This is a genomic window from Octadecabacter sp. SW4, assembly GCF_008065155.1.
Taxonomy (GTDB): Bacteria; Pseudomonadota; Alphaproteobacteria; order Rhodobacterales; family Rhodobacteraceae; genus SW4.
In genome coordinates this window covers 2656372-2713191 of record NZ_CP042819.1, presented here as the reverse complement: position 1 = coordinate 2713191, position 56820 = coordinate 2656372, and the positions used below count along the sequence as shown (strand labels likewise).

General features: G+C 59.9%; 53 protein-coding genes and 2 pseudogenes (2 of these 55 cut by a window edge). 23 read left to right on the top strand and 32 right to left on the bottom strand.

The genetic code is table 11. The annotated features are described in order from the left end of the window. The 7 genes from FTO60_RS13410 to FTO60_RS13380 form a co-directional block, all read right to left on the bottom strand. Nucleotides 1-1027: the 5' portion of an ABC transporter permease gene (locus FTO60_RS13410; RefSeq protein WP_148056432.1), read on the bottom strand. 77 nt of this gene lie to the left of the window's left edge; only the first 1027 of its 1104 coding nucleotides appear in the window; it begins with the start codon at nt 1025-1027; its stop codon lies beyond the left edge, outside the window. Continuing rightward, nucleotides 1014-2537, bottom strand: a complete 1524-nt coding sequence (locus FTO60_RS13405) for an ABC transporter ATP-binding protein (protein WP_148056431.1) — start codon at nt 2535-2537, stop codon at nt 1014-1016. The genes FTO60_RS13410 and FTO60_RS13405 overlap by 14 nt, the downstream gene beginning before the upstream one ends. Further along, nucleotides 2534-3289 carry a xanthine dehydrogenase accessory protein XdhC gene (gene xdhC, locus FTO60_RS13400; RefSeq protein WP_148056430.1) on the bottom strand — a complete coding sequence of 252 codons (756 nt, stop codon included), beginning with the start codon at nt 3287-3289 and terminating at the stop codon, nt 2534-2536. Before xdhC ends, FTO60_RS13405 begins: the two co-directional genes overlap by 4 nt. Next, the gene (xdhB, locus tag FTO60_RS13395; protein WP_148056429.1) at nt 3286-5661 is read right to left on the bottom strand and encodes a xanthine dehydrogenase molybdopterin binding subunit; all 2376 of its coding nucleotides are present in this window, start codon (nt 5659-5661) and stop codon (nt 3286-3288) included. The genes xdhC and xdhB overlap by 4 nt, the downstream gene beginning before the upstream one ends. Next, nucleotides 5658-7013 carry a xanthine dehydrogenase small subunit gene (locus tag FTO60_RS13390; protein WP_148056428.1) on the bottom strand — a complete coding sequence of 452 codons (1356 nt, stop codon included), beginning with the start codon at nt 7011-7013 and terminating at the stop codon, nt 5658-5660. Before FTO60_RS13390 ends, xdhB begins: the two co-directional genes overlap by 4 nt. Before the next feature lie 142 nt (nt 7014-7155). Beyond that, nucleotides 7156-7647, bottom strand: a complete 492-nt coding sequence (locus FTO60_RS13385) for an SRPBCC domain-containing protein (RefSeq protein ID WP_148056427.1) — start codon at nt 7645-7647, stop codon at nt 7156-7158. After that, entirely contained in the window at nt 7644-7973 is a 330-nt protein-coding gene (locus FTO60_RS13380) for a helix-turn-helix transcriptional regulator (RefSeq protein ID WP_148056426.1), read from the bottom strand. Before FTO60_RS13380 ends, FTO60_RS13385 begins: the two co-directional genes overlap by 4 nt. 102 nt (nt 7974-8075) lie before the next feature. On the opposite strand from FTO60_RS13380, the gene dnaE reads away from it, so the two are divergent. Both dnaE and FTO60_RS13370 read left to right on the top strand, forming a co-directional pair. Next, nucleotides 8076-11579: a DNA polymerase III subunit alpha gene (gene dnaE, locus FTO60_RS13375; protein ID WP_148057164.1), complete on the top strand. Its 3504-nt coding sequence runs from the start codon at nt 8076-8078 to the stop codon at nt 11577-11579. A gap of 94 nt (nt 11580-11673) precedes the next feature. Next, nucleotides 11674-12534, top strand: coding sequence for a hypothetical protein (locus FTO60_RS13370; protein ID WP_148056425.1), 861 nt, complete (start codon nt 11674-11676; stop codon nt 12532-12534). A gap of 5 nt (nt 12535-12539) precedes the next feature. Here the strand turns inward: FTO60_RS13370 and FTO60_RS13365 are convergent, their stop codons facing one another. Next, entirely contained in the window at nt 12540-12743 is a 204-nt protein-coding gene (locus FTO60_RS13365) for a SlyX family protein (protein WP_172623900.1), read from the bottom strand. A gap of 111 nt (nt 12744-12854) precedes the next feature. On the opposite strand from FTO60_RS13365, the gene hisS reads away from it, so the two are divergent. Genes hisS through hisG form a run of 3 tightly spaced genes read left to right on the top strand, consistent with a single transcriptional unit; the run spans nt 12855 to nt 16119 of the window. Beyond that, nucleotides 12855-14336, top strand: coding sequence for a histidine--tRNA ligase (gene hisS, locus FTO60_RS13360; protein WP_148056424.1), 1482 nt, complete (start codon nt 12855-12857; stop codon nt 14334-14336). Beyond that, a complete protein-coding gene (locus FTO60_RS13355) occupies nt 14333-15427 on the top strand; it encodes an ATP phosphoribosyltransferase regulatory subunit (RefSeq protein ID WP_148056423.1) in 1095 nt (364 codons plus the stop codon). The genes hisS and FTO60_RS13355 overlap by 4 nt, the downstream gene beginning before the upstream one ends. Next, complete coding sequence (hisG, locus tag FTO60_RS13350) at nt 15424-16119, top strand: ATP phosphoribosyltransferase (RefSeq protein WP_148056422.1); 696 nt, start codon at nt 15424-15426, stop codon at nt 16117-16119. Before FTO60_RS13355 ends, hisG begins: the two co-directional genes overlap by 4 nt. Nucleotides 16120-16187: 68 nt before the next feature. On the opposite strand, the gene FTO60_RS13345 is transcribed toward hisG, so the two are convergent. Beyond that, nucleotides 16188-17114 carry a hypothetical protein gene (locus FTO60_RS13345; protein ID WP_148056421.1) on the bottom strand — a complete coding sequence of 309 codons (927 nt, stop codon included), beginning with the start codon at nt 17112-17114 and terminating at the stop codon, nt 16188-16190. Between the two features lie 173 nt (nt 17115-17287). Further along, complete coding sequence (locus FTO60_RS13340; RefSeq protein ID WP_148056420.1) at nt 17288-17719, bottom strand: DUF1489 family protein; 432 nt, start codon at nt 17717-17719, stop codon at nt 17288-17290. Between the two features lie 147 nt (nt 17720-17866). Here FTO60_RS13340 and FTO60_RS13335 point away from each other — a divergent pair, with 147 nt between their 5' ends. Next, nucleotides 17867-20137 (top strand): adenosylcobalamin-dependent ribonucleoside-diphosphate reductase, encoded by a 2271-nt coding sequence (locus FTO60_RS13335; protein ID WP_148056419.1) that lies wholly within the window; start codon nt 17867-17869, stop codon nt 20135-20137. Nucleotides 20138-20144: 7 nt separating this feature from the next. On the opposite strand, the gene mnhG is transcribed toward FTO60_RS13335, so the two are convergent. The 8 genes and pseudogenes from mnhG to FTO60_RS13295 form a co-directional block, all read right to left on the bottom strand. Then, entirely contained in the window at nt 20145-20528 is a 384-nt protein-coding gene (gene mnhG / locus FTO60_RS13330) for a monovalent cation/H(+) antiporter subunit G (protein ID WP_148056418.1), read from the bottom strand. Further along, nucleotides 20525-20812: a K+/H+ antiporter subunit F gene (locus FTO60_RS13325; protein WP_148056417.1), complete on the bottom strand. Its 288-nt coding sequence runs from the start codon at nt 20810-20812 to the stop codon at nt 20525-20527. The genes mnhG and FTO60_RS13325 overlap by 4 nt, the downstream gene beginning before the upstream one ends. Further along, nucleotides 20809-21309 (bottom strand): Na+/H+ antiporter subunit E, encoded by a 501-nt coding sequence (locus FTO60_RS13320; protein ID WP_148056416.1) that lies wholly within the window; start codon nt 21307-21309, stop codon nt 20809-20811. The genes FTO60_RS13325 and FTO60_RS13320 overlap by 4 nt, the downstream gene beginning before the upstream one ends. 1 nt (nt 21310) lies before the next feature. Next, nucleotides 21311-22852 carry a monovalent cation/H+ antiporter subunit D gene (locus tag FTO60_RS13315; RefSeq protein ID WP_148056415.1) on the bottom strand — a complete coding sequence of 514 codons (1542 nt, stop codon included), beginning with the start codon at nt 22850-22852 and terminating at the stop codon, nt 21311-21313. Next, on the bottom strand, nt 22849-23205 hold the full coding sequence (locus FTO60_RS13310) for a Na+/H+ antiporter subunit C (RefSeq protein WP_148056414.1): 357 nt from the start codon (nt 23203-23205) through the stop codon (nt 22849-22851). Before FTO60_RS13310 ends, FTO60_RS13315 begins: the two co-directional genes overlap by 4 nt. A 3-nt stretch (nt 23206-23208) precedes the next feature. Then, nucleotides 23209-26084, bottom strand: a pseudogene (locus FTO60_RS13305) (monovalent cation/H+ antiporter subunit A). Between the two features lie 159 nt (nt 26085-26243). Continuing rightward, nucleotides 26244-26669, bottom strand: coding sequence for a DMT family transporter (locus FTO60_RS13300; protein WP_254696810.1), 426 nt, complete (start codon nt 26667-26669; stop codon nt 26244-26246). Then, on the bottom strand, nt 26666-27133 hold the full coding sequence (locus FTO60_RS13295; RefSeq protein ID WP_148056413.1) for a DMT family transporter: 468 nt from the start codon (nt 27131-27133) through the stop codon (nt 26666-26668). The genes FTO60_RS13300 and FTO60_RS13295 overlap by 4 nt, the downstream gene beginning before the upstream one ends. Nucleotides 27134-27287: 154 nt before the next feature. On the opposite strand from FTO60_RS13295, the gene FTO60_RS13290 reads away from it, so the two are divergent. From FTO60_RS13290 to FTO60_RS13270, 5 genes are all read left to right on the top strand, one after another. After that, nucleotides 27288-28187, top strand: a complete 900-nt coding sequence (locus FTO60_RS13290) for a lipid A-modifier LpxR family protein (RefSeq protein ID WP_148056412.1) — start codon at nt 27288-27290, stop codon at nt 28185-28187. A 114-nt stretch (nt 28188-28301) separates the two neighbouring features. Beyond that, nucleotides 28302-29366, top strand: coding sequence for a Hint domain-containing protein (locus FTO60_RS13285; RefSeq protein ID WP_148056411.1), 1065 nt, complete (start codon nt 28302-28304; stop codon nt 29364-29366). Nucleotides 29367-29684: 318 nt separating this feature from the next. After that, nucleotides 29685-30305: a 30S ribosomal protein S4 gene (rpsD, locus tag FTO60_RS13280; protein ID WP_148056410.1), complete on the top strand. Its 621-nt coding sequence runs from the start codon at nt 29685-29687 to the stop codon at nt 30303-30305. 130 nt (nt 30306-30435) lie between these two features. Continuing rightward, nucleotides 30436-31524 (top strand): histidinol-phosphate transaminase, encoded by a 1089-nt coding sequence (gene hisC, locus FTO60_RS13275; protein ID WP_148056409.1) that lies wholly within the window; start codon nt 30436-30438, stop codon nt 31522-31524. Further along, a complete protein-coding gene (locus tag FTO60_RS13270; protein ID WP_148056408.1) occupies nt 31521-32441 on the top strand; it encodes a prephenate/arogenate dehydrogenase family protein in 921 nt (306 codons plus the stop codon). The genes hisC and FTO60_RS13270 overlap by 4 nt, the downstream gene beginning before the upstream one ends. Before the next feature lie 38 nt (nt 32442-32479). Here the strand turns inward: FTO60_RS13270 and FTO60_RS13265 are convergent, their stop codons facing one another. Beyond that, nucleotides 32480-33478: a DUF2125 domain-containing protein gene (locus tag FTO60_RS13265; RefSeq protein WP_148056407.1), complete on the bottom strand. Its 999-nt coding sequence runs from the start codon at nt 33476-33478 to the stop codon at nt 32480-32482. A 62-nt stretch (nt 33479-33540) separates the two neighbouring features. Between FTO60_RS13265 and FTO60_RS13260 the strand changes: the two genes are divergently transcribed. From FTO60_RS13260 to FTO60_RS13250, 3 genes are all read left to right on the top strand, one after another. Then, nucleotides 33541-34071 carry a gamma-glutamylcyclotransferase gene (locus FTO60_RS13260; protein ID WP_148056406.1) on the top strand — a complete coding sequence of 177 codons (531 nt, stop codon included), beginning with the start codon at nt 33541-33543 and terminating at the stop codon, nt 34069-34071. 80 nt (nt 34072-34151) lie between these two features. After that, nucleotides 34152-35333: a biopolymer transporter ExbB gene (locus tag FTO60_RS13255; protein WP_148056405.1), complete on the top strand. Its 1182-nt coding sequence runs from the start codon at nt 34152-34154 to the stop codon at nt 35331-35333. Nucleotides 35334-35335: 2 nt separating this feature from the next. After that, nucleotides 35336-37297, top strand: a complete 1962-nt coding sequence (locus FTO60_RS13250; protein WP_148056404.1) for a peptidoglycan -binding protein — start codon at nt 35336-35338, stop codon at nt 37295-37297. Here the strand turns inward: FTO60_RS13250 and FTO60_RS13245 are convergent. The 3 genes from FTO60_RS13245 to gloB form a co-directional block, all read right to left on the bottom strand. Next, a complete protein-coding gene (locus FTO60_RS13245; protein ID WP_148056403.1) occupies nt 37284-38219 on the bottom strand; it encodes a M23 family metallopeptidase in 936 nt (311 codons plus the stop codon). The two genes, FTO60_RS13250 and FTO60_RS13245, sit on opposite strands and share 14 nt — an antisense overlap. Nucleotides 38220-38249: 30 nt before the next feature. Next, the gene (gene clpA, locus FTO60_RS13240; protein WP_148056402.1) at nt 38250-40580 is read right to left on the bottom strand and encodes an ATP-dependent Clp protease ATP-binding subunit ClpA; all 2331 of its coding nucleotides are present in this window, start codon (nt 40578-40580) and stop codon (nt 38250-38252) included. Nucleotides 40581-40751: 171 nt separating this feature from the next. After that, entirely contained in the window at nt 40752-41516 is a 765-nt protein-coding gene (gloB, locus tag FTO60_RS13235; protein WP_148056401.1) for a hydroxyacylglutathione hydrolase, read from the bottom strand. Between the two features lie 59 nt (nt 41517-41575). On the opposite strand from gloB, the gene FTO60_RS13230 reads away from it, so the two are divergent. The 7 genes from FTO60_RS13230 to FTO60_RS13200 all read left to right on the top strand — a co-directional run bounded on the left by FTO60_RS13230 (nt 41576) and on the right by FTO60_RS13200 (nt 48006). Continuing rightward, a complete protein-coding gene (locus tag FTO60_RS13230; RefSeq protein WP_148056400.1) occupies nt 41576-42346 on the top strand; it encodes a class I SAM-dependent methyltransferase in 771 nt (256 codons plus the stop codon). A 280-nt stretch (nt 42347-42626) separates the two neighbouring features. Continuing rightward, entirely contained in the window at nt 42627-43187 is a 561-nt protein-coding gene (locus FTO60_RS13225; protein ID WP_148056399.1) for a F0F1 ATP synthase subunit delta, read from the top strand. Further along, nucleotides 43187-44722 (top strand): F0F1 ATP synthase subunit alpha, encoded by a 1536-nt coding sequence (gene atpA, locus FTO60_RS13220; RefSeq protein ID WP_148056398.1) that lies wholly within the window; start codon nt 43187-43189, stop codon nt 44720-44722. The genes FTO60_RS13225 and atpA overlap by 1 nt, the downstream gene beginning before the upstream one ends. A gap of 16 nt (nt 44723-44738) precedes the next feature. Beyond that, nucleotides 44739-45614 carry a F0F1 ATP synthase subunit gamma gene (locus FTO60_RS13215; protein WP_148056397.1) on the top strand — a complete coding sequence of 292 codons (876 nt, stop codon included), beginning with the start codon at nt 44739-44741 and terminating at the stop codon, nt 45612-45614. Between the two features lie 18 nt (nt 45615-45632). After that, nucleotides 45633-47066 (top strand): F0F1 ATP synthase subunit beta, encoded by a 1434-nt coding sequence (gene atpD / locus FTO60_RS13210; RefSeq protein WP_148056396.1) that lies wholly within the window; start codon nt 45633-45635, stop codon nt 47064-47066. Between the two features lie 19 nt (nt 47067-47085). Next, nucleotides 47086-47520 carry a F0F1 ATP synthase subunit epsilon gene (locus FTO60_RS13205; RefSeq protein WP_148056395.1) on the top strand — a complete coding sequence of 145 codons (435 nt, stop codon included), beginning with the start codon at nt 47086-47088 and terminating at the stop codon, nt 47518-47520. A 135-nt stretch (nt 47521-47655) separates the two neighbouring features. Continuing rightward, nucleotides 47656-48006, top strand: coding sequence for an H-type lectin domain-containing protein (locus FTO60_RS13200; RefSeq protein WP_148056394.1), 351 nt, complete (start codon nt 47656-47658; stop codon nt 48004-48006). A 9-nt stretch (nt 48007-48015) separates the two neighbouring features. On the opposite strand, the gene FTO60_RS13195 is transcribed toward FTO60_RS13200, so the two are convergent. Next, nucleotides 48016-49035, bottom strand: coding sequence for a ribose-phosphate pyrophosphokinase (locus tag FTO60_RS13195; protein WP_148056393.1), 1020 nt, complete (start codon nt 49033-49035; stop codon nt 48016-48018). 109 nt (nt 49036-49144) lie between these two features. Between FTO60_RS13195 and FTO60_RS13190 the strand changes: the two genes are divergently transcribed. Continuing rightward, nucleotides 49145-49744, top strand: a complete 600-nt coding sequence (locus tag FTO60_RS13190) for a 2-hydroxychromene-2-carboxylate isomerase (protein ID WP_148056392.1) — start codon at nt 49145-49147, stop codon at nt 49742-49744. Here FTO60_RS13190 and FTO60_RS13185 read toward each other — a convergent pair. The 7 genes from FTO60_RS13185 to FTO60_RS13155 all read right to left on the bottom strand — a co-directional run bounded on the left by FTO60_RS13185 (nt 49741) and on the right by FTO60_RS13155 (nt 55066). Continuing rightward, on the bottom strand, nt 49741-50790 hold the full coding sequence (locus FTO60_RS13185) for a low specificity L-threonine aldolase (RefSeq protein WP_148056391.1): 1050 nt from the start codon (nt 50788-50790) through the stop codon (nt 49741-49743). The two genes, FTO60_RS13190 and FTO60_RS13185, sit on opposite strands and share 4 nt — an antisense overlap. Then, nucleotides 50790-51257, bottom strand: a complete 468-nt coding sequence (locus tag FTO60_RS13180; protein WP_148056390.1) for a YcgN family cysteine cluster protein — start codon at nt 51255-51257, stop codon at nt 50790-50792. The genes FTO60_RS13185 and FTO60_RS13180 overlap by 1 nt, the downstream gene beginning before the upstream one ends. After that, nucleotides 51250-52188 carry a bifunctional riboflavin kinase/FAD synthetase gene (locus tag FTO60_RS13175; RefSeq protein WP_148056389.1) on the bottom strand — a complete coding sequence of 313 codons (939 nt, stop codon included), beginning with the start codon at nt 52186-52188 and terminating at the stop codon, nt 51250-51252. The genes FTO60_RS13180 and FTO60_RS13175 overlap by 8 nt, the downstream gene beginning before the upstream one ends. A 36-nt stretch (nt 52189-52224) precedes the next feature. Beyond that, complete coding sequence (locus FTO60_RS13170; RefSeq protein ID WP_148056388.1) at nt 52225-52680, bottom strand: MaoC family dehydratase; 456 nt, start codon at nt 52678-52680, stop codon at nt 52225-52227. Nucleotides 52681-52771: 91 nt separating this feature from the next. Beyond that, a complete protein-coding gene (locus FTO60_RS13165; RefSeq protein WP_148056387.1) occupies nt 52772-53647 on the bottom strand; it encodes an HAD family hydrolase in 876 nt (291 codons plus the stop codon). A gap of 49 nt (nt 53648-53696) precedes the next feature. After that, nucleotides 53697-54617 (bottom strand): manganese-dependent inorganic pyrophosphatase, encoded by a 921-nt coding sequence (locus FTO60_RS13160; RefSeq protein ID WP_148056386.1) that lies wholly within the window; start codon nt 54615-54617, stop codon nt 53697-53699. A 95-nt stretch (nt 54618-54712) separates the two neighbouring features. Continuing rightward, nucleotides 54713-55066: an MmcQ/YjbR family DNA-binding protein gene (locus tag FTO60_RS13155; protein ID WP_148056385.1), complete on the bottom strand. Its 354-nt coding sequence runs from the start codon at nt 55064-55066 to the stop codon at nt 54713-54715. A gap of 54 nt (nt 55067-55120) precedes the next feature. Here FTO60_RS13155 and FTO60_RS13150 point away from each other — a divergent pair, with 54 nt between their 5' ends. Next, the gene (locus FTO60_RS13150; RefSeq protein ID WP_148056384.1) at nt 55121-55774 is read left to right on the top strand and encodes a DUF2161 domain-containing phosphodiesterase; all 654 of its coding nucleotides are present in this window, start codon (nt 55121-55123) and stop codon (nt 55772-55774) included. A gap of 31 nt (nt 55775-55805) precedes the next feature. Here the strand turns inward: FTO60_RS13150 and FTO60_RS17755 are convergent, their stop codons facing one another. Beyond that, on the bottom strand, nt 55806-56729 hold the full coding sequence (locus tag FTO60_RS17755) for a nitrate reductase (RefSeq protein ID WP_172623899.1): 924 nt from the start codon (nt 56727-56729) through the stop codon (nt 55806-55808). A 23-nt stretch (nt 56730-56752) separates the two neighbouring features. After that, a pseudogene (locus FTO60_RS18045) lies at nt 56753-56820 on the bottom strand (Stealth CR1 domain-containing protein); its annotated part runs 4 nt beyond the window's last position; the annotation flags it as partial.

Below are 56820 nucleotides of genomic sequence, written 5' to 3'. Positions count from 1 at the left end.
GCATCCCCTGAAAGACCTGAATGGAGGCCGAGGGGAGTTGCAGCGGCTGCAAGGCCGCGTCACCGCCGATATAGGTCAGGGCCATGAGCAGGCCTGCCAACATTACCCCGATGGGGTGCAAGCGGCCAAGGAAGGCGACGATGATCGCCGTAAAACCGTAATAGGCGGGGAACGATCCCAGGATCTGGCCCGATGGCCCCGCGACTTCGAACATGCCGGCGATGCCGGCCAGACCACCCGACAGCACCATGCACAGGATCACCAGGCGGTTCGGGTTCACACCGGAAAAGGCGGCTGCCCGCGGGCTTTGCCCGGCCAGACGCACGTTGAACCCGAAGCGGTGCCGTGTCAGGAAAACATATGCAACAATCACCGCAAAGATCGCCGTAATCACGCCCCAATGGATGCCCGACCCAAACGACCCGAGGTTGGGAAACAAGTCACCGTTATGCGCCGCGGGATACTGTTTCAGGCTGCGGCTGCCGGGAAAGCCCATACCATCAGGATTGCGCAGCAGGCCGACGGAAAAAGCGTTGATCAGCACCTCGGCGACATAGACCAGCATTAGTGACACTAGAATCTCGTTTGTCTTGAAATAGACCCGCAGCAGGGCCGGGATCAGCGCCCATACGACCCCGCCCGCGATGCCCGCGACAATCATCAACGGGAAGATCAGCCAACGGGCATCAAGCGGATAAAACGCCAGCGCGACGCCCGCCGCGCAGATCGCGCCGATGATATACTGCCCCTCGGCGCCGATGTTCCAGATGCCCGCCTGAAAGCCGAATGACAGGCCAATCGCGATCAGGATCAACGGCGCGGCCTTGATCAGCAGTTCAGGTAGGTAAAAGGCGGCAAAATCACCGAAAATCGGATCCCAGAAGATCATACGTGTTGCGGCGACAGGGTCTTTGCCCAGCAGCCAGAACAACACGCCACCCAGCAGGATGGTAATCACGACGGCCAAGAGCGGCGAGGCATAGATCCAGACCTTTGATGGCTGGGGTCGTTTTTCAAGCCTCAACATGGGCCACCTCCATATCATGCGCGCCGCCCAACATCAGGCCGATTTCGTCAACCGTTAGCCCCTGCGCGGGGCGTGGGTCAGACAGCGCGCCACCGTTCAGGGCGGCAAAGCGGTCAGAGACCTCCATGAGTTCATCCAAATCCTGGGAAATGCAGATCACCGCCGACCCTTTGGCGGCCAGATCAAGCAGGGCCTGGCGGATCGACGCGGCTGCGGCTGCATCGACGCCCCATGTGGGCTGGTTCACGATCAGCACCTCGGGGTCTTGCAAAATCTCGCGCCCGATGACGAATTTCTGAAGGTTCCCGCCCGAAAGCGAGCGGGCGGCGTTGTCTGGCCCCGGCGTGCGCACGTCGAATGCCTGGATGACCTTTTCGGCAAAGGCCCGTGTTTTGGCGCGCTGCAAAAAACCATTCTTGGACAGGCCCATTCGGGTATCTCCGGTCAAAAAACCATTCTCGATCAGGGTCATATCCGGGGCGGCTGCGTGGCCCATCCGTTCTTCGGGGGCTGCCAGCAAGCCAAGGGCGCGGCGGGCGTTGGGGCGCATCTGGCTAATATCCTGACCGTGAAAACTGACCATTCCCGCAGCGGTGGGCATTTCACCGGACAAGGCCAGCAACAGTTCATCTTGGCCATTGCCTGCGACACCGCCGATGCCCAGAACCTCGCCACGCCGGACGTCAAGATTGATGTTGCGCAACGCCGTGCCAAATTCAGATGGTGCGCGCGCGTTCAGCCCCTTGAGGGACAGCACGACATCGCCAGCGTGGGGTGCTGCGCGTTCGGGCACATGCAGCGTCCCGCCGACCATCAGTTCGGCCATGTCGCGCGCAAGGGTTTCAGCAGGCACGCAGGTGCCCACGACCTCGCCCAGACGCAAGATCGTGGCATGATCGCACAGTGTGCGAATCTCCTCGAGCTTGTGCGAGATATACAGGATTGCCGTGCCCTCAGAGCGCAATTTATTCAACGTTTCAAATAGAATATCGACTTCTTGCGGGGTCAGCACGCTGGTGGGTTCGTCCATGATCAACAGCTTGGGGTCTTGCAGCAGACAGCGAATGATCTCGACCCGCTGACGTTCGCCCGCGCTCAGGTCGCCAACGATCCGCGCGGGATCAAGGGGCAGGCCATATAGCTCGGACACCTCGGTTATCTTGGCCGCGAGGTCGCGTTGCGACGGCGGGTTTTCCATGCCGAGGGCGATATTTTCAGCGACATTCAGTGCATCAAACAAGGAAAAATGCTGAAACACCATCGCGACGCCGGAATTGCGCGCCGCGCGCGGATCGGCAGGCCGATAGGGCGCATCTTCCAGTGTCATCGTTCCGCTGTCGGGATGCACCAGACCGTATATGGTTTTCACAAGTGTTGATTTGCCCGCGCCGTTCTCGCCCAACAGTGCGTGAACTTCGCCCTTGCGGATATCGAATGTCACGTTCTTGTTGGCCACAACACCCGGGTAAGCCTTGGTCAGCCCATTGAGTTGTAATAATAAATTGCTCATCCGGCCGTTTCCCCCTGCTGGACAGACTGATCCGCTTGTTTCAATAATGCGGTTGCAACGCCGATAGCAATTGCTGTCGGGTGTTTTCCCAATTCGGGCTGCCCGATCGGACAGGCGATGCGCGATATTTGAGCGTTCGTGTGGCCCAGTTTGGCAAGGCGTGAACGGAACCGCGCCCATTTCGTGGCCGAGCCGATCATCCCCGCCCCGGCAAATCCGCGTGTCAACAGCGCATGGCAAAGGGCCAGATCAATCTCGTGGCTATAGGTCAGGATCAGGTGCGTGGCATCGACCGGTGCGTGACTGGCAAGGCGCGGCATATCGGCAGTTGGCAAGCGGGTGACACCATCAGCGATACTGTCAGGAAAGCGGTCGGGCCCCGTGTCGATCCAGGTGATCTCAAAGTCGGGCAGGGGGGCCATCACGCTGACAATCGCGCGTCCCACATGCCCCGCGCCCCAGATCCACAGGGGTGATGCCTGTGGCGAGACTTCGGCGGCATTTAATGCCCACACAAGGGTGACCGACCCGCCGCAGCACTGACCCAGTTCGGGGCCAAGCGGCACCGTGCGCGACAAGGTTTTGCGCCCTTCGCGCAACATACGGCGCGCCACTTGGGTTGCCTCCCATTCCAGAGCTCCGCCGCCAATCGTGCCGCTCTGGCCATTTCCCCATACGGTCATTGTCGTGTCCGCATCACGCGGCGCTGACCCGGCGGTGCGGGTAACCGTGATGCGGATGAAATCGCTCACCTGTGTGCCCGTGCAATTGCGGCCAGTATTTGTTCGGCAGTGGCAGGGGCGTGCAAATCGGGATAGGCGGGGCCGCAGGCCGCGACCGCGTCCGACAAGGCGAGAAAGGCCGATACCCCCAACATGAACGGTGGCTCGCCCACAGCTTTTGAACGATAGATCGTATCGGCCGGATTTATGCCATCCCACAGGGACACGTTGAACACGTCGGGGCGGTCCGAACAGGCGGGGATTTTATAGGTCGAGGGCGCATGGGTGCGCAAACGCCCGCTTTCATCCCAAACCAGTTCCTCAGTCGTCAACCAACCGGCCCCTTGCACATAACCCCCTTCGATCTGGCCAATGTCCAGATCAGGGTTCAGCGAGGCACCTGCGTCATGCAGGATATCCGCGCGCAGGATGCGATTTTCACCGGTCAGCGTATCGATCACCACTTCGGTCAATGCAGCACCGTAGGCAAAGTAAAAGAACGGGCGGCCCTTGCCGGCGATCCGGTCCCAGGCCAGGTCGGGTGTCTTGTAAAACCCTGTAGCACTTAGACTGACACGGTTCACATAGGCCGCTTGCGCCGCTTGGGCGAATGTCATTGACGCCGCGCCTGCCTGCACCTGTCCATCCCTGAACACGACATCTTCAGGGGCGACATCGTGCAAACCGGCAACACAGGCCGCGATCCGGTCGCGGATTGTGTCGCAGGCGGCCTTGACGGCCATCCCGTTCAGATCAGACCCCGAACTGGCCGCCGTGGCCGATGTGTTTGGCACCTTCTCAGTATCGGTCGCGGTGATCTTGATCGCCGACATATCGACGCCAAAGCGGCTTGCGGCAACCTGCGCGACCTTCTGGAACAACCCCTGCCCCATTTCGGTGCCGCCATGGTTCAGGTGAATGGATCCGTCTTGATAGACATGCACCAGGGCACCCGCCTGATTAAGGTGAGTCAAGGTAAAGGAAATCCCGAACTTCACAGGGCTAAAGGCCAAGCCCTTTTTCAACAGCGGATTGTCGGCATTCCATGCCTCTACGGCCGTGCGCCGCGCCGCGTAACCGGCCTTTTGCAATAGGGCATCCGTCATCTCGTGCAGGATGAAGTCGGTGACCTCCATGTCATAGGGGGTGGTATTGTCGTTTGGGGCCGCCTTTGGTGAATGCGTGCCGCCGAAACGCTTGCCCACCCCTGCGCTTTTTCTTCCCAAATAACTTCCGCCGGAGGCATCCGCCCCCGCAACCATCGCGTCGTAATAATTGACGCGCCGCACCTCGGCGGGGTCCATCCCCAGCGCGTGTGCGACATGGTCGATGACCCGTTCAATCCCCAATACGCCCTGCGGGCCGCCAAACCCGCGAAAGGCGGTGGCGCTTTGGGTGTTGGTTTTCAGCCGATGCGAGGTGATGCGCGCGGCGGGCAAGAGATAAGCGTTGTCAGCATGCAGCATCGCACGATCAGCCACGGGCAGGGACAAATCCAGTGCCCAGCCACAGCGCGTGTATTGGGTGAAATCCACGCCTGTCAGGCGGCCTTTGCCGTCATAGCCCACGTCATAATCAATGCGGAAATCATGGCGCTTGCCGGTGATCATCATATCGTCGTCGCGGTCATAGCGCATCTTGCAGGGCTTGCCCGTCAGCCGCGCCGCAACGGCGCAGGCCACAGCCAATGCGTTGCCCTGGCTTTCCTTGCCGCCGAAACCACCGCCCATCCGGCGGGTTTCGACCCGGACGGCGTGCATCGGTTTGCCAATCGCCTCGGCCACCTTGTGCTGAATTTCCGTCGGGTGCTGGGTGCTGGAATGGACCAGCATATCGCCGCCTTCTTGCGGCAGGGCCATCGCGGCCTGTCCTTCAAGGTAAAAGTGTTCCTGCCCGCCCATGTCGATGCGCCCCTGCAGCCGATGCGGGGCAGTGGCCAAGGCGGCGTCCACATCGCCCTTGCTGTAGATGCGTGGGCCATCTTCAAAGCGGCTGTTTGCGGCCATTGCCGCCTCGATCGTGAGGATCGGTGTGCCTGTTTCGATGTCGCGCTTGCCGAGCCGGGCGGCCTGCCGTGCGGCAAGGTGCGAGGTGGCGACCACCAGAAACAGCGGTTGGCCGATATAGTGCACAGTTCCGTTGGACAGCAGCGGTTCGTCATGGGCGCTGGGCGATACATCGTTGTCAAAGGGCAGGTCATCCGCAGTCAGCACTGCGATGACGCCAGCTGCCGCGTGCACGTCCGACAGGTCCATCGCCGTGATCGTGCCGCAGGCCACATCCGATGTGCCAAAGGCCAGATGCAAGGTGCCAGCGGGTGCTGGAATATCGTCCACATAGCGGGCTTGCCCGGTGACATGCAGCTGCGCGGCGTCATGGGGCAGGGGTTTTGCAACACTCATGCCGAGACCTCCAATACGCTGGTGCCTTGGCCTGACAGGTCATGGAAATAACGCAGCAGCAGGTTTTCCGCCGTGACGAGGCGATAGTCGGCGCTGGCACGCATATCGGAGAGCGGCGTGAAATCATCCCGCATCTTTGTCATAGCTGCCTGCACCGTTTCATCGGTCCAGGGTTTGCCGGTCAAAGCGTTCTCGACAGCGGCGGCGCGTTTGGGGGTGCCGGCCATGCCGCCGAACGCGATGCGCGCCTGCGTTACCGTGTCACCTGTGACGGTCACGTTGAAACAGCCGCAGATCGCGGAAATATCCTGATCAAACCGTTTCGAGATTTTGTAGCAGCGCAGGGCAGGGGCGCTGGCTGGAATCGTCACAGCCTCGACAAATTCACCGGGCTGGCGGTCCTGTTTGCCATAGTCGATGAAGAAATCCGCGATGGGCAGATCGCGCCGCTGATCGCCGCGCCGAAGGTGCAATATGGCGTCCAAGGCAATCAGCGCGGGCGGGTTATCCCCGATGGGTGATCCGTTGGCGATATTGCCGCCAATGGTTGCGGCGTTGCGCACTTGTTGACTGCCATAGCGTCGGATCATCTCGGCGTAGCTGGAATGCGTATTGCGCATTGCGGCCAGCACATCGGTCATGGTGGTCATCGCGCCAATGCGGATCGTGTCGGTGTCGCGGGTGATCCCGCGCAGGTCGGCGCAGCGGTTCAGAAAGGCAACTTCGCCCAGATCGCGGAATTGTTTGGTGACCCAAAGGCCCACATCCGTGGCCCCTGCCACAAGCGTGCCATCGGGGTGTTCCCAATACCACGCCGCCAGTTCATCGGTCGTTTCGGGTGCAAAAGGGGCCGGATCAACGCTTGGTGCCGTGTCATTCATCCAGACAGGCACCGGCGCGCTTTCGGCGGATCTGGCGGCGCGGATGATCGGTGCGTAGCCGGTGCAACGACACAGGTTCCCGGCCAGCATATTGTCGTGATCCGTTTGCCCGTTGGCGTGACCCACGGCCATCGAGACCACGAAACCGGGCGTGCAGAAACCGCACTGGCTGCCGTGGTTTTCGATCATCGCAGATTGCACCGGATGCAGTGCGCCATCGGGGCCGCTGACCCCTTCGACGGTGCGCACCGCTTTGCCGTGAAGTTGCGGCATGAACAGGATGCAGGCGTTCAGGGCCTTGGCCCCATCGCCGTCCGTGACCATCACCGTGCACGCCCCGCAATCGCCTTCGTTGCAGCCTTCCTTGGTGCCGGTGAGGCCGCGGTTTTCACGCAGCCAGTCTAACAAGGTCCGCGTTGGATCGGTGTCAACGCGCACAGTCTCTCCGTTGAGAAGAAACGTGGTCTTCATGTGAATTCCAACCGCGATACCGAATTTGTTTTTGTTAGGGCTGATGCGTCATCGATGCGGCGTAGAAAACGCGCCCCCTGTTGGTCTTGTCAGAAAAGCGGCTGGGGAACATTCTGGCAAGCTTTTTTATTTCAGGGGGACTTTAAGCTAAATTTTGATAATGTGCTGCCAGTTCGGCAAGCTGCTCCGCCGCTGTTCCCCACCCATTATGGAAGCCCATTCTTTCATGCGCGGCAACGGCTTGGGGTGTGGCATGCAGGGCGTGCGCTGTGTAGAAACAGCCACCATCACGGGCCTCAAGACGTATATCGGCGGTCATATAAAAATCGTCCGCATTGGTGTGGGGCGGGTTGGGAACAAAGCCAGGGCCAAGGGCGGCTGTCCACACCAGGCGGGTGTGCGATTCGGTCAGCAGGACACAACCTGACGGTCCGCGCATTTCGCCGTGCTCAGGCACTTTCATGACGATGTGAAAGACACCCCCAGGGGTCGCATCAACTTCGGCCTCGGTAATTTCGACCGGTTTTGGGGCGAACCATTGCATCAGCAAATCAGGCTCTGTCAGGCAGCGCCAGACGATCTGCGGGGTGGCGTTGATCTGGCGGGAGATCGTCAGGGTCAAGCCTTTGGTCATTGTGTGTTCCCTTCAATGCCTTCGGCCAACGCCGCGAGCTGGTCCAGCCGTTGCTCCCAGACGGTGCGCTGCCATTCAAGCCAGCCTTGCACTTCCATCAGCGGGGCGGCTTCGATGTGGCAGGTGCGCACGCGCCCCTTTTTGATGGACCGCACCAGCCCGCAGTTTTCCAGCACACGCAGGTGGCGCATGAAGGTCGGGAGGGCAATATCGTGCGGCGCGGCAAGGTCGCTGACGCTGGCGGGGCCAGCCACCAGCCGTTCCACCACTGCGCGGCGGGTCGGATCGGAAAGGGCCGCAAAGCATGTGTCAATCTGTGATGGCATAGGGGCAGCATCGCGGGTGTGGGGCGGTCTGTCAATATACTTAGCAGCATGACTAAGTATTACCCGCTTCACCCCGCGCGCGCGCCTGCCTATGGTGGCGCCATGACCGAAGCCCCCCGATTCATTCACCTGCGCACGCATACGGAATATTCCCTGTTGGAGGGGGCCGTTCCGGTCAAGAAAATCGCCGGTATTGCCGCCGCCGTCGGCATGCCTGCCGTGGCGGTTACTGATACCAACAACATGTTCTGCGCGCTCGAATTTTCCGAAACGGCGGCGCGTGAAGGCGTGCAGCCGATCATCGGTTGTCAGATGGATCTGGCTTACATTGCGACCGAGGCGGGCAAGCGCCCCGAAGCGCCTGCGCCCGTGGTTTTGCTGGCCCAGAACGAAGCGGGCTACATGAACCTGATGAAGCTCAACTCGGCCGCTTATATTGACAAGGGCGGGGAGCTGCCGCAGGTCACGCCTGACGATCTGGAGCGCCATGCGACGGGGCTGATTTGTCTTACGGGTGGGCCAGACGGGCCTGTCGGGCGGCTCTTGCGCAACGGTCAACGCCCCGCTGCCGACGCCCTGGTGACACGTCTCAAGGCGATTTACGGCGACCGTCTTTACATGGAATTACAGCGCCACCCCGAAGACGGCGGGTTGCCCGAGGCTGAAAAACTGTCCGAACAGGGCCACGTGGAAATGGCCTATGCAATGGATATTCCGCTGGTTGCGACCAACGATGTCTATTTCCCCAAAGCGCAGATTTACGAGGCACATGACGCATTGCTGTGCATCGCGGACGGGGCCTATGTGGACCAGCAGGAACCGCGCCGCCGGTTGACGCCGCAGCACTATTTCAAGTCCCAGCAGGAAATGGCGACCCTGTTCGCCGACCTCCCCGAGGCGCTGGAGAACACAGTTGAAATCGCCCGCCGCTGCGCGTTTCGCACCTATACACGCGATCCGATCCTGCCCAAGTTCGCCGATGATGAGATCGAGGAATTGCGCCGTCAGGCCAACGCCGGATTGCAGGCGCGCCTGGCGGTGATCCCCCATGCAGCAAGCGTGGAAGAATACCAGAAACGCCTTGATTTCGAGCTTGAGATTATTGAAGGCATGGGATTTCCTGGCTACTTCCTGATCGTGGCCGATTTCATCAAATGGTCCAAAGACCACGATATTCCTGTCGGCCCCGGGCGCGGATCGGGAGCGGGTAGCCTTGTGGCCTATGCGTTGACGATCACCGACCTTGATCCGCTGCGCTATTCGCTGCTGTTTGAACGCTTCCTGAACCCCGAACGTGTGTCGATGCCCGACTTTGACATCGACTTTTGCATGGATCGCCGCGAGGAGGTGATCCGCTACGTCCAGGAAAAATACGGGCGCGACAAGGTTGGCCAGATCATCACATTCGGCGCGCTGCTGTCTAAGGCTGCGGTGCGCGATGTGGGCCGCGTCTTGCAGATGCCATATGGGCAGGTGGATCGCCTCTCAAAGATGATCCCCGTCGAAGGGGTCAAACCCGTCAGTATCGAAAAGGCGCTGGCGGACGAGCCGCGCCTGCGCGAAGAGGCCAAGAACGAAGAGGTCGTCGCGCGCCTGCTTGATTACGGGCAGCAGCTTGAGGGGCTGTTGCGCAATGCCTCCACCCATGCTGCGGGTGTGGTGATTGGTGATCGTCCGCTGGATGAACTGGTGCCGCTTTATCAGGATCCGCGTTCGGACATGCCCGCGACACAGTTCAACATGAAATGGGTCGAACAGGCGGGGTTGGTCAAATTCGACTTTCTGGGCCTGAAGACCCTGACAGTGATCCAGAACGCGGTTGATCTGATCCGCAAATCGGGCCGCCCCCTGCATATGGCCGCCGATGGCGCGCAATTGTATGCGCCCGCGACTGGCACCGAGAACGATATCAACGCGATCCCGCTGGACGACGCGGCATCCTACAAGCTTTATGCCAGTGCCAAGACGGTCGCCGTGTTCCAGGTGGAATCCAGCGGCATGATGGACGCCCTGCGCCGCATGAAACCGGACTGTATCGAAGACATTATCGCGCTGGTCGCCCTTTATCGCCCCGGCCCAATGGAGAATATTCCCAAGTTCTGCGAGGTCAAGAATGGACTGTCAGAGCGCGAATTGCTGCACCCGACGATTGATCACATTCTGGACGAAACCCAGGGCATCATCGTCTATCAAGAGCAGGTGATGCAGATCGCCCAGGAAATGGCGGGCTACAGCCTTGGCGGCGCTGACTTGCTGCGCCGTGCGATGGGCAAAAAAATTCAGGCTGCAATGGATGCCGAGCGTCCGAAATTCCTTGAAGGGTCGGCCAAAAACGGCGTCGACAAGACCAAGGCGACCGAGGTCTGGAACCTTCTGGACAAGTTCGCCAACTACGGTTTCAATAAATCCCACGCGGCGGCCTATGCTGTGGTCAGCTATCAAACCGCATGGCTCAAGGCCAATCATCCGGTTGAATTCATGGCCGGTGTGATGAATTGCGATATTCACCTGACTGACAAGCTGGCCGTCTATTTCCAAGAGGTCCGCAAGGGGTTGGCGCTGCCCTGGGTGCCGCCTTGCGTGAACCGCTCGAATGCCACATTCGATGTCGTGGATGGCAAGCTGGTCTATGGCCTCGGCGCGCTGAAAAATGTGGGCGTCGATGCGATGCGGCTGATCGTCGAAGGCCGTGACGGGCGCGATTTCGCGACCCTGTTCGATCTGGCGCGCCGCGTTGATCTGAAACGTGTCGGCAAGCGCCCGATGGAAATGCTGGCGCGCGCCGGCGCCTTTGACATTCTGGACCCGAACCGTCGCCGCGTGTTTGAAAGCCTGGATGCGCTGGTCGGGTATTCCGCCGCGATCCATGATCAGAAGAACTCCAACCAGGTCTCGCTTTTCGGCGAGGCGGGCGATGATCTGCCCGAACCGCGCCTATCCCCCGCCGAGGACTGGCTGCCAAACGATCGTCTGTCCGAAGAATACAAGGCCATCGGCTTTTACCTGTCCGGCCATCCACTGGATGACTACCGTGCCGCACTGAAACGCGCCAAGGCGGTTACATTCGAGGAACTGACCGCCGAAGCCGAGGAGCGCGGCGCGACAATCAAGAAGGTCGGTGCCAAGGTCGAAGGCCGCTCCGAGCGCAAGAATGCGCGCGGCACCCGCTATGCCTTTGTGCAGTTTTCCGACCCGACTGGCCCATTCGAGGCCATCATGTTTTCCGACACGCTTGATGTCAGCCGTGACCACCTTGAGGGCGGCGCGCTGGTGACGGCCCAGATCGAGGCGACGATGGAAGAGGGGCAGCTGAAATTGCTGTGCCGTGGCGTGGCCCCGATTGACATAAGCATTGCCGATGCAGGTGCGACGGGCCTGCGCGTGTTTCTGGATGATGTCGGTGCGATCGCCTCGGTTGCCAATGTGTTGCAGGACGCCGTGAGCAACGGCGTGAAAGGCGGGCGTGGGCCGATCACCTTTTGTGTGCTGGACCCGGCCGAACTGGGCGAAGTTGATGTCACCCTTAACGATGAATTTCCCGTGAGCCCGCAAATCAAGGGCGCGCTGCGTTCGCTGGGTGGAGTATTGGATGTGCAGGAATTGTGATCGGCAGAAATTCGCCACAGCGCGCCATTGCATGGACGCAGGCGGGCGAACGGTTTAAACGAATACAAACAGAAAACGGGACGGAACGGGCACGATGATCAAACAGGGCATTTTGTTAGCTGCATTTATTACTTTGGCAGCCTGTGCCAATCCGTTACGCGACGTTGACCGGCTCAGCGATGTGGCGGTGGCAGATGGCCCCGCTGCTGCGGTGAGCGAAAGCCCCCAAGACGCAGCACAGGCGGCGCGGGCGCCCGGGCTTTTTGGGCGCCTGATGGGGCGCGGCGCATCACCCGAAGACACCGCTGTCGCTGCCGCCGTAGAATCGGCACAAGCCGCGAGTGAACCTGTGGACACCGCAGAGGTTGCAGTTGCGGCCGCCGAAGTTCCCCAACAATCTGCAGGGCGCGGGTTGTTTGGTGGTCTGTTTGGGGGACGTGGCGGTGCTACCGAAGTCGCCGCTGTAACAGGGCCAGACGCCCAACTTCTTGCGCCCGGCGAGGTTGTGGATTTTGGGGCCATTGCACGTTCGTGTGACACGCCGACCCGCAGCCTTGGCACGGAAATTGCCCGCACATCAGGGTTCCGCCTCTATGATACGATCCCCAACAGCACCGCGCCGCGCCCCCATTACATCACAGGTTTTGCCGATAATTGTCCGCGCCAGTTTACCGCTGCGGTCGCGGTGTTCAGCGACGCGGGCACCCACGAAGCCGTGCGGTACCAGGAAAGCAACGCACAGATCGCTTACTCGGACGTGGACAACGCCTATGAGGCGATCAAGGCCCGCGTCTGCCGCGTGCCACACGGCCAGCCCTGCGGATCGCGGCTCGGACAGCTTGGGCAGGACACATTGTTCCTGACCGTTTACGAACGATTTGGCGGCAACACCTCGTGGTCTGATATTCTGATCTATGACGGCCAGGTTGTCGCGATGGACCGCAAGGAGGGCTAGCTGCCCTACCAGTGCGGCGGGCGTTCGTCGGCCAACGGCACAGTGCCGCCGCTTTCGACCTCGCGCGTGGCTTCGCGCTCCATCACCAGGTGCATCCGGCGGGTCAGCACAGTCAGTTCCTTTTCCTGCCGCGCAACGATCTCCGACAGGTCATCGACGGTGCGGGTCAGATGGGCGATCTGTTCTTCAAGATGGGTGATGTCTGTCATGGGATGGCGTTAGCACAGGGCGCAACTGCGGGGCAATCGGCAAAGCTGCGTTGCCCTTGCCCGCTTGGCGCGCTAAAGCCTGCCCCAACATGATCGAACCCCGAGGACAGTATGGCCAAGGACAAGAAACAGCCCCGCCCCAAGGCGATCACGCCCAAGGGCTTTCGCGACTATTTCGGGAGCGAAGTTGCCGCGCGCAATGCGATGCTCGAAAAAATCGCGGCTGTCTATCATCGCTACGGGTTCGATGCTTTGGAAACCTCGGCAGTTGAAACGGTCGAGGCCTTGGGCAAGTTCCTGCCCGATGTGGATCGCCCCAACGAGGGCGTCTTCGCCTGGGAAGAGGACAATGACTGGCTGGCCCTGCGCTATGATCTGACCGCCCCCTTGGCGCGGGTGTTCGCGCAGCACCGCAATGATTTGCCCACGCCCTATCGCCGCTATGCGATGGGTCCGGTGTGGCGCAACGAAAAGCCCGGACCGGGGCGGTTTCGCCAGTTCTATCAATGCGATGCGGATACGGTCGGGTCCGGCAACGTGGCCGCTGATGCCGAAATTTGCGCGATGCTCGCCGATACATTGGAAGCGGTCGGGATCGAGCGTGGTGATTATGTGGTGCGGGTGAATAACCGCAAGGTGCTGAATGGGGTGCTTGAGGTCGCGGGCCTGTCCGGCGACGACAAAGCCACCGCGCGTGGCATCGTGCTGCGCGCGATCGACAAGCTGGATCGGCTTGGCGTGGACGGCGTGCGTGCACTGTTGGGCGAAGGGCGCAAGGACGAGAGCGGGGACTTTACGAAGGGTGCCGGGCTGAATGAGGCGCAAACGCATGTCGTAATGGGCTTCATGGATGCCGGCCGCGCGACTGGCGCTGACACAGTCGCCCGTTTGCGGGAACTTGTTGCCGGATCGGCGATCGGGGAAGCGGGGGTTGCCGAACTCGAAACTATCGCCGACCTCCTCGCCGCAGGCGGCTACGGTGCCGACCGGATCGTCATTGACCCGTCAGTCGTGCGTGGCCTTGGCTATTACACCGGCCCTGTTTACGAAGCCGAACTCACGTTTGAGATCACCGACGAAAAGGGCCGTCCGCGCCAGTTTGGATCAGTCGCGGGGGGCGGGCGCTATGACGATCTGGTGAAACGCTTTACGGGGCAAGAAGTGCCTGCGACGGGTGTCAGCATCGGTGTGGATCGCCTGCTTGCTGCCCTCACCGCCAAGGGCCGGAGTGACGTGCAACAGGCTGGCCCTGTCGTCGTCACCGTCATGGATCGCGACCGTATGGCCGACTATCAGGCGATGGTCGCCGAACTGCGCAACGCGGGCATCCGCGCCGAGGTTTACTTGGGTAACCCCAAGAACTTCGGCAACCAGATGAAATACGCCGACACCCGCAATTCCCCGATCGCCGTGATCGAGGGGGGCGACGAAAAGGAACGTGGGGTGGTGCAGCTCAAGGATCTGATCCTTGGGGCGCAGATCGCTGAAAACGCGACCCTTGAAGAATGGCAGGAGCGCACGAACCAATACGAGGTATCGCGCGGCGACCTGGTGGAAAAGGTCCGCGACATCCTTGAGAGCCAAGCCAGGTGAGGGAAGCAGCCGCCAAATCTGCGGCCCGCGCCGAGGCCGCGCGCCTGATGGCGCATTTCGCCGATGCGGGGGCAGTGCCGGTTGAAACGGCGCTTTTGCAGCCTGCGGAAACCTTGCTGGATCTGTATGGCGAGGACATCCGCGCGCGCGCCTATGTCACCGCCGATCCCCTTCGCGGCGAACAGATGCTGCGCCCTGATTTCACAGTGCCTGTGGTGCAGATGCATATGCAAAGCATGGCCGAACCTGCACGCTATTCCTACACGGGCGAGGTTTTTCGCAAGCAGGAAGTAGATGAAACGCGCCCCACAGAATACCTGCAAGCAGGGTTTGAGGTTTTCGCGACCAATGATGCTGCCGCGCGTGATGCCGAGGTGTTTTCGGTGATCGCCAATGCGCTGACGCCGTTGAATTTGCGCGCCGTGACGGGCGACATCGGTGTGTTGATGGCGGCAGTGCAGGGGTTGGCCACAACCGAGGCGCGGCGCGCGGCGCTGATGCGCCACCTTTGGCGACCCGCGCGGTTTCGCACCTTGCTGGATCGCTTTGGCGGGCGCAGCGAGACCCCTGCCAGTCGCGCGGCACTTTTGGCCGCGGATGACCCCTTCGCCAATGCGGGCGTCGAGGTCGGCTTGCGCCGCCGCGATGAGGTGGCCGCGCGGATCGAAACCCTGCGCACCGACGCCGCGACACCACCTATCGCCGATGAACAGCGCGCCCTGATCGATGCGATCCTGTCGTTGCGCGAAACGGCGCCGCATGTGTTGGTTGCCCTGCGCGATATTTCGGTCGATCTGCCTCATCTTGGCCCCGCCGTTGACCGTCTTTCGGCGCGCCTTGATGCATTGGACGCGCGTGGTGTTGATGTTGATACATTGGCTTTTGAGGGCAGCTATGGCCGCACCTCGATGGAATACTACGATGGTTTCGTGTTCGGCTTTTATGCCGCGGATCATCCCGAACTGCCCCCTGTCGCCACGGGCGGGCGCTATGACGCGCTGACCCGGGTTTTGGGGCAGGGGCGTAGCGTGCCTGCGGTCGGCGCGGTGATCCGGCCTGAACTGGTTGTGCAACTGCGAGGTGGGGCATGACGATCAAACTTGGCGTGCCCTCCAAGGGACGGTTGATGGACAAGACATTCGCGTGGTTTGGCGCGCGCGGCGTGACGCTGCGCAAGGCCGGAACCGAACGTGAATATGCGGGTGTTGTCGACGGGATCGATGGTGTCGAGCTTGTCCTTCTGTCGGCCGGTGAAATCCCGCGCGAACTGGCGGCAGGCCGTATCCATCTGGGTGTGACGGGGTCCGACCTAGTGCGTGAAAAGCTGGCCAATTGGGACCAAAGAGTGCGTGAACTGGCGCTGCTGGGTTTTGGCGGGGCTGATCTGATTATTGCCGTGCCGCAGGCCTGGGTTGATGTGGATACGCTTGATGATCTGGATGCGGCGGCGGCGGCATTCCGGCGCGAACACGGCTTTCGGCTGCGGATTGCCACGAAATACCACCGCCTTGTGCGGGACTTTCTGCGCGAAAACGGCGTGGCCGATTATCAACTGGTGGATAGCCAGGGCGCGACCGAAGGCACCGTCAAGAACGAGACGGCCGAGGCCATCGCCGATATCACGTCGACCGGCGAAACACTGCGCGCGAATTTCCTCAAGGTGTTGTCGGACGGGATGATCCACGCCAGTCAGGCGACCCTGTTCAAGTCCCGGACCGCAGAGTGGAGCGAGGATGATCGTCGGACGCTCAAGAAACTAACAACTTTGCTTGCAATTGATTAAGCGCGCTTCGGCAATAAATAATGGGGCGCCGGTTGAGCGCCCCATTTTTATTCGAAATACGGATTGCGTCAGTAGTCGAACGCGCCTGCGGTTTCAACAAGACCCAGCAAACGATCAGCAGTGGTTTGATAAGAATCTGGCTTGCTGCCAAAGTCCATCGAAATACCAACGTTAAAGCCGTCAATAGTCGTGCCGCCAAGGTCTGCTTGTGTCAGGCCAGCGTAGACCGTGTAGGTGTCGTTGATGTTGTATGTGCCACCAAGCCGGTAGGCGTCGATATCAGTGCCACCAGCGTCAATATTGGTGTATGCACCTCGGATGCCCCACTGATTGTTGAACTGGTAGTTACCGCCCAGCGCGACGAGGGTCAGGTCGGTGCCAAGCAGATTGGTCGATGCCGCATCCAGTTTCACGCCCCAACGGCCGGTGTCGTATTCGCCGGAAAGGATATAGATTGGATCGATAGAACCTGATGATTCGTCAATGTCATGCACCGACAGCGAAACTTTGGCTTCTTCGCTGATGTTGTAACCAACATTCAGGCTATAAATGCCATCCAGACCCGGAATTGGCTGGTTCACGTCTGCAAAGCTAAGGCGACCAAAGTAAGTGCCGTTATCATAGGCGATCCCGATTTCATCGAGGCCGATATTGATACCACCACCACCACCAAAGCCGAGGCCCAGGTCGGTCGAGGATACGTCAACGCGATACTCTCCGCCAAAGCTGTAACCGGCACCAATGGTGGTCACATCTGCTGTAACGTTAAACGGCGCGCCATCAGGGGACAGCGTTAGCTGTGTGCCGTTCAGCCAGAAATCGAATTCCTGAACTTGGATACCGACTTCCGCGCCAAGGATTGTGATGTCGGCATCGCCGCCAGGTGTGGATACCATGCCGTAATTTGCAATCAGGCGTCCATAGCTAAGCTCTTGTGCGGTGACGCCGGTCGCTGCTGTTGCGGCAAGCGCCGCCCCTATCAAAATGTTCTTCATATTTTTTCTCCGTTTAAATTGACGGACCCTCACAACAAAGGGCTGCCGTTATTCATAGTATAGTTAACAAAGTGTTAACGTTCCAGAGCGGCCCTTGAAAAGTCTGGAAATTCGAGGCGATCGTTGCGCGTTTGACACGATTGGACCATCGGTCACATGAAGGATAGCCCGACCTAGAAAACCCCGATTTCCGCCAGCGCTGCCGACAGTTCGCTGGGGAGCGTTTCCTCGCCCTTGCGTGCCTTTGTCAGGTCGCTGGGCGCATCGCTGGCTTGCAGGTAGCGCCAGCCCTGGAAGGGGCGTTTGATGGTCGGGGTGACGGGGACGAGTTCGGGGTGCAGCACGATGGCGCAGCGGCGGATGCCGTCACTGCCGATCACCTCGTCAAAGCGGGCGATTTGCTGGCGGCACAGGATTTCCCCCTTGATGACCCAATAGATCGAGCCGCCGCCAAGGATTTCATCAGCCCGTTTCGGCCACATGCGGGTGATGTGTCGAGCGAGGCCGTCAGCCGTTTGCGCGCGCGGTGTCGCCTGCCACGCGGCAAGGTCGGCGATCCCTTCGGTGCCAACGGACAGTTTTTGCATATGTAGTTTGTTCTTCAATTGTTCCCCCTAGATGTGGTAGGGTAACCCTCTGCTAACGATTCTGCCACATCTGGCGATATAAGCCGCCAGCGCGGCCTTTCAAATTGACCGGACCCGCCGTGCGCCCTAAACCTGACGTCTGCATCAGCCGCCAAAGGATACCTCATGACCCGTTTCGCCGCGCCCATCGCTGAACAAATCTGGGATATGAAATATCGTTTCAAGGCGGCGGATGGCGCGCCAATTGACCACACGGTCGAAGATTCATGGCGCCGGATTGCGCGCGCGCTGGCGGCTGTGGAAAAAAACCCCGCCAAATGGGAAGAAAAATTCTACGCCGCGCTGGAAGATTTCAAATATCTACCTGCCGGCCGGATCACCGCAGGCGCGGGCACCAAGCGCAGCGTGACGATGTTCAACTGCTTTGTCATGGGCACGATCCCTGACAGCATGGGCGGCATTTTCGACATGCTGCGCGAGGCGGCCTTGACCATGCAGCAGGGTGGCGGGATCGGCTATGATTTCAGCACTATTCGTCCCAAGGGCGCGGCGGTGCATGGTGTTGCCGCAGATGCCAGCGGCCCGCTGTCGTTCATGGATGTCTGGGACGCGATGTGCCGCACGATCATGTCGGCGGGATCGCGACGTGGCGCGATGATGGCGACGATGCGTTGCGACCACCCCGACATCGAGGATTTCATCACCGCCAAGGCCGACCCGGCCCGCCTGCGCATGTTCAACATGTCGGTGCTGGTGACGGACCCGTTCATGGAGGCTGTAAAATCGGACGGCCCGTGGGAACTGGTGCATGACGGGCTGGTCATGAAGACCCTGAACGCGCGCGATCTGTGGAACCGGATCATGAAATCGACCTATGATTTCGCTGAACCGGGGGTGATCTTCATCGACCGGATCAACGCGATGAACAACCTGAATTACTGCGAAACCATTGCCGCGACCAACCCTTGCGGCGAACAACCCCTGCCGCCTTATGGCGCGTGTTTGCTGGGGTCGATCAACATGGCGCGGTTGGTTGCGGATGCGTTCACGGATGGCGCGGCGTTGGACGTGGACGCGCTGGGCGATCTGGTCGCGACAGCCGTGCGGATGATGGACAACGTGGTCGATGCCTCGAAATTCCCGCTTGAGGCGCAGGCGCAAGAGGCCGCTGCAAAGCGCCGGATTGGACTGGGCGTGACGGGGCTGGCCGATGCATTGCTGATGGTCGGCCTACGCTATGGATCCAAGGAAGCGGCGCGTCAGACCGAGGACTGGATGCACGCGATCGCGCGCGCCGCATATCTGGCGTCGGTGGATTTGGCCCGCGAAAAGGGCGCGTTCCCATTGTTTGACGCCGATAAATATCTGGCCACCGGCCATATGCAGCAGATGGACGATGACGTGCGTGACGCGATCCGCAAACACGGCATCCGCAACGCCTTGCTGACCAGCATCGCGCCGACTGGCACAATCAGCCTTTATGCGGGCAACGTGTCATCCGGGATCGAGCCGGTGTTTGCCTATGCCTACACCCGCAAGGTCTTGCAGAAAGATGGGTCGCGGACCGAGGAAGAAGTGGTGGATTACGCCGTGCAGATGTGGCGTGACCTGAAAGGCGATGCGGCGCTGCCCGATTATTTCGTCAACGCCCAGACCCTTGCGCCGCTGGATCATGTGCGCATGCAGGCGGCGGCGCAGAAATGGATCGACAGTAGCATTTCCAAGACGATCAACTGCCCCGAGGACATCAGTTTTGATGACTTCAAGGAGGTCTATATGGCCGCCTGGGATCAGGGCTGTAAGGGTTGCACGACCTATCGCCCCAATGATGTGACGGGCAGCGTGTTGAGCGTCTCCGAGGACAAGGCAGAGCCCGAGGTCATCACCGATGATAACGCCGGTGACGTGATCTATATGTCCGAGCCACTAGACCGTCCGACCGAATTGGAAGGCGCGACCTATAAACTCAAATGGCCCGACAGCGAACACGCGATCTATATCACAATCAACGATCTGGTTGTCGCGGGGCATCGCCGCCCCTTTGAGGTGTTCATCAACTCCAAGAACATGGAGCATTTCGCCTGGACCGTGGCGCTGACCCGGATGATTTCTGCGGTGTTCCGGCGTGGCGGCGATGTGTCGTTCGTGGTCGAGGAGTTGAAAGCGGTGTTCGACCCGAGGGGCGGGGCCTGGATGAAGGGCAAATACGTGCCTTCGATCCTCGCGGCCATCGGCGGGGTGATCGAAAAGCACATGGTCGCCACGGGCTTCCTTGCCGGTGAGGGCATGGGCCTCAAGGCTGATCCGCACGCCGATGTGGTGTCGCTGAACGCGCGCCCCAAGGGCAAGGCGTGCAGCAGCTGCGGATCATACGAATTGCGCATGGTCGAGGGCTGCATGACCTGCGCCGACTGCGGCTATTCCAAGTGCGGCTAGGCGTTGGCTAGTCCCGCGTCTCTATTTCGCGGTCGGCTTCGGGGGTTTTCAGCGTCGCCCATGTATCATCGCGTGGTGGTGCGGGCGGGACTTTGCAGGACCGTTTATGAATGTGGACCTTGGCGATGAAATTGGCCGAGATCGGCGCTGTCGCAAACAAGAATGCCATGATCAGCAGTTCGTGAATCGAATGGTTGCCTGACACCGCGCCGTTCAGCATTGACGCCAGCAGCAGTGCGCCGATGCCGACTGTCCCGACTTTGGTCGGGGCGTGCAGGCGGGTCATGGAATCGTTGAATTTCAGCAAGCCCAGCACGGCGACAAGAGCAAAAAATGATCCGATCAACAGGAGGGCGGCCACGGCAAATGTTGCGATGATGTCCCAGGTCATTCGATGATATCCCCCCGCAGCAAAAATCGCGCCAACGCAACCGTCGAGACAAAACCCAACATGGCGATCAGCAGGGATACCTCAAAATAGATGCGCCCGCCCTGATGAATACCCAAAAGAACGACGATCCCCAGAGCGTTGATTACCATCGTGTCAAGCGCGAGAATCCGATCACCCGGTGTTGGCCCGATCATCAGCCGCACCATGCACATGATTTGCGCAAAGGCGAGCGAGGCAAAGGCGATCATCAGCGCGGTTTCCATCAGGTTCGTTGCAAAACTCATGCGAATATCTCCTTGAGGCGGGCCTCGTAGCGGGTCTTGATGTCATCGCGCACACCATCTGGATCGTCGGTGTGCAGGACATGTACCAACAGGCTGTGGCCCTCGTCCGACAAATCCGCTGACACGGTCCCCGGGGTCAGTGTGATCGTGCCGGCAAGCAAGGTGATGGCTTCGGGCGATACCAGATCAAGCGGGATCACGATCCATGCGGGTGTCAGTTTGCTATTGGGAACCGTCAGCACGACCCATGCGACCTGCACATTGGCGACAACGATGTCCCACATCACGATCAGGCTGTAGCGCAGCATCTTGCCCATGTGAAAGCGGGTTGGCCGGTCCGGCCACCAGACCGAACTGCCCAGCGGGATAAGCACACCAAGGATCACGCCAAAGACGGCCATACCTGCGGAGAATTCGTTTTGCAGCAAGATCCAGACGATTGCCAAAAGCAGCGTCAGGAACGGGTGCGGGATCAACCATCGGAACATGCGTGTCATGTCAGTAGTCCTCCTGCGGTATGCTAAGCTTGCCCGGCGTTTCAAGAACGATCGCGCTATAGTCTTGGGGCGCGAAAAGTTGCGCGGCGATGGCGCTGGTGTAGCTATGCACCTGTCCGGCAAAGACCGTATGCGCGACCAATAGCGCGATCAGCCCGCCGACGGCGACATAGGACAGGGCGGCGGGGCGCGGCGGTGGGGGGGTGTCCTCGGGCACGGTGACGCCTTGGCTTTTCCAAAACAGGGTGCTGCCCGCGCGCGCGAACCCCAAGATCGAGATCAGGCTTGACCCAAGAACGATGGCCCAAATCCAGACCATCAAATCCGACGGGAAAGCGGCCTGGAGGATCAGAAGCTTACCCAGAAAACCAGACAGTGGCGGCAGCCCTGCCATCGCAATCGCAACTGTGAAAAACAGACCCGCCGTCAGGGCGGCGCCGGCGACAGGTGCTTGGGGCGTCAGATCAAGGTTGGCCCGTCCCGTCCGCACCAAATCCGAGATCAGGAACAGCGCCGCGCCTGCAAGGGTCGAGTGGATGATATAGTAAAGCGCCGCCGCGATTGCTGCGGGTGTGAACAGCGAAATCGCCACCATGACCATCCCCATTGATCCGATCACGGCAAAGGCGATCAAACGGTCAAGTTTCCTGGCCGCCAGAACGCCAATCATGCCGATTGCAAGGGACACAAGTGCGGCCGGCAAGAGCCAGAAATCATGCAGGCCCGCCATTATTTTCAGGTCGGGCGGGAAGATCAGCGTGTAGACGCGGATGATCGCGTAGGCGCCGACTTTGGTCATGATTGCGAACAGGGCTGCGACGGGGGCAGGAGCCTCGGCATAGCTTGACGGGAGCCAGAAATGCAGCGGCACTAGGGCCGCCTTGATGGCAAAGACCAGCAAAAGCAACACTGCCGCGACCCGGATGCCGACCGTTTCCACATCGCTGATCATGGCCACACGCTGCGCAAGGTCAGCCATGTTGAGCGTGCCGGTTTCAGCATAAATCGCACCAAGTGCGAACAGGAACAACGTGGAGCCGATGAGGTTATAGAGGACATATTGCACCCCGGCCCGCAGCCGCGCATTGCCGCCCGCATGGATCATCAACCCATACGAGGCAATCAGCAGCACCTCGAAGAAGACGAACAGGTTGAACAGGTCGCCTGTCAGGAACGCCCCCATAATGCCCATCACCTGGAACTGGAACAGCGCGTGAAAATGTCGCCCGCGGTCGTCCCAGCCTGATCCGATAGCATACAAAAGCACAAACAGCGCCAGGACAGCCGTGAGCAAGACCATCAGTGTCGAGAGCCTGTCGCCAACCAGCACGATCCCATAGGGCGCCGCCCAATCGCCAAGGCGGTAAAGGACGATTGCACCGTCTGAGGTTTGCCACGCAAGCCCCGCCGCAATGGCCACAAGTGCGATCACACCCGCCAGCGACAAGACCCGCTGGATGCCGATGTGATAGCGCGCGGCAAGAACAATGAACGGGGCCAGCAATGCAGGCAAAACGACGGGCGCGATGATCCAGTGGTTCATGCGGTGTCCTCTGCCTGATCGTTGGGCGTTTCGTTCTGATCATCCACGTGGTCGTCGTCTGACCCGAGAAAAGCACCAAGGCCGATCATCACGACAACGGCCGTCATCCCAAAGGAAATCACGATTGCTGTCAGGACCAGGGCCTGTGGCAGCGGGTCGGCGTAGTCTGTCACGCCGTCACGCAATACGGGTGCCGATCCGATGGTGAGCCTGCCCGAACTGAACAGGAACACATTGACCGCATAGGTCAGTAAAGAAATCCCAAGAATGACCGGAAACGTCCGTAAACGCAGCACAAGATAAATCCCGCCCGCAGTCAGGAAACCAATGGCCGAGGCAACCAACAGCTCCATGTGTTACGCCTCCTTCTTCATGGTGGGAATTTCCGAAAGCGGACCTTCGCGCGAGGGGTCGATATCCATCGGAAATTCGCTGTCTGGAACATGGGCGCGGCGCGCCAGCCGCGAGAAGCTTTCCAGTGACAGCATCACAGCGCCGACAACGGCAAGGAAAACACCCAGATCGAACAGAGTCGCTGTCGCCAGCTCGAACTTTTCAAAGGGCGGGATGCGCACGTAGGTGAAATCCGACGTCAGGAAGGGCTTGCCAAAGAACCACGACCCGATCCCTGTCAGGCCGGCAATCAGAACGCCTGCGCCGATCACCCCATGATAGGGGTATCGCAGCCGCGCCGAAGCCCAGGAAAACCCGCTGGCCATATATTGCATTACCACGGCAATCGACACGATGAGGCCGGCGATAAAGCCGCCGCCCGGCTCGTTGTGACCACGCAAGAAGATGTAAAATCCGACCATCAGAATGACCGGCATCATCACCCGCGTCAGCACGACCATCATCATCGGATGCATGTTGCCCGCGCGCGGCTGGTCCGGTTGGCGGTTCAGCAGACGCGCCCGCACCGGACCACCCAAAAGGGTTTCGGTCAGCGCATAAATCAGAAGCGCTGCGATGCCCAAGACGATGATTTCGCCGTAGGTATCAAAGCCACGGAAATCGACAAGGATCACGTTGACCACATTGTTGCCGCCCCCGCCTTTGTAGGAGTTGGCAAGGTGAAACTCGGAAATCGGTGTCGTGACCGCATCGCGGAGCAGGTAGTGATAGGCCAGCGCAAACGCAGCAAGCCCACCCGCCACCGCCACAACACTGTCCCGCACACGGCGCAAGACCGAGCTTTCGATCGGTGTGCGGTTTGGCAAGAAGTTAAGAGCGAGAAGTAGTAGAATAATTGTCACGACTTCGACGGTGAACTGTGTCATCGCAAGGTCCGGCGCGCTTAGGAAAACAAAGCCGATGGATACCATCAGGCCGACGATCCCGATCAGGATCAGCGACAACAGGCGATTGCGGTGCATAAAGACCAACCCCGCCGTTGCCGCAACCAGCATTGCCCACCCGGCAATCGGCACAGCGCCGACCGGTTGCAGCGTGCGGGTCGGAGCGCCCACCGTGCCAGTTGCCCAGGCATGGTATCCGGCGGCGAGAATCGCCGTCGCGGCAATCGCCGCATAGCGTGAAAAAGCACCGTTATGCAGTGGCAGGATCAGCGCACGCGCCAGCGCCACGGCACCCGTGACGATCCCGTCAAAGATCGCTTTCGCCTCGGGGCGCGGGGTGGCGTCCCACAGGCGCAGCGCGGGCTTGAACAACGCCAGCATGACCAGACCGCCCAGAACCGCGATGATCGACATATACAAGGCCGGCACCAGCCCGGGCCAGATCTTGATGGTGGTTTTGGGGACCTCCGCAACCTGCCCCATCACCGAGGCCGTCACCAGTTTGACAAAGGGTTCGGCCAGGAACGGTGCGACCCCGATCGTGACCACCAGCACGACCAAAAACGCAGGCGGCAGCCACAGCCCGGGGGCGGATCGTGCGGCGTAGCCGGGTAGTCGTCCCGCACCGGCCCAAGGAAGGTATGCCCGATGAACCGGAAACAGTAGGCCGCCGAAAACAGCGAGCCCAGTGTCGCGAGCACGGGCACGAGCCAGGGCAGCCCGAACAACACGGTGTATTCGGCCTCTTTCAGCATCAACTCCTTGGACAGATAGCCGTTGAGAAGCGGTATCCCCGCCAGCGACAGCGCCGACAGCGTGGCAATCACAAAAGTCACCGGCATCAGCTTGCGCAAGCCGCCCAGGCGGCGAATGTCGCGGGTGTTGGTTTCGTGATCGACGATCCCGGCGGACATGAAAAGCGCCGCCTTGAACGTGGCGTGGTTCAGGATGTGGAATATCGCCACCATAACGCCAAGAGCGGTGCCGGTGCCCAACATCATGGTGATCAGGCCCAACTGGCTGACTGTCGAAAAAGCCAGCAGCGCCTTGAGATCGTGTTTGAACAGCGAGATCACCGCGCCCAGAACCATCGTGACCAGGCCAGCCGTGGTGACAATCACGAACCATTCCGGCGTCCCCGACAGCACGGGCCACATCCGCGCCATCAGGAAGATCCCCGCTTTGACCATCGTGGCCGAGTGCAGATAGGCCGACACGGGCGTCGGTGCGGCCATCGCGTGGGGCAACCAGAAATGGAACGGAAACTGCGCGGATTTGGTGAAGGCGCCCAGCAGGATCAGGATCAACGCTGGCACATAAAGTGGGTCAGCCTGAATAAGATCGCGGTTCTGCAAGATCACGCTCAGGTCATAGCTGCCGACAATCTGGCCAAGGATCAGCATCCCACCGATCAACGCAAGGCCGCCCAATCCCGTGACCGTGAGGGCCATCCGCGCGCCTTGACGGCCTTCGGGCAGGTGTTTCCAATAGCCGATGAGCAAAAAGGACGACAGCGATGTAAGTTCCCAGAACACCAGCAAAAGCAGGATGTTATCGCTTAGGACGATCCCAACCATCGCGCCTTGGAACAGCAACAGATAGGTGAAAAATTCGCCCATGTTGTCGTCACGGCTAAGGTAGTGGCGCGCATAGGCGATGATCAACAGCCCGATCCCGAGGATCAGCAGGGCAAAGAAAAAGCCCAAGCCATCAAGCATCAGCGTAAAGTTCAGCCCCAGCAGCGGCATCCAGTCGATGCGGGCCATAACGACCTCGCCCGCAAGCACGGTGGGCAGATTGGTCAGCAACCCGACGAACGCCGCCAGCGATACCACGAATGTCACGCCCGCGCAGGCCGCCCGCCCTGCCTGATTCATCAAACCCGGAAGAAGCGCGCCGATGAAAGGCAGCAGGACGATAAGAAAAAGGGACACGGCGACTCCTGCATGGATCGTTTTTTGTTTTGACCAAAAATGCACCGTAAATGCCGGAAGGCAAGGATAACTGGCAAAATTCGGTCGGATATTCCTAACAGGATCGCGGCTGGGGCACTACCCGATTCAGGCGGTCGTTCGGCGGATCGGGGGGTGGCGTTACGTCGTGCGGCGGCGCTGGGCCAGCCACATTCCCGCGATGATCATCGCGACACCCGCGGCGCGCATCCACGTGTTGCCCGCGATGCCACTGGCCAGGTCCAGAACAACGCCCGATACCATCTGCCCTGCGATGATCATCAGGGCGGTATTCACGGCACCGATACGGGCGATCAACCAACTGCTTGCGGCAATGAAAACGACACCGATCGTGCCGCCAATATAGGCCAGCAATGGCGGATCGGGTGGGCCGTCAACGGGCCACAAACCCCCAAATATCAGCGCAACCGCGCTGACGATCGCAAAACCGACGATGTGGTTCCAAAACGACGAGGCCATAGGCGAGGTCGCCAGCGATAACCGCCCGTTGATCTGGCGACTAAGGCTGACAAGCACGCCTGCGGTCAGTGCCAGCGCGATCATCATGCGCCCGCCCCCGAAAAGATGATCAACAGGCTTCCCCCACAGATCAGCGTCAATGCCCCAAGGTCGCGCAGCGTCGGCCGGCGGCGCGGTAGGCCGAACAAGCCAAGGCGGTCGGCGATCAGCCCGAATCCAACCTGACCGACCAGCCCCAGCGCCAATGTTCCAGAAAGCGCCAGCGCCGTGTTCACGGTTACCGACGTCAGCACCACGGTCAGCGCGCCGCAAGCTCCACCCAGAAATGACCATGCAGGGGCTTTGCCGATAATCGGGGTGCGTTTGCGGCGCTGTATGATCAACAGGAACACCAGTGCCGCGACCGTGCCCGTGCCATGCGCCGTCCACGAGGCAAACATCGCCGTGCCATGCGCAGCCAACTGGCCGTTAAAGAGGACCATCAAGGTCAACAACCCACCGGTGCCAAGGGCGATCAGAAAGACAAACAGGGGCGGGTTGCGTGGGGTCATGCGGACGTCATGGCGCAATTTGTCGGCGGCGCAAACTCCCTTTCTGTGTCATTCGCGCAATAGCTGCGCTGGAAGACTCAAAAACCGTGGCCAAATCAAACGCCTGTGTCTTATAAGCACGGGGCTGGGGGGCGCAGATTCTTTGGGGATATCCATGCGTAACCTTTCGGCCGTTCTTTTTCTTTGGGTCATGACCGCTGCCGCGCCCGCGATTGGCCAAGAGCGCGAAGTGCTGGGCTATGGCCGCCTTTTCACGAACGATTACTTTGGCGACAACGACGATCGCTGGCGCACCGGTGGCTATGTGATCAGCCAGGTGCGCGGCACCGGCTGGGACGGGGATCGCCCCACGCGCGCGGGTGCCTTGATGGAATATCGGCTGCGCACGGAAATCATCGCACCGACCCGCGGCACGACGGATCGCCCCTATGCCGGTGTCTTGTCCTTTGGCGCGTATACCCACTATGCCGTTGGCAACATTGATGTTTCGGTCGGGGCCGACATTGTCGCGATTGGCCCTGGAACTGGCGTGTCTGGCTTTCAGGAATGGTTCCACGATGTTGTTGGCGCACCTGCGCCCGCTGGTGTTGCAACCCAGCTTGATGATCAGGTCTACCTAAGTGGCACAGTCGAGATGTCGCGCAGTTTTCAGGTATCGGATCGGGTGACATTGCGCCCCTTTGTCGAAGGGCAGGCTGGGGTCGAAGATATTTTTCGCGTCGGCGCCGATGTGCTGATCGGCCGTGTCGGGCAAAGCGATTTCCTATTGCGCGATGTGGTCACGGGCCAGCTTTACCGTGGGGTCGAAAGCAACGATTCAGGCGTGAACTTCGTGATCGGCGCTGATTATGCGCTAGTGGGCGATAGTGCCTATCTGCCGATCGATATGGGCTACACCCCGACCGAAACCCGCACCCGCGCGCGTGCCGGGATGCATTGGCAGATCTTCGAAGACACATCGTTCTTTTACGGTGTGACTTATCTTAGCGAAGAATTCGTCGGCCAGCCCGAGGGGCAGGTTCTGGGATCACTGAAGCTAAATTTCAACTTCTGAAGAAATAGTTAACGGACACTCTTAAAGTGTCTTGATCCCTGCGAATCACCCCTGATAGGGTTGTCTCATAAGCTGCGCAAAGACGCGGTATGACGATATGAGGCAGATACGGGCATGAAAACGGGCTTTAAGGGCACGTTTGTCATCTCCTGGTCGCAGACGGAATTGGACGGGCTTTGGTCCGCACCGCTGGACGCATTGCGCGTTGGCACCGCCTGGTCATGGACCGGCGACGCCGTGCGCGTTGATGGGCCGCGCGAGATATTGCCGCTGGGCGACGCGATGGGAGAGGCAGACCTACGCAAACGCGCCGCGCATTCGGTGCGCAGGCTGCTGCGCGCCGTCGAGGCAGACACATCACGCTTGGCTCAGGTCGATGTGCCAGCGCAGATGGCTGAAACCAGCTTTACGGTTACCGATGGGCGCGACACCTGGACAGTGACCATCATCGAAGGGGCCAAGCCGACAGCGCGCCTGTTGATGTTCGTCGGGGAGATCCCGCCGCGTCACGTGGATCTCTGGGTGGTGAGCCATAATGTGAATCTGGATGCGCGCGATCAGGTTGAAGACCGCCCCGGCGGTGTGATTTGTTTCACACCCGGCACGATGATCCGCACCGACGAAGGCGCAAAACGGATCGAGGATATTGCCCAAGGCGACTTTGTGCAGACCAAGGATAACGGCTGTCAGGAAGTGCTTTGGACCGGACGTCGCCGGATCACGGGCGCACGGCTTTACGCCATGCCGCATTTGGCGCCTGTGCGTTTGCGCGCCGGGTCGCTGGATGAAGAGGTGCCCGACGAAGGTCTTTTGGTGTCACCCGATCACCGGATATTGCTGCGCGGTGCGCGCGCGCGCGAGTTGTTCAACGCCGACGAGGTGCTGGTGACGGCGCGCGATCTGATAAACGATCACAACATTCTGGTCGATCACGCGGTGCGCGAAGTGACCTATATCCACATGCTGTTGCCCAGTCATCAGGTCGTTTTCGCCAATAATGTGGCAACCGAGAGCTTTCACCCCGCCAGCGCCGGGCTTGATACGATGGACCCCGACCAGCGCGCGCATCTGTTTGCGCAGGTGCCTGAAATTCAGACCGACCCGCAAGCCTACGGCGCCTATGCGCGCCGCGTCCTGTCAGGCAGCGAAGCTGCGATCCTGCGTCACGGAGCGGCCTGAGTCCGCCCGCGATTTACCGCTATCCTGTCCTTCCCCAAGTGGGGAAGGAACCCTGTTTCAGATCGGCCCCGGCACATTGGCGGGGTCGTTTTGATGTGCGGCTGGAGCCTCTGGCAGAAGTTATTTCGGAAGAAAAAGCAGAGTGTGTTGACTCTGGGTTTGCGGGCCGTATAAGCGCGCATTCATTGGTGTTGGTGGCCCCTGCAAGGGGATGCCTGTCGGGCTTCGGCCAAAGGACAACGCCCTTCAGCGCTTCTCGACCCGAACCGCCTGGTGAGGACAAGTTGGCGAGGCATTATATAAAGAAGGAGATCAGCCGTGACCAAACGCACGTCTGCCAAATACAAAATTGACCGCCGGATGGGTGAAAACATCTGGGGTCGTCCGAAATCCCCCGTCAACCGTCGTGAGTATGGTCCCGGCCAGCATGGTCAGCGTCGCAAGGGCAAGCTGTCCGATTTCGGCATTCAGCTGCGCGCCAAGCAAAAGCTGAAGGGTTACTACGGTGATCTGACTGAAAAGCAATTCCGCCGCATTTATGGCGAAGCCGAGCGTGTCAAAGGCGACACAGGCGAAAACCTGATCGGCCTGCTGGAGCGCCGTCTGGACGCTGTTGTTTATCGCGCCAAATTCGTGGCGACCGTGTTTGCTGCGCGTCAGTTCGTGAACCACGGCCACGTTACGGTGAACGGTCAGCGCGTCAACATCCCGTCCTACCGCGTCAAGGAAGGTGATGTGATCGAAGTGCGTCAGAAGTCCAAGCAGATCGCTGTCGTTCTGGAAGCCACCCAACTGCCCGAGCGTGATGTGCCTGATTACATCGACGCCGATCACTCCAAGATGACCGCGACGTTCGTGCGCACGCCGGCCCTGGGCGATGTGCCTTATCCAGTGATGATGGAACCGAACCTCGTCGTGGAATTTTACGCCAAGAACTAAGCGGTTCTGGCACAATGAATTCAAGGGTCGCGGCGCAAGCTGCGGCCCTTTTGTGTATGTGCACCTTCTGGCTGGCCTTGGCCCTGCGTGGTCGCTAGAAGTTGCTGGGATGACAGGAAAGGCCGCTGGCATGAGCGCGAAGATCAAACCGCAACGGGGAATTCTGGATATCGCCCTTTACGAGGGCGGTGCCTCGACGGTTGACGGGCAGACCAACGTTCTCAAGCTGTCGTCGAACGAAAACCCCCTTGGCCCCAGCCCTGCCGCCAAAGAAGCGTTTTCGCGCGCGGTTCATGATCTGAACCGCTATCCCTCGACTGATCACGCCAGCCTGCGCCGCGCCATTGGCAGGGCATGGTCCGTTGATCCTGATCGCGTGATTTGTGGTGTGGGCAGCGGTGATATTTTGCATCTGCTGGCCGAGGCCTATGCCGGCCCGCGCGACGAGATCATTTTCACGGAACACGGGTTTTCCATGTATCCGATTTACACATCAGCCGTTGGGGCCAAACCCGTCAGTGTGCCAGAACGTGACCGCGTGGTTGATGTGGACGCCATTTTGGCCGCCTGCACCAAGCGCACGAAGTTGGTGTTCATCGCCAACCCCGCCAATCCGACAGGCACGATGCTGGGCATAGCGGCGCTGGAGCGGCTGGCCGATGGCCTGCCGCCGCAAGCGATGTTGGTGCTTGATGGTGCCTACGCCGAATTTGTCGAAGGTTATGATGCGGGGGCGGCACTGGTCGATGCGCGCGACAACGTCTTCATGACCCGCACCTTTTCCAAGATTTACGGTCTGGGCGGGCTGCGGGTCGGCTGGGGCTATGGCCCGCGCGCGGTCATTGACGTGCTGAACCGGATTCGCGGTCCGTTCAATCTGTCCGCCGCCGCCCTTGCGGCCGCTGAAGCGGCTGTGCGCGACACGGCTTATCTGGAAAAATGCCGCATCGAAAACGCGCGCTGGCGCGAATGGCTTGCCAATGGATTGGCAGCCTTGGGCGTCCCGTCCGATACATCTATGGCGAATTTCGTGCTGGCCCGTTTCGCGGACGAGGCCGAGGCCGTGGCCTGCGACGAACACCTGCGCAGCGAGGGTATATTGGTGCGCCGGGTCGCGGGATACGGCCTGCCCAATTGCCTGCGCATCACGGTGGGCGATGAAGCATCCTGCCGCCGCGTGGTGCACGCCGTCGGGCAGTTCAAAGGGGGTGGGGAATGAGTGTGATTTATGATCGCGTTGCCCTGATCGGTCTTGGCTTGATTGCATCTTCGATGGTTCATGCGATGCGCCGCGCCGGGCTTGCTGGCGAAGTCGTCGGCACCTCGCGCTCGGCCGAGACGCGTGCGACTGCCCGCGAAATCGGCCTGTGTGACCGTATCGTCGATACCGCAGCAGAGGCGGCAGAAGGCGCTGATCTGGTCGTGCTTTGCGTGCCTGTTGGGGCTATGGGCAGGGTCGCGGCAGAGATAGCGCCGGTCTTGAAGGCGGGCGCGACGGTCAGCGATGTAGGGTCGGTGAAACAGGCCGTGATTGATGCGGTCGCACCGCATCTGCCAGACACGGTGCATTTTGTGCCCGCACACCCCCTCGCGGGGACCGAGCAATCGGGGCCACGATCCGGCTTTGCAGAGTTGTTCGACAACCGCTGGTGCCTGATCGTGCCGCCTGCCGATACGGATCCGGATGCCGTCACGCGCCTGCGTGGTCTGTGGGAAGCGATGGGCAGTTTCGTTGAAACGATGGAGGCCGAGCATCACGATCTGGTGCTGGCCGTGACCAGCCACACGCCCCACTTGATTGCTTACACGATGGTCGGCGTCGCTGATGATCTGCGCCGCGTCACCGATAGTGAAGTGGTCAAATACTCGGCGGCTGGGTTTCGTGATTTTACGCGGATCGCAGCCAGTGACCCGACCATGTGGCGCGATGTGTTTTTGAACAACAAAGAGGCGACGCTGGAAATTCTGGGGCGCTTTACCGAGGAATTGTTCGCCCTTCAGCGCGCGATCCGCCAAGGCGACGGCGACATGCTGCACGATTATTTCACCCATACCCGTGCCATCCGCCGCGGCATCATCGAAGCAGGGCAGGACACGGATGCACCAAATTTTGGCCGTGCCCCCAAAAAACCATGATCCGCGCAGCGCTGTTTGCGGTTGGACCGCTCCCGCCGCTAGCGCAGCAGCGGCGCGCGGCCTACGGGTAGTCCGCCGATAGCCATCAGCCCGTTCGCCATCGTGACTTCAAGCGTCAGCAGGTCAGGATTGTCCGGTGTGGCGTCCATGTTTTGCGCCATCGCCGCGATCGTGAAGGACGCATTCTCGGTGACCATGCCCGCACGCACGAGAAGCGCCAGAACCTCTTGCCAGCGGCGCAGGGTCAGGGTCACGTTCCCGCTGGCGAACCCCGAGGTATCGGCCAACAGATCGCCAGCCGCGCGGAATTCCAGATCGCCCCATCCCAAGGCAAATTCGCGCAGGGTAATCCCGGTCACAGCAACCAAAACATCCGCCGCGTAGCGGTCAATCGGTTGCGACAGCGAAACGCCCCCTTCAACGCGCGCCAGCCGGACTACCGACGGAAGGGTGGCCTCGGGATCAAGTGTCTTGCGGATGTTTTCGGGCAGGGTGAGCGAGGAGGCCTCGACGAATACATCATAGGTGTTGGTGTCGACACGGGTGTCACGCAGGGCGATCAGAACCCGGTCGGCCGTCACCTGCCAGCTATCCGCTGGCCCGTTCAGGCGCGGTGTCTTGATATCAATGGTCGCACGGTCAAACGGCAGGCTTGCCGTGGCGCGCACGGCGGCACTTGCACGCATGTCGCTGTTTTCAAGTCGAAATTCCCGGCCGCCAAAGGTTATCGTTTGCTCGGGTGGAAGCAGGGCAATTACCTCGGTCGGGCGATAAGACAGCGCAAAAACCTGCGCCCAGTCCCCCGCCCAACCCGTCAGGGTTACGGGGTCGAACAAGGTTGCATCGGTTATCGTCGTGTCAAAACGCGATGGAAAACCGCGCGTTGACAGGTCGGTGTAGTCCACCGTCCAGCCATCATTGCGCATTTCGGTCAGTATGGTCTCAGCGCCGGTCTGGATGCCGCTGCGCCCGACAAACCAGTATCCACCGTAAAGCGTAGTGACGATACCGACGATCCAGATCAAACGCTTCATCATCCGGCCCTTTCGCCCAAACCCAAGCTGGTGTTTACAGGGGCAAGTTTACAAGGACCAGCACAATGCCGCTTTGGGTTTTCGGATACGGATCACTTTTATGGAACCCCGGGTTCACGCCCGCGCAAACCGTCACGGCGCGTTTGGATGGGTATCACCGCAGTTTTTGCATGCTGTCGGTCCATCACCGCGGCACCGAAGACGACCCCGGTTTGGTATTGGCGCTGGACGAGACCGAACAGGGGCGCTGCACGGGCGTGGCGTTTCGCGTGGCCGATGGTGAGGAAGATGCGGTGCATGCCTACCTGCGCGAGCGCGAGCTGATTTCATCGGCCTATCTTGAGGCGGATGTGCCGCTGACCCTTGACGGGGGCGAAACGGTCACCGCGCTGGCCTATGTGATCAATCGCGGCCACGTGCAGTATTGCCAGTATCCGCTTGAACGACAGGCACAGATAATTGCCCGTGCTGTGGGCGGACGTGGTCCCAATACGGAGTATTTGTTCAACACCGCACAGCACCTCGCGCAGATGGGAATCGAAGACACCGAAATGGCCTGGCTGGTTGACCGCGTGCGCGCCCTGACAAGCCGCTGATCAGGTATATTTCATTTGGGTTTTGCGCGCGCAGCCTCTATGTTCACAGCCACAAACAATTGAGAGGACCTGTTGCCCAAATGGACAAAAGGGACCCAGAGGCCGAGCCGCAATTTTCACAACCCGTGCGCCAGATCACGTCGATGCTGGTCGTTCTGGCCCTTGTCGCGGCGGGTACCTATCTGGCGGCGCCGCGTGTCGGGCCGGTGTTCCTCGCCAATCCCTATCTGAACGGCTTTATTCTGGTGGTGTTTTTCATCGGGATCATTGCCTGTTTCGGACAGGTCACGCAAATGATCCGCGCCGTGCGCTGGATCGAAGGGTTCGCGCGTGAACGGATCGGCCATGAAATGACCATCGCGCCGCAGCTGTTGGCGCCCTTGGCGACATTGTTGCGCGCGCGCGGGTCGCGGATGCAGATTTCATCGTCTTCAAGCCGGTCCATTCTGGACAGTGTGGCGCAGCGGATCGACGAAGCCCGAGAGATCACGCGATATATCGTCAACACATTGATTTTTCTTGGCCTTTTGGGGACGTTCTATGGTCTTGCAACGACCGTCCCGGCGCTGGTCGAAACGATCCAGTCGCTGACACCCGACGAGGGCGAAACGGGCGTGGATATCTTTAACCGCCTGCAATCAGGTCTGGAAAGCCAGCTTGGCGGGATGGGCGTGGCCTTTGCATCGTCGCTGTTGGGGCTAGCCGGATCGCTGGTGATTGGCCTGCTGGAACTGTTTGCAGGACATGGGCAGAACCGGTTTTACCGTGAGCTTGAAGAATGGCTGTCCACGATCACGCGGGTCGGGTTTGCCAGTGGCGAAGACGGTGCAAGCGGTGAAGCGAACGTGATGGCCAGTGTGATTGATCACATGGCCGAACAGATGGAATCGCTGCAACTGATGTTCACGCAATCGGACGTCAGCCGCACCCAGGTTGATGAACGCATGGTTGATTTGGTCGGCGCGGTCGAAAAGCTGACGGCAAAGCTGGATCAGAGCGACAGCAATGCCGCCCTGCTGCGGGCCGCTGAAGGGCAAGAAGCGCTGATCGGTAAACTGGCTGACAGCGGGTTGGAGGGGATTGACGCGGAAAGCCGGATGCGCTTGCGTTCGATTGATGTGCAACTGCTGCGCATTCTCGAGGAAATGGCGGCGGGCCGACAAGAGGTTCTTGCCGATCTGCGCACAGACATTGCCGCCCTGACCCGCGCCTTGCGCCAATCACAAAACCGCGCCCGCAAGGGTGACGGTGGGCAGGGCTAGTCATGGCCCTCAGTCGGCGCACAGGCACACGGTTTCAGGCCTCGATCTGGCCCGGATTTGTGGACGCGATGACGGGGCTTTTGCTGGTTCTGATGTTTGTGCTGACGATTTTTATGGTGATGCAGTTTGTGCTGCGCGAAACGATCACCGGTCAGGAATCGCGCCTTTCGCAACTGACGGCCGAAGTGGCCTCTCTGGCGCAGGCTTTGGGTTTGGAACAGGATCGGTCGGCGCAACTGGCGGCGACCGTCGGCTCACTGACCACGTCACTTGCCGCCACATCCGACGAGGCCGAGCGCCAGGCGGCATTGGTTGCGAGCCTGACGCAGGAACGTGATGCGCAGGTGGCCGCACTGGTCGCGGCAGAAAATCGGATCACCGGGTTCGAGGCGCAGGTGGCTGGGCTGTTGGCTCAGCGTAGCGACCTGCGCGACAGGGTTGCGGGGTTGGAAGGCGCGCGTGACGAATTGGTCACGCAGCAAGAGGCGCTGAACCTTGCGCTGGCGCAAGCGCGCGACGAAATCGATGCGGGTGTTGAGGCCGCGCGGCTGGCAGCTGCGCGGCGCGAAGCACTCGAGGCTTTGGTCGCTGATTTACGTGCCGAGGGAGAGGCAGATGGCGCACGCATTTCCGAGTTGGAGGCCGCGCGGTTGGCCGATGCGGCGGCGGCGCAGGCCCTGCGCGACAGGCTGACAAATGCAGATGCGGAACTGACCGCGATGACCCTTGCATTGGAAGAGCAGCGCCGCGCAGCAGAGGATACGTTGACGCTTTTGGCGGCAGCACAAACGGCACAGGACGACCTTGATATGCGCCTTGCCGCAGCGCTTTTGGCGCAGCGTGAAGCCGAGGCGGCGCTGGTGGACGAAGCGGCCGAAAAGGCCGATCTGAATACGCGGCTATTGGCGGCGCTGGCGGATCAGGAAACCAGCGAAACGGCGCTTGATGCCGCGCGAGCAGCACTTGCCCAAGCCATCGCGGCGGGCGAAGCCGAGCAGACGGATCTTCAGGATCGGCTGGCCGAGGCGCTTTTGGCGCGTGATGACTTGCAGGCACAAATTGCGGCGCTGCGCGACAGTGAAGGCGCGGCACAGGCCACCCTCGAGGCGCGTCTGGCCGAGGCGCTGGCCGCTGTCACGGCCGCCGAAAATGCCGCCGCCACCCAGATGAGTGAAGCCGAGCGTCAGGCGGCACTATTGGCCGCAGCAAATCAGGAACTGGCCGAACAGGAGGCCCTGTCGGCGGACAGCCAGCGCGAGGTTGCGATCCTGAATGAACAGGTGCGCGCCCTGCGCGATCAGATCGGCACGCTGCAAACCCTGCTTGATCTGGCCGAAGACGAGGACGTTGCGGCTCAGGTGCAGATCGAAAGCCTTGGCGCGCAGCTTAATACCGCGCTGGCCCGCGTGGCCGCGCAGGAGCGTCGGGCTTTGGCATTGGAGCGGGCAGAACGCGAACGGCTCGAGGCCGAAGCCGCGCGGCTTGCTGCCGAGGCGCAAAACCTTGAACGCTACCGCTCTGACTTCTTTGGACAATTGCGCGAGGTGCTGGATGGTCGCGAAGGTGTGCTGATCGACGGTGATCGTTTTGTGTTTTCATCGGAAGTGCTGTTCGAACAGGGTCGTGCGACGCTATCGGATGCCGGGCGCGGCGAGATTGCCAAGGTTGCCGATATTCTGCGCGCGATTTCCGACGATATTCCCGACACCATTGACTGGGTGATCCGTGTGGACGGCCATACCGACGATGTGCCGCTGTCGGGGGCCGGCGAGTTTGCCAACAACTGGGAGTTGAGCCAAGCGCGGGCGCTGTCTGTCGTGCTTTATATGGTGGAATCCTTGGGTATTCCGCCGCAACGGCTGTCGGCCAACGGGTTCGGGCAATACCAGCCCATCAACCCCGAAGATAGCGATGCAGCCCGTGCGCAAAACCGCCGGATCGAAATGAAACTTACCGAACGCTGATTTTTGCAGTCCTGACATCGAATGCCACACCGTCGCGTAAGATCGTGACGGTGCCGCCATAAACGCCGACTGGCCAGCCGCCGTCAGGTGCGCGGCGTCCGCCTGCACGAAAGTATTGCGCCTGCGGCCGCTCCAGCAAGTCCGAGCGGGTTTCGATTTCCGTCCCATCGGGGGTGGTGATTGTCGTGATCATCACATCTCGCGTTCGCCCGCCAAAGCCATATCCCCACAGCACAAGATCGTCCGTGGGGGCAAGGGTCTCTGCGGCCGCATCGCCCGCCTTGATCCTGTCGTATGCCGGAATACCTGGCGAAAAACCGATGCTGATGATGCCGCCCGCCGGCGTGGCGACCGGCACGGTCCACAGCGTTTCATCGGACACGCCGCAGGTGATGGCCCCGTCGGGATCGAACGGGTCAACCACGGCACCGTTTTCGCGCAGGGACAGCTCCAGATGGGGAAATTCGCTTTCCCCGCTCATTCCGACCTGGCCCAGGACCTGCCCCATTGCCACACGGTCCCCCGGCAGCACGGTGATCGAGCCGCGTCTCATGTGGCAATACTGCGTTTCCCAGCCGTCGCCGTGACGGATCACCACGCCATTGCCACATTCGCGATTTGTCGTGTCGGGCGCGCCGGGCTGCCCCTGCAAGATATCGGGCATTTCATCGCGCACGCCCCGCACCGTGCCCCGCGCGGTGGCGATGACATTGACGCCCGTGTCCACCATCGCGCGACTGGGCAGGGCGAAATCGGTGCCCGTGTGCCCGTCATACGTCAGTGTTCCGCAAGCGAAATCGCTGGCGGCATCGGTCGGGTCATGATCGACGAATTGCTGGATGTAACAGACATTGTCCAGATCGCAGTCAATCGGCAGGCCCAAAAGAATATCCCTCGCCACGGCGGGCGCGGCGAGGGACATGCATATGATCGTAACGGCAAGCCGCACGCTTTATTCTGCGGTTAGCAGTGGCGGCTTTTTGTTTGCGCTGGCAATGCGCGCCGTTTCGGGTGGTTCGATCTGCAGATCAAGCTCACCGCCTTTGACCCCGACCTTGACCAGTCCGCCCTTGGCCAGTTTGCCAAACAGCAGTTCTTCGGCCAGCGGTTTCTTGATGTGCTCCTGAATGATGCGGCCCAGCGGGCGCGCACCCATCTTGTCATCATACCCCTTGTCGGCCAGCCATTCGGCGGCGGGTTTGGTCAGTTCAATCGACACGTTGCGATCCATCAGTTGCGCTTCAAGTTGCAGCACGAACTTTTCGACCACTTGCAGGATCACCTCCTTGGGCAGCGCGCCAAAGGAAATCACCGCGTCCAGACGGTTGCGGAATTCCGGCGTGAAAGTGCGTTCAATCGCGGCGGTATCTTCGCCGGTGCGCCGGTCACGGCCAAAGCCGATCGCCTCTTTTGCCTGTTCGGTTGCGCCCGCGTTCGAGGTCATGATCAGGATCACATTGCGGAAATCGACAGTGCGGCCATTATGATCGGTCAGCTTGCCGTGGTCCATCACCTGCAACAGGATGTTGTAGACATCTGGGTGCGCCTTTTCCATTTCATCGAGCAGCAGCACGCAGTGCGGGTGCTGATCGACACCATCCGTCAACATGCCGCCCTGATCGAAGCCGACATAGCCGGGAGGGGCACCAATCAGGCGCGACACGGCGTGTTTTTCCATGTATTCGGACATGTCGAACCGCAGCAGTTCAACGCCCAGCGTGTCGGCCAGTTGTTTGGCGACTTCGGTTTTGCCCACACCGGTTGGTCCCGCGAACAGGTAGTTGCCGATGGGTTTTTCCGGCTCACGCAGGCCTGCGCGGGCCAGTTTGATCGCGCTGGCAAGGGCGGTGATCGCCTTGTCCTGCCCGAATACGACCCGCTTCAGGGATGGCTCGAGATCGCGCAGCACTTCGGCATCGTCCTTGGAGACGTTTTTGGGCGGAATGCGGGCGATTTTTGCCACGACGGCCTCGATCTCCTTGGCGCCGATCGTCTTGCGGCGTTTGCTTTCGGCAACGAGGTGTTGCGCGGCCCCTGCCTCGTCGATGACGTCAATCGCCTTGTCGGGCAATTTGCGGTCATTGATATAGCGCGACGACAGTTCCACAGCCGTTTTGATCGCATCGGCGGTGTATTTGATACCGTGGTGTTCTTCGAAATAGGGTTTCAGCCCTTTCAGGATCTTTACCGCGTCGTCGACCGAAGGTTCATTCACGTCGATTTTCTGGAACCGGCGCGACAATGCGCGGTCTTTTTCGAAATGCTGGCGGAATTCCTTGTAGGTGGTTGACCCCATGCAGCGCAGCTTGCCACCCTGGAGCGCAGGTTTCAGCAGATTTGATGCATCCATCGCCCCGCCCGAAGTCGCCCCGGCACCGATCACGGTGTGGATTTCGTCGATGAACAGGATCGCATCGTCGTGTTCTTCCATCTCCGTCATTACGGCCTTGAGGCGTTCCTCGAAATCGCCGCGATAGCGGGTGCCTGCCAGCAATGCGCCCATATCAAGGCTATAGATCGTGGCATTTGCCAGAATCTCGGGGGTTTCACCGGCGACGATCTTGCGCGCCAGACCCTCTGCTATGGCCGTTTTACCCACACCCGGGTCGCCAACCAACAGGGGGTTGTTCTTGCGGCGGCGGCACAGCACCTGCACGCAGCGTTCAACCTCGTGATCGCGCCCGATCAGCGGATCGATCTCGTTTTTGCGGGCCCTTGCGTTCAGATCGACGCAGTATTTGGCCAGCGCTGATTCCTTTTCCTCGCCCTCGACAGCGCCCTCGGACAGATCGTCGTCCATGTCGGACGCGCCCGTGATGGGGCGGCTTTCGCCGAATGCAGGGTCTTTTGCGACACCGTGGGCGATGTAGTTGACTGCGTCGTAGCGGGTCATGTCCTGATCTTGCAGGAAATAGGCGGCATTGCTTTCGCGTTCGGCAAAGATCGCGACCAGAACGTTTGCACCTGTCACTTCTGTGCGCCCCGAGGATTGCACATGGATCGCGGCGCGCTGGATTACGCGCTGGAAGGCGGCCGTTGGCACGGCCTCGCTCCCCTCGATATCCGTCACCAGCGTTGAGAGGTCATCTTCGATGAAATCGTCCAGCGTTTTGCGCAGGGCGTCCAGATCGACCGAACAGGCTTTCATCACGCGGGCGGCATCCGGTTCGTCAATCAGCGCCAGCAGCAGGTGTTCCAGCGTGGCAAGTTCGTGACGGCGCGCGTTGGCAAGGGCCAAGGCTGCGTGAATGGACTGCTCAAGTGTGTTCGAGAAAGACGGCACGTTGAGTGCTCCTCTATTCGGGGTCTGGATGGGGACATGCCCCGATCCGACCGTGACCTCTTATAGTTAAAGTTCGGTTTTATTCCGCAACCTTCAAGCTGTTTTTTGAACTTTTCCGTTCACATTGCCGAAAAGACTCACTTGAACGCGTGATTTATGGGCGTTTCCGCGTCAAAAGTTATCTTTGCGTTTGCGGACTTGCGCAAAAACTGCATCGGCTGTTGCTTCGCGCATGCCAATTGCGCTTTTCAAGGCAGGATCATCCGCGCGTAAATAGGGATTGGTGCGTTTTTCATCCGCCAAAAGAGAGGGCACCGTTGCCTCGCCTTTGGCCCGCGCCGCATCGGTGGCGCGTGACCGGGATATAATGTCTGGATTGTCCGGTTCAATGGAAAGCGCGAATTTTGCATTGCTTGCCGTATATTCGTGGCCACTGAAGATCATCGTGTCGTCGGGCAGTTCGCGCAGTTTTCGCATGGATTGCCACATTTGCGTCGCTGTGCCTTCAAACAGCCGACCACAGCCCATCGCCATCAGGCTATCAGCGGTGAATGCAGCCTTGGCGGCGGGAATGAACAGGGCGATGTGGTTGAGGGTGTGGCCTGATACGTCAAAAACTTCGCTGCTTTCGCCACACAGGTCGAAAATGTCGCCGTCACTCACGGCCAGATCAAGAGGGGGCAGGCGATGTGCATCAGCCGCCGCCCCGATGACCCGCACGCCATCGCCGCGCAGGGGCGCCAATCCATCGACGTGATCCCAGTGGTGGTGGGTCAGAACCACATCCGTCAGGGTCCAGCCACGCGTATCGAGGGCGGCCTGAACCGGTGCCGCATCGGGGGCGTCCACCAGGGCGGTTTGCCCTGTTGCGCCATTGTGGATCAGGAAAGCGTAGTTATCTGACAAACAGGGCACGGTGACGATTTCAAGGGGCATGGTATTGTCGCTTTCTGTTGGTATGCTGTTCAGGTTCGCGCAAAGGAGTGGCGACTGCAATGCATCTAGATGTGCTTGATCTGCGCAATTTCTACTACCGCAGCGCCTTGGGCCGTGCGGCACAAAAGGTGATCCGTGATCAACTGGTGAAGATGTGGCCTGATGCCAAGGGGCAGACGGTTGCCGGATTCGGCTTTGCTGTGCCGTTGCTGCGCCCCTTCCTCAAGGATGCGCGCCGTGTAATCGGGTTGATGCCGGGCCCGCAGGGCGTGATGCCCTGGCCTGCAGGGCGGCCCAATGTATCGGTGTTGTGTGAAGATACCCTGTGGCCCTTGCAAACAGGGCAGTTGGACAGGCTGGTATTGCTGCACGGGTTGGAAACCTCGGATGACCCGAACGCGCTGCTGGCCGAAGTCTGGCGCGTTTTGGGGCCAGGCGGGCGGGTGGTGCTTGTGGTGCCAAACCGGGCGGGCATGTGGTCGCGCCGTGACAAAACTCCTTTTGGATTTGGCCGCCCCTACAGCCTGGGCCAGCTTGAGGCACAGTTGCGCGCACACCGCTTTGTTGTCGAAACCTCGCTGTCCACGCTCTATCAGCCACCATCCCATCGCAAGATCTGGCGGCGCATGGCGGGCTTTATGGAATCGACAGGGCGCCATATTCCGGTTTTTGCCACAGGTGGCGTGTTGATGGTCGAGGCGAGCAAGCAAGTCGCGGCGCCTACGCGCCCGGGATTGCCCGAGGCAGTACGCCGTCCGTTGCGTGTTCTCGAGGGAATCGGCAAACAACCCGAACCCGCACTGCGTCACCCTGACACCCCCAACCTTTAGTGCACGTATGGGCGCCCCAACGGCGCGATGCCCCGCAAGCCGTTCAGCTATATGGATAAAGGGCAGGGCGGATTGTCGCAGGTGGCGCCAGAGCCTTGTATACAAATGTATGCCGCGTGAAAAATGCAGCGTTAATGCGGTTGCGACAATCACAAGGCTCTGCTACATCGGCCCAAATTTGCCGCCCATCCAACAGGACGGGCAAAACCGTTGCCCTCCGTTGCCACGTCCCGCTTTGCGGTGCTGGTCCGGTTCGGGCCCAAGCATCGGAAGGGTGGACGTGTCCGAACCAGCTTCGATCTCGACCGGAATCGCGGGGCGCTATGCCTCGGCCGTGTTTGACCTCGCCAAGGATGGCAAAGGGCTGAAAGCTCTTGAAACAGATTTGAACGCTTTGTCAGGCGCTTTGGATATCAGCGCCGATCTGAACGCGCTGATCGCTTCGCCGATCTATAGCCGTGACGAGCAGGCAGGCGCTGTAACAGCCCTTGCCAAGAAAATGAAATTGTCGCCGACGATGGGCAATACTTTGGCGCTAATGGCGCAAAAGCGTCGCCTGTTCGTGCTGCCCCAGATGCTGACCGCCCTGCGCGAAAAGCTGGCCGAGGAAAAAGGCGAAGTGACAGCCGACGTGACCAGTGCCAAGGCGCTGACCAAGGCACAGTCGGACAAGTTGGCCAAGACGCTTGAGGCGCAGGTTGGCAAAACAGTTATGATCAAAGCGACCGTTGATGAATCCCTCATCGGCGGTCTTGTCGTAAAAGTGGGCTCGAAGATGATCGACACGTCGATCCGCTCCAAGCTCAGTGCACTCCAGAACACTATGAAAGAGGTCGGATAATGGCGATCCAAGCAGCGGAAATTTCCGCAATCCTGAAAGACCAGATCAAGAATTTCGGTCAAGAAGCAGAAGTGGCCGAAGTGGGCCGCGTTCTCAGCGTTGGTGACGGTATCGCCCGCGTTTACGGCCTTGATAACGTGCAAGCGGGTGAAATGGTCGAATTTCCCGGCGGCATTCAGGGTATGGCCCTGAACCTTGAAAGCGACAACGTTGGTGTTGTTATCTTTGGCACCGACCGCGACATCAAGGAAGGCGACACCGTCAAGCGCACCAAGTCCATCGTGGACGTGCCGGCGGGTGACGAACTTTTGGGTCGCGTTGTTGATGGTCTGGGTAACCCGATTGACGGCAAGGGGCCGATCAAGACCAAGGAACGCCGCGTCGCGGACTCCAAGGCTCCGGGGATTATCCCACGCAAGTCGGTTCACGAACCAATGGCGACGGGTCTGAAATCAGTTGATGCGATGATCCCGATTGGCCGTGGCCAGCGCGAATTGATCATTGGTGACCGCCAGACCGGCAAGACCGCTGTGGCGCTGGATACGATCCTGAACCAGAAATCCTACAACGATGCCGCCCAGTCCGAAGGCGACAAGCTGTATTGTATCTACGTTGCCGTGGGCCAGAAACGCTCGACCGTGGCGCAGCTGGTGAAAAAGCTCGAGGAATCCGGCGCGTCCGAATACACGATCGTCGTGGCCGCAACCGCGTCCGACCCCGCGCCGATGCAGTTCCTTGCACCCTATGCTGCAACCGCGATGGCTGAGCACTTCCGCGACAATGGTCGCCATGCACTGATCATCTATGATGACCTGTCCAAGCAGGCGGTGTCCTATCGCCAGATGTCGCTGCTGCTGCGTCGCCCACCGGGCCGCGAAGCCTATCCCGGTGACGTTTTCTATCTGCACTCTCGCCTGCTGGAGCGGTCTTCGAAGCTGAACGAAGACAACGGGTCCGGTTCGTTGACGGCGCTGCCGATCATCGAAACCCAGGGTGGCGACGTGTCCGCGTTTATTCCGACCAACGTGATTTCGATCACCGACGGTCAGATCTTCCTTGAAACCGAACTGTTCTATCAGGGTATCCGCCCTGCTGTGAACACCGGTCTGTCCGTTTCGCGTGTGGGTTCGTCCGCACAGACAAACGCGATGAAATCGGTTGCCGGCCCGGTGAAACTGGAACTGGCGCAGTATCGCGAAATGGCCGCCTTTGCGCAGTTTGGCTCTGATCTTGACGCCGCGACGCAGCAGTTGCTGAACCGTGGTGCGCGTCTGACCGAACTGATGAAGCAGCCCCAGTATTCGCCGCTGACCAACGCCGAGATCGTTTGCGTGATCTATGCAGGCACCAAGGGCTACCTTGACAAGATCGCCGTCTCTGATGTCGGGCGTTTCGAAGCTGGCTTGCTCAAGCATCTGCGCAACAACGCCAAAGACGTGTTGGACATGATCACCAAGGAAGACCCCAAGATCAAGGGCGACGCCGAGGCCAAGATCAAAGCCGCAATCGATACCTTTGCCGCTGACTTCGCTTAAAGGGAGGCTCTGACAGATGCCTAACCTTAAGGATCTGAAAAACCGGATCGCGTCGGTCAAATCGACCCGCAAGATCACCAAGGCGATGCAAATGGTCGCGGCCGCAAAATTGCGCCGCGCCCAGGAAGCCGCCGAGGCGTCACGCCCCTACACGGAACGTTTCAACGCCGTGATGGGTGGTTTGGCGGCCAGCGTCGGCGATAGCGCAAGCGCGCCCAAACTGCTGACGGGCACAGGCAGCGACGAGACCCATCTGTTGGTGGTGATGACGGCGGAACGCGGCCTTTGCGGCGGTTTCAACGGCAACATCGCCAAATTGGCCAAAGCACACGCCAACAAGCTGCTCGCCGCTGGCAAGACGGTCAAGATCATCACCGTGGGGAAAAAGGGTCGTGATGCCCTGAAACGCGAGATGGGCGAACATTTTGTGACTCACGTGGACCTCAGCGAGGTCAAGCGCGTGGGCTATGAAAACGCCCAGGATATCGCGCGTGACGTGCTGGCCCGTTTTGACGGTGGCGAGTTCGATATCGCGACGATCTTTTTCGCGCGCTTTGAAAACGTCGTGACCCAGCATCCGACCGCCCAGCAGATCATCCCTGCCAAATTTGATGCCGATGAAGATGCGGGCGCGGCCACACTTTATGACTACGAGCCAAGCGAGGAAGCCATTTTGGCCGATTTGCTGCCCCGTGGTGTGGCCACCGCAATCTTTAGCGCCCTGCTCGAAAACGGGGCGTCTGAACAGGGCGCACGGATGTCCGCAATGGACAACGCAACACGCAACGCAGGCGAGATGATCGATAAATTGACGATCCAGTATAACCGCTCGCGGCAGGCCGTCATCACGAACGAGCTGATTGAAATCATTTCGGGCGCTGAAGCGCTCTAACGAACCGGAGACCGAAACATGGCAAAAGCTAAAGCATCCATCGGCAAGATCACTCAGGTGATCGGCGCCGTTGTGGACGTGCAGTTCACCGATGATCTGCCGCAGATCCTGAACGCGCTTCACACTGACAACAATGGCAAGACACTTGTTCTTGAAGTGGCCCAGCACCTTGGCGAAAACACGGTTCGCGCCATCGCGATGGACGCGACCGAAGGCCTTGTGCGTGGTCAGGACGTAACCAACACCAACGAACAGATCACCGTTCCCGTTGGCCCCGGCACATTGGGCCGCATCATGAACGTCACCGGTGACCCCGTTGATGAAAAAGGCCCCGTGAAATCCAAGGCCCGCCGCCCGATCCACGGCGAAGCACCTGCCTTCGAGGACCAGTCGACTGCGACTGAAATCCTCGTGACCGGCATCAAGGTGATCGACCTTCTGGCGCCCTATACAAAGGGTGGCAAGATTGGCCTGTTCGGCGGTGCCGGTGTGGGCAAAACCGTTCTGATCATGGAATTGATCAACAACATCGCCAAAGTGCACTCGGGTGTGTCCGTGTTCGCCGGCGTGGGTGAACGGACCCGTGAAGGTAACGACCTTTACCACGAGATGATTGAATCAGGTGTTATCGTTCCCGATAACCTTGAAGAATCGAAAATTGCACTGGTTTACGGCCAGATGAACGAGCCTCCCGGTGCGCGTATGCGTATCGCGCTGACCGGTCTGTCGCTGGCGGAACAGTTCCGCGATGACACGGGGTCGGATGTGTTGTTCTTTGTGGACAACATCTTCCGCTTTACCCAGGCCGGTTCCGAAGTGTCCGCCCTTCTGGGCCGCATTCCTTCGGCTGTGGGCTACCAGCCAACGCTGGCCACCGACATGGGTGCGATGCAGGAACGCATCGCCTCGACCAAGTCCGGTTCGATCACCTCTGTGCAGGCCGTTTACGTGCCCGCCGATGACTTGACCGACCCTGCACCAGCGACATCGTTCGCCCACCTTGATGCGACAACAGTTCTGGACCGTGCGATTTCGGAAAAGGGTATCTACCCTGCCGTTGATCCGCTCGGCTCCACTTCGCGTTTGCTTGACCCGATGATCATCGGCGAAGAGCACTACAAGGTTGCGACCGACGTGCAGCAGGTGCTGCAGCGTTACAAGTCCTTGCAGGACATCATCGCCATTCTGGGGATGGACGAACTGTCCGAAGACGACAAAATGACCGTGACACGCGCCCGCAAGATCGAGCGTTTCCTGTCGCAGCCGTTTGACGTTGCCAAGGTCTTTACCGGGTCTGACGGCAAGCAGGTTCCACTGGAAGAAACCATCGCGTCCTTCAAGGCCGTGGTTGCCGGTGAATACGACCACCTGCCCGAAGGCGCGTTCTATATGGTTGGCGGCATCAACGACGTGATCGCCAAAGCCGAGAAAATGGCAGCAGACGCTGCCTAAGCCGAGTTAAGGAGCCGATATGGCAAACCTACAATTCGATCTGGTCTCGCCCGAGCGCCTTTTGGCCTCGCTCGAGGCGTCCGAGGTGCAGATACCCGGTGCGGATGGCGATTTGACGGCAATGCCCGATCACGCGCCAACCATCACCACCCTGCGCCCGGGTATCCTGCGCGTCGTGCATGGCGGCGGCATGGATGAATACGTTGTGTCAGGTGGTTTCGCGGAAATCACTGCGACTGGCGTATCTGTTTTGGCCGAAAAGGCGCTGCCACGCGGTGAAGTCTCGCAAGAGATCTTTGACCGTATGCTGGACGAGGCCAAGGCCGCCCATGAGACGTTGAAAGAAACCTTCAAGAACGAGCCTGGCCCCGTCGATGACGCGGCAAAATTGCTGGCCGATATGGTCGCAATGGGCACGCATATCGGGTTGGATTCCAGTAAATCCAATTTCTAGGCAGGTTGCGATGATTGCAAAGGCCCCGCCATCCGTGCGGGGCTTTTTCGTTTTGGGGGCCTATTCTTGCCCCAATTTTGGGGTAACTTTTGTGAACGAAGCATAGGGGGCTTCGAGGGAAGACAGCGTAAGGCGATGAAAAGGCTTAGGAATCATTTGGTCGGTGTCGATCAGGGCGATGTTGTTCTGTTTTCCGACTTTGAACACGATGGTGATATGTGGACAGGCGATGGCCCCCGCGTGACCCGTGCGCATGTTCAGTTCAGCGAGGCGTTTCGCGCGTTTCCGTCGGTGCGCGTGTCGATTTCCATGTGGGATATGTCGAATGCCGCCAATGCCCGCGCGGATGTTCAGGCCGAAGACGTCACCCTTGAAGGTTTCGCCATCGTGTTCCGCACCTGGGGCGACACCAAGGTCGCGCGCGTGCGCGTCAGCTGGCAAGCGATCGGCGAGGTGCCACATGGCGACGAATGGGAACTCTACTAGGCGCGCGTCCTAATCGCCCGAATACATGCCTTCATAGATCGGACCCAACGTGTTGTGATCAAACAGCGATGACACCGAAGTGCCGCTCCAGGTGTTCAGGATCGCCTGGGCGAACATCGGCGCTGTGGGGACGATACGGATGTTGGGACAGGCCTTGACGGCATCGGTGGCCTGAATGGTGTCGGTGATGACAAGGTTTTTCATCACCGATTTGCTGACCCGATCGACCGCCGGACCGGACAAGACACCGTGCGTGATATAGGCGTGGACCTCTTTCGCACCGTGTTCCAACAAGACTTCAGCGGCCTTGCACAGGGTGCCAGCGGTATCGACGATATCGTCCACAATCAGGCAGGTGCGGTCTTTGACGTCACCAATCACGGTCATTTCGGCCACTTCACCGGGTTTGCCGCGGCGTTTGTCAACGATCGACAGGGGTGCGCCGATACGTTGGGCCAGATCGCGGGCGCGGGCCACACCGCCCACGTCGGGGGACACGACCATCACATCGTCCATCTGTCCCTTGAAGTGGTGCTTGACGTCCAGCGCATAGATCGGGCTGGCGTAAAGGTTATCGACGGGAATATCGAAAAAGCCCTGAATTTGCGTGGCGTGCAGATCAAGGGTCAGGATGCGCTCCACACCCGCTTCGACCAGCATGTTGGCGACCAGTTTGGCGGTGATCGGGGTGCGTGCCTTGCTGCGGCGATCCTGACGGGCATACCCGAAATAGGGGATCACAGCCGTGATGCGGTCTGCCGAGGACCGGCGCAGCGCATCGGCGATAATCAACAGTTCCATCAGGTTGTCGTTGGCAGGGTTCGAGGTGGGCTGCAGGATGAACATATCCTCGCCGCGCACATTCTCGAAGACCTCGACGAAAATCTCGCCGTCGTTAAACCGTTCGACGCGCGCGTCGACCAGTCCGACATTCATGCCGCGATGCATCGACATTCGCTTGGCGATGCCTTTGGCCAGCGGCATGTTCGCATTGCCGGAAATCAGTTTTGGTTCGTGGATATTTGCCATTGTCTTCCCCCGGGCTGATCACCCAGCGAAGGTGACAGATTCGTAACGTTGACACCGCTTAGCATGGGTCTAGCATCAGGCAAAGAAACGAGGCGCATAGGAGGCCCAAATGCCGCATATTGACTACTATTTTTCCGTCCTGTCGCCCAATACCTACCTTGCTGGCACGCGGCTCGAGGCTGTCGCGGTGAAACATGGTGCCACGATCACCTACAAGCCGATCGATTTGATGGCGCTGTTTGCGCGCACCGGTGGCACCCCGCCGCCCCAGCGCCACGAAAGCCGTCAGGAATTGCGCCGACAGGAATTGCGCCGCCAGGCGGCGAAACTGGGGATGAAACTGAAGGTAAATCCGCCCCATTGGCCGACGAACCCCGCGCCTGCGTCCTATGCGTTCATTGCGGCCCAGAAGAACGGTGACGGGAACCTTGGGGCATTGGTGCATGCGATCACGCGGTCCTGCTGGGCCGACAAGTTGGATATCGCCGACGATGAGGTGATCAAGGATTGTCTGGTTGAATGCGGTTTTGATCCGGCGTTGGCCGACAGCGGCTTGCTGGAGGGTGCGGAAACCTATGCCAAGAACCTTGAGGACGCCGTGATGGCCGGTGCCTTTGGCGCGCCGTTCTATATCACCGACACCGATGAACGGTTCTGGGGGCAGGACCGGATCGAGGATCTGGACGCCCACCTGTCTGGCGCGCTTTAGCCGCGCAGCGCCTCCAGAAAACGGTCAACGCCATCGGCGCCGATTGACCAGTCACAGACCAGCCGCGCTTGCAGGGGCTCGGCTGGATCATCGCCCTTCAGCTCTCCGGCCCAGACATAATAGACCGCACCGGCATCATGCAGGCGTTGGTGCCCTTCGCGGGGCCATTCAGCGAAAATCATGTTCGCTTGCGGGGGATAGACCATTTGCGCGTCGTTGCTGTCGGTCAGCCCCTTGGCCAGATGCGCAGCGTTGGCATTGGCCAAGCGCGCCGTTTCCAGCCATAGCCCGTCCGTCAGGTAGGCTTGCATCTGCGCCGATAAATAGCGGTGCTTGGAAAACAGATGCGCCCCGCGTTTGCGGCGCAACTCGAACTCCCAAGCGTGTTTCGGATCAAAGAAGATCACCGCCTCGACGCCCAACAATCCGTTCTTGGTGCCGCCAAAGCTGACGGCATCAATGCCGGCCTTCCAGGTCATTTCTGCCGGGGTGCAGCCCAGCGCGACCAAGGCATTGGCAAAGCGCGCGCCGTCCAGATGGGTCGCAAGGCCAAATTCGCGCGCCACTGCCGTCAGCGCCCCGAGTTCATCCAGGCTGTAGACCGTGCCGCGTTCCGTGACTTGGGTGATCGACACAGGGCCGCGTTGGGGCCCGTGCACGCCGCGCCCGCCCTCATAGGCGATGGATTTGCGCAGGGCATCGGGGGTCATTTTCGCGTCAATTGATGGCACCAGCGTCAGTTTCGCACCGCCCGTGAAAAATTCAGGAGCGTTGCATTCGTCTTCGTGGATATGCGCCTCGGGGGAACAAAACACCGTTTCCCACGGCTGGGCGAGGGTGCCAAGCGCGATGGCATTGGCCGCCGTGCCGGTTGCAACCAGATAGACAGCGGCCTCGGGCGCTTCGAACTGGTCGCGGATCATTGTGCGCACATCATCCATGATCGGGTCAACACCATAGGGCATGGCGTGCCCATCATTGGCACGCACCAGCGCCTCCATGACCTTGGGGTGGGCAGGGCCAGCGTTGTCAGAGGCGAAAAACATCAGGTTGGTTCCTCAATGATGTGGTCTTCCCAGTCTTCCTCGGCGATTTCGAATTCCGGCACGGTCAGCCCGCGCACGGACACCCCCGCGTGGTGGACGCTGTCAGGATCGCCCGAAATCAGCGGGTGCCAGTGAAACAGCGGTTTGCCCTCGAAAACAAGGCGGTAGCCGCAGGTTTGAGGCAACCAATACAGGTTGTCCTTGATCGTTTTCGGCGTCAGCACGATGCATTCGGGCACGAACTGATGGCGGATCGGGTATTGCGCGCACAGGCAGGATTGATCATCCAGCAGGCGGCAGGCAACGCGGGTCAGTACGACCTCGCCGCTGTCTTCGTCTTCCAGTTTGTTCAGACAGCATTTGCCGCAGCCATCGCAGATCGCTTCCCATTCAGGCTTGGTCATCTTGGCCATTGGCACATGGGTCCAGAACTGGTCGCGCAGGCCGGTGCGGTCTATTTCAGACATCGGCCAAGATCCCACGGGCGCGGCGGCAATCAGCATCCATCTGGGTGATCAGGGCGGATAGACTGTCAAATTTTTCTTCACCGCGCAGGTATTCAACTAAAGCGACCGATAGGTGTTCGCCGTAAAGATCGCCTTTGAAATCGAACAAAAACGTCTCGCAGTTGGGATGGTTTACGCCAAATGTCGGGCGGACTCCGATGCTTGCAGCCCCGTCATAACTGCCTTTGTGGGGGCCGCTCAGCACATCAACCTTGACCGCGTAAACACCGTGACGGGGCGGGTGCAGCCCGTCGATCGACATATTCGCGGTTGGATAACCCAGATCGCGCCCGCGCTGGTCGCCCTGAATCACCACACCGTCAATCCGGTGCCAATGGCCCAGCATTGCAGCGGCATCGCGCGTCCGCCCTTCGCCCAAGGCAGCGCGGATCGCGGTCGAGGACACATCGCCTGCGGCCAGTTTCAAAAGCGGCGCGATGGTCACGCCAAAACCCATCTCTGCGCCAAACCGTTCCAGACCGGCAGCGCTTCCCGCCCGGTCTGCGCCAAAGCAGAAATCGGTCCCCACGACCACATGCGCAAGGCCAAGCGCATCGGCGATAATATCTTGGGCAAAGGCGCGCGGGCTGAGGGCAGCGAGGGTGCGGGTAAAGGGAACCTCGTAAAGCCGCTCAACGCCGAGTTTGGCCAGCCGGTTGGCGCGTGTTTCGCGGTTCATCAGCCGAAAAGGCGGCGCATCGGGTGCAAAGACCTGACGGGGATGGGGTTCAAATGTCATGATCCCAAGGGGCGCGCCGCTGTCGCCGGCCACCTGACGGGCCACATCGATCACCGATTGGTGGCCAAGATGCACGCCGTCGAAATTGCCGATGGCCGCGGCGGCACCACGGTCGGCAGGATCAACGAATTGGGTGTCTCGGACAATGCGCATGGGACTGCCTAACCGCCCCCGCGCGGGCGTGCAAGATCAGTCGAACTTGCGTGATGGGGCCAGCACGATGGCTTCGCCTGCCAGCACCTTTTTGCCATCCACGATACAGCGTGTGTCCATCGTGACGCGCCGTTTGGCGTTGTCGATCGCGGTCACTTCGACCTCGGCCGTGACCACGTCACCGGGGCGCACGGGGCCAAGAAATTTCAGGCTTTGGCCCAGATAGACCGTGCCGTGGCCGGGCAGTTGTTCACCGATCACCGCGGACACGAGGCCAGCAGTCAGCATCCCGTGGGCGATGCGCCCTTCGAAAATCGTGTCTTGGGCGTAGTCATCGTCAAGATGCACAGGGTTCCGGTCGGTCGACACTTCGGCGAACAACTGGATATCGCGGTCGGTGACCTGCTTTTGCAAAGACCGCGTCATGCCGATCTCGATATCCTCGATGCAGATCGTGCCGCGGGGGAGATTGTGACCTAAGTTATCCAGCATGTCGCGTTCCATTCAGTAACAAATTGTCCCTAAAGGGGTATCATTTGTAACTTTATTACTTTGCAACCGCAGAAAAATCAAGCCTCAAGTGCTAGCGCAATTGCCCAATCGCAAAAGTCGGATTCATCATTTCCTTTTCAAGGTAGGCACTTAGCGCCTTTGTGTCCGGCTGATCCGTGGTGCGTGTCTCTGTCGCAGCCAGCCCGCCGGTGATGAACAGGGAATCGATGTCCTCGCCCATCGCGCCTGCAATGTCGGTGTGGATGCCGTCACCGATGGCGATGATGCGCGGATCGGACGGGGCGGTGCCAAGGGCTGTCAGGCGGCGGCGTGCAAGGTCATAGATCGGCGGATGGGGTTTGCCAAAATAGAGACTTTCGCCCCCCATGTCCGTATAAAGCGCGGCCAGAGCACCGGCGCACCATTCACGTGTCTCGCCGCGATCCACGACGATATCGGGGTTGGCGCAAAGCAATTTCAACCCCCTTTGTTTCGCATAAAGGAACTGCGGACGGTTCACCGCCGGATCGGCCAGCGGGTCGAATGGGCCGCAGCACACGATCCCTTCGGCCTGTTCCAGCGGCACCTTTTGAATATCAACGGGGTCGTCGATCACGCTCAGTGGTTTGAAAAAATCGTCATCACGCGGGGATTCTCCCATGAACCAGACTTTTTCACCGACGACACCGCGAAACATCGCGGCGCGTGCGCTGTCGCCCGATGTGGCGATGGCATCCCATGCTTCCGATGGCACGCCCATGCCCGCGATTTGCTGCGCAACCGAATCCCACGGGCGGGGCGAGTTGGTGACAAGCACCACGACGCCACCCTGCGCACGGTAGGCCTGTAGCGACGCCACGGCTTGGGGCAGGGCGGTGAGTCCGTTATGCACACAGCCCCAAAGATCGACATAGGCCACATCATACTCGGCTGAAATATCGGCGAACGAGGTCACTATCCGGGTCATGCGCACTCCTTTGAGAGATATAAAAGAGGCGCCAAATGCCCCGTTCGGGTCAGACCTTTAGCGATGGAATAATCTGTTTCTTGCGGCTCATGATACCGGGCAAAACCACTGTGTCGCCCGTGACGGTTGCACCAAAGCTTTTTTCGGCCACGGCTTTTGTCAGATCGTTGGGGATCAGCATCGTGGCTTCTTCGTTCAGGATATCGACCACGAACAACAACACCTGGTCAACGCCATCCTCGGCGGCGACGGCTGTCATGCTTTCCATGATGCTGTCCTTGCGGTCCAGCACCGTGGCAGGTGCAGTGGTTTCCAGAACCGAGACACGGAATTTCGTGCTATCAACTGTGAATTCCTTGCTGTCCATGCGCAGCAATTCCGCATCGGAAAACGCCGATACATCGGACTTTGCGGCGAACATTTCAGCCGCGTATTCGGGGATTTTTACGCCCAGCTGATTGGCCAGAGCCACGGCGATATCCTTGTCCTTGTCGGTGGTTGTGGGCGAGCGGAATTCAAGCGTATCCGACAGGATGCACGACAGCATCAGCCCCTTGATCGGGTCGGGCATCTTGGCCACATCCGCGCCCATCGCATCATACATGACCGTCACGGTGCAGGCGACGGGCTGCATTACAATCTGAATAGGCCCCTTGGTTTCAAGGCCGCCCACCAGTTTGTGATGGTCGATGATCGCACGCACATCTGCGTTGTTGATGTTAGCGGGCAGTTCGGCGGGGTTGTTGGTGTCCACAATCACACAGGGCTGGTCGTCGGCCACATCGTCGATGATTTCGGGCAGATCAAACCCCCAGCGCTGCGCCACGAACGCCGCCTCGGTATTGGGCTGGCCCAACAGGCGTGCTTGCGCGGGGATACCCATCACTTCGGACAGATACCACGCCCAGATGATCGGTGCGCCAGTCGAATCGGTGTCGGGGGCCTTGTGGCCGAATACGAGGGTTGTCATGGGGTTGGAAACCTTGATTTGCTTGCGGTCTGCGTGATTTGCCCGCGTTATAGGCGCGCGTTTGATGCTTGTCACCCACCCTTGCCAATAGGACCTCAGAGGCCCAGTTCGGCGCGCTTCTTCTTGGTCAGGGCCGCGATGGCCATCTTGTAGGAATAGGTGATGTGGTTGCGCAATTCAGCGTCTGACAGGCCGGGTGCGCGTGTGTCTTGCAGCCATTTCATGCCGCGCGAGGCAAGGTAGGGCGCCGGGCGCACACCGTCGATGTCCTGTAATACTTCAAAGGCGATGTCGGACGCCTTGAAGGTCACGGCCGCCTTGCCATCGTTCCAGCCGCAGACGGCGAATAGTTTGCCGCCGACCTTCCACACATCCGAATTGCCCCATTGGACCACATGGGTGGTGTGGGGCAGGGAGGCGCAGAATGCGTTGATCTGGTCGCGGTTCATAATCCGCAGTTTGGTGGCTTGGATGGGTCGTGTAAATGCTGCTAGCGTTGCGGCATGAGCAAACCACGCGAAGCCGATCTTTATCCCCCCGTAAAAGCCTATCTTGAAGGGCAGGGCTATGACGTAAAGGGCGAGGTGGGCAAGGCCGATGTGGTTGCGCGCCGCGCGGGCGAAGAGCCGGTGATTGTCGAACTCAAGCTGGGATTCACGCTGGCCCTGTTCCATCAGGGGGTGGCGCGTCAAAGCCTCAGCGATCTGGTCTATGTCGCCGTGCCCAAGCCCAAGAAGGGCGCCAGCGACAATATCGCGCTGGCCCGTCGCCTTGGGCTGGGTGTGTTGTTCGTGCGTCTGCGCGATGGTCACGTCGAGGCGATGTGTGACCCCGGCCCCTATCACGCCCGCAAATCCAGGAAAAAGGCACAGCGGTTGTTGCGTGCCTTTGACCGGCTACGCGGCGACCCCAATGCGGGTGGGGCTACGCGGCACGGGATCGTCACGGGCTATCGTCAGGATGCCCTGGCCTGCGCGCGGTTTCTTGCGGTGCATGGACCGTCAAAGGCCGCGAAAGTCGCTGAATGGGCTGAAGTGCCCCCCGCCCGTCAGATCATGGCTGACGATCACTATGGCTGGTTCACACGGGTCGAACGGGGTGTTTACGGGCTGACCGAGGCGGGCCGGGCCGGGCTGATGGACTGGGGCGATGTTTAGCGCGGTTCAGTCTGTGCCTGAAACCGGGTCGTCACTTGGCCGTCAACATCACCCGTGCTGAGGCCGGCAGGCTGTCGCCGAGATTATTGACCATTCGCGCTTTGAATTCCTTTCGCAAGTTTTCAGGCCATTCATCCATACTTTGGGCGCATCCGAACCTGACATCGTCTCGGTCGAGATCGCTGAGGTCCGGCGTGCGCGTATGTGGTGAAAAGGGAACCTCTTCCGGGTGCAGAACGGCGGTCTTTGCCTTGATTTCCAGATGATAAGCGAGCGACCAAGGTGTAAACTGTTCACGGTGCCGGAATCGATGCGCAATTTGGCGGGCGAGGATCTGCGGATTTTCGGCGTAGAAGTTCTTCAGAGTGCTTTTGCGCATTGGGTGCGGCAAATGGTTGACCAAGTAATACCAAAATCGCAGTCCAGCGGTTCGTGCGGCAAGATCTTGACCGGACCGGTATTTCACCCGTTTCGCCACCTGCTCCAATCCGAGGCGGGCCTTCATCGCTGACACCTCGTTCTTCAGAACGGTGAGTTCGCTTCCCTGACGGCGCGCTCGTACCACGGGTTTATCACCGTGGAAGAATGTATTGGGCAAGACCGGTGCGTTCAAGAAGAAATCATCGTTCAGATAGATGAAGCGTTCTGCCATCCCGTCGATGTTCCAAATCATTGTTTCGATTGACAGGGAGTTGAACGTTGGCAGATGTTCGAAATGATCGCGGAAAATGTCCCGGTGATCAACAAGTCTAATATCGGGTTTGGGTTCCGGCCCATCAAGTCTGAAGTCGTCCAAAAAATCCGGTTCTTGGTCATCCGTGACAATCCAGATCCTGCCCAGCCAAGGCGCGAAACGCAAAAGCGAAGCGATACACAGATAGATTTCACCGCTGTGGCCGTATCTGGTCGGGGTCGCTGCATCGGGGGGGGGGGGGGGGGGAGGTTGGCTTGCCAAGCCAGTCGTTTGGCACGGTGCACGGGATCATTTCCGTCAACCCAAAGGATTACGGCATCGATGTCGGTTGGGCCTGCCTGCGCGATCTGAG

Bases quoted from the DNA above. Each gene is read 5' to 3' on its own strand.
- xdhB (WP_148056429.1), bottom strand. From the start codon at position 5,661: ATGAGTGTTGCAAAACCCCTGCCCCATGACGCCGCGCAGCTGCATGTC.
- FTO60_RS13200 (WP_148056394.1), top strand. From the start codon at position 47,656: ATGAAAAGGCTTAGGAATCATTTGGTCGGTGTCGATCAGGGCGATGTT.
- FTO60_RS13370 (WP_148056425.1), top strand. From the start codon at position 11,674: ATGATCAAACAGGGCATTTTGTTAGCTGCATTTATTACTTTGGCAGCC.
- dnaE (WP_148057164.1), top strand. From the start codon at position 8,076: ATGACCGAAGCCCCCCGATTCATTCACCTGCGCACGCATACGGAATAT.
- FTO60_RS13205 (WP_148056395.1), top strand. From the start codon at position 47,086: ATGGCAAACCTACAATTCGATCTGGTCTCGCCCGAGCGCCTTTTGGCC.
- FTO60_RS13180 (WP_148056390.1), bottom strand. From the start codon at position 51,257: ATGTCTGAAATAGACCGCACCGGCCTGCGCGACCAGTTCTGGACCCAT.
- FTO60_RS13315 (WP_148056415.1), bottom strand. From the start codon at position 22,852: ATGAACCACTGGATCATCGCGCCCGTCGTTTTGCCTGCATTGCTGGCC.
- FTO60_RS13230 (WP_148056400.1), top strand. From the start codon at position 41,576: ATGCATCTAGATGTGCTTGATCTGCGCAATTTCTACTACCGCAGCGCC.
- hisC (WP_148056409.1), top strand. From the start codon at position 30,436: ATGAGCGCGAAGATCAAACCGCAACGGGGAATTCTGGATATCGCCCTT.
- FTO60_RS13385 (WP_148056427.1), bottom strand. From the start codon at position 7,647: ATGACCAAAGGCTTGACCCTGACGATCTCCCGCCAGATCAACGCCACC.
- FTO60_RS13245 (WP_148056403.1), bottom strand. From the start codon at position 38,219: ATGTCCCTCGCCGCGCCCGCCGTGGCGAGGGATATTCTTTTGGGCCTG.
- FTO60_RS13300 (WP_254696810.1), bottom strand. From the start codon at position 26,669: ATGATGATCGCGCTGGCACTGACCGCAGGCGTGCTTGTCAGCCTTAGT.
- hisS (WP_148056424.1), top strand. From the start codon at position 12,855: ATGGCCAAGGACAAGAAACAGCCCCGCCCCAAGGCGATCACGCCCAAG.
- FTO60_RS13190 (WP_148056392.1), top strand. From the start codon at position 49,145: ATGCCGCATATTGACTACTATTTTTCCGTCCTGTCGCCCAATACCTAC.
- FTO60_RS13310 (WP_148056414.1), bottom strand. From the start codon at position 23,205: ATGGAGCTGTTGGTTGCCTCGGCCATTGGTTTCCTGACTGCGGGCGGG.
- FTO60_RS13255 (WP_148056405.1), top strand. From the start codon at position 34,152: ATGGACAAAAGGGACCCAGAGGCCGAGCCGCAATTTTCACAACCCGTG.
- FTO60_RS13325 (WP_148056417.1), bottom strand. From the start codon at position 20,812: ATGAGTTTTGCAACGAACCTGATGGAAACCGCGCTGATGATCGCCTTT.
- FTO60_RS13335 (WP_148056419.1), top strand. From the start codon at position 17,867: ATGACCCGTTTCGCCGCGCCCATCGCTGAACAAATCTGGGATATGAAA.
- FTO60_RS13345 (WP_148056421.1), bottom strand. From the start codon at position 17,114: ATGAAGAACATTTTGATAGGGGCGGCGCTTGCCGCAACAGCAGCGACC.
- FTO60_RS13215 (WP_148056397.1), top strand. From the start codon at position 44,739: ATGCCTAACCTTAAGGATCTGAAAAACCGGATCGCGTCGGTCAAATCG.
- FTO60_RS13390 (WP_148056428.1), bottom strand. From the start codon at position 7,013: ATGAAGACCACGTTTCTTCTCAACGGAGAGACTGTGCGCGTTGACACC.
- FTO60_RS13185 (WP_148056391.1), bottom strand. From the start codon at position 50,790: ATGTTTTTCGCCTCTGACAACGCTGGCCCTGCCCACCCCAAGGTCATG.
- FTO60_RS13265 (WP_148056407.1), bottom strand. From the start codon at position 33,478: ATGATGAAGCGTTTGATCTGGATCGTCGGTATCGTCACTACGCTTTAC.
- FTO60_RS13270 (WP_148056408.1), top strand. From the start codon at position 31,521: ATGAGTGTGATTTATGATCGCGTTGCCCTGATCGGTCTTGGCTTGATT.
- FTO60_RS13165 (WP_148056387.1), bottom strand. From the start codon at position 53,647: ATGACCCGGATAGTGACCTCGTTCGCCGATATTTCAGCCGAGTATGAT.
- FTO60_RS13295 (WP_148056413.1), bottom strand. From the start codon at position 27,133: ATGACCCCACGCAACCCGCCCCTGTTTGTCTTTCTGATCGCCCTTGGC.
- FTO60_RS13195 (WP_148056393.1), bottom strand. From the start codon at position 49,035: ATGGCAAATATCCACGAACCAAAACTGATTTCCGGCAATGCGAACATG.
- gloB (WP_148056401.1), bottom strand. From the start codon at position 41,516: ATGCCCCTTGAAATCGTCACCGTGCCCTGTTTGTCAGATAACTACGCT.
- FTO60_RS13365 (WP_172623900.1), bottom strand. From the start codon at position 12,743: ATGACAGACATCACCCATCTTGAAGAACAGATCGCCCATCTGACCCGC.
- FTO60_RS13260 (WP_148056406.1), top strand. From the start codon at position 33,541: ATGCCGCTTTGGGTTTTCGGATACGGATCACTTTTATGGAACCCCGGG.
- FTO60_RS13380 (WP_148056426.1), bottom strand. From the start codon at position 7,973: ATGCCATCACAGATTGACACATGCTTTGCGGCCCTTTCCGATCCGACC.
- FTO60_RS13170 (WP_148056388.1), bottom strand. From the start codon at position 52,680: ATGCTGGATAACTTAGGTCACAATCTCCCCCGCGGCACGATCTGCATC.
- FTO60_RS13320 (WP_148056416.1), bottom strand. From the start codon at position 21,309: ATGACACGCATGTTCCGATGGTTGATCCCGCACCCGTTCCTGACGCTG.
- FTO60_RS13175 (WP_148056389.1), bottom strand. From the start codon at position 52,188: ATGCGCATTGTCCGAGACACCCAATTCGTTGATCCTGCCGACCGTGGT.
- hisG (WP_148056422.1), top strand. From the start codon at position 15,424: ATGACGATCAAACTTGGCGTGCCCTCCAAGGGACGGTTGATGGACAAG.
- FTO60_RS13160 (WP_148056386.1), bottom strand. From the start codon at position 54,617: ATGACAACCCTCGTATTCGGCCACAAGGCCCCCGACACCGATTCGACT.
- FTO60_RS13150 (WP_148056384.1), top strand. From the start codon at position 55,121: ATGAGCAAACCACGCGAAGCCGATCTTTATCCCCCCGTAAAAGCCTAT.
- mnhG (WP_148056418.1), bottom strand. From the start codon at position 20,528: ATGACCTGGGACATCATCGCAACATTTGCCGTGGCCGCCCTCCTGTTG.
- FTO60_RS13155 (WP_148056385.1), bottom strand. From the start codon at position 55,066: ATGAACCGCGACCAGATCAACGCATTCTGCGCCTCCCTGCCCCACACC.
- FTO60_RS13405 (WP_148056431.1), bottom strand. From the start codon at position 2,537: ATGAGCAATTTATTATTACAACTCAATGGGCTGACCAAGGCTTACCCG.
- FTO60_RS13285 (WP_148056411.1), top strand. From the start codon at position 28,302: ATGAAAACGGGCTTTAAGGGCACGTTTGTCATCTCCTGGTCGCAGACG.
- atpD (WP_148056396.1), top strand. From the start codon at position 45,633: ATGGCAAAAGCTAAAGCATCCATCGGCAAGATCACTCAGGTGATCGGC.
- atpA (WP_148056398.1), top strand. From the start codon at position 43,187: ATGGCGATCCAAGCAGCGGAAATTTCCGCAATCCTGAAAGACCAGATC.
- FTO60_RS13290 (WP_148056412.1), top strand. From the start codon at position 27,288: ATGCGTAACCTTTCGGCCGTTCTTTTTCTTTGGGTCATGACCGCTGCC.
- FTO60_RS13250 (WP_148056404.1), top strand. From the start codon at position 35,336: ATGGCCCTCAGTCGGCGCACAGGCACACGGTTTCAGGCCTCGATCTGG.